The 57671-nt window shown below is 57.4% G+C and carries 55 protein-coding genes (1 of these 55 only partly in view); 20 read left to right on the plus strand and 35 right to left on the minus strand.

What is annotated here, in order from left to right; translation table 11 throughout:
* The first annotated feature begins 608 nt into the window (after positions 1-608).
* Positions 609-2372, plus strand: coding sequence for an NAD-dependent malic enzyme (locus BN873_RS05140; RefSeq protein ID WP_048671309.1), 1764 nt, complete (start codon positions 609-611; stop codon positions 2370-2372).
* A 67-nt stretch (positions 2373-2439) separates the two neighbouring features.
* Here the strand turns inward: BN873_RS05140 and BN873_RS05145 are convergent, their stop codons facing one another.
* Both BN873_RS05145 and BN873_RS05150 read right to left on the minus strand, forming a co-directional pair.
* On the minus strand, positions 2440-4419 hold the full coding sequence (locus BN873_RS05145) for a bifunctional serine/threonine-protein kinase/formylglycine-generating enzyme family protein (RefSeq protein ID WP_048671312.1): 1980 nt from the start codon (positions 4417-4419) through the stop codon (positions 2440-2442).
* Between the two features lie 78 nt (positions 4420-4497).
* The gene (locus BN873_RS05150) at positions 4498-7173 is read right to left on the minus strand and encodes an SUMF1/EgtB/PvdO family nonheme iron enzyme (protein ID WP_048671314.1); all 2676 of its coding nucleotides are present in this window, start codon (positions 7171-7173) and stop codon (positions 4498-4500) included.
* Positions 7174-7347: 174 nt separating this feature from the next.
* Between BN873_RS05150 and BN873_RS05155 the strand changes: the two genes are divergently transcribed.
* Together BN873_RS05155 and BN873_RS05160 are read left to right on the plus strand one after the other, a co-directional pair.
* Positions 7348-8403: a PP2C family protein-serine/threonine phosphatase gene (locus tag BN873_RS05155; RefSeq protein ID WP_048671316.1), complete on the plus strand. Its 1056-nt coding sequence runs from the start codon at positions 7348-7350 to the stop codon at positions 8401-8403.
* Positions 8400-8780 (plus strand): hypothetical protein, encoded by a 381-nt coding sequence (locus BN873_RS05160; RefSeq protein ID WP_048671318.1) that lies wholly within the window; start codon positions 8400-8402, stop codon positions 8778-8780. The genes BN873_RS05155 and BN873_RS05160 overlap by 4 nt, the downstream gene beginning before the upstream one ends.
* 98 nt (positions 8781-8878) lie before the next feature.
* On the opposite strand, the gene BN873_RS05165 is transcribed toward BN873_RS05160, so the two are convergent.
* Entirely contained in the window at positions 8879-9139 is a 261-nt protein-coding gene (locus tag BN873_RS05165) for an HP1242/YdcH family protein (RefSeq protein ID WP_048671320.1), read from the minus strand.
* A gap of 251 nt (positions 9140-9390) precedes the next feature.
* On the opposite strand from BN873_RS05165, the gene BN873_RS19050 reads away from it, so the two are divergent.
* The gene (locus BN873_RS19050; RefSeq protein WP_071244009.1) at positions 9391-9549 is read left to right on the plus strand and encodes an entericidin A/B family lipoprotein; all 159 of its coding nucleotides are present in this window, start codon (positions 9391-9393) and stop codon (positions 9547-9549) included.
* Between the two features lie 86 nt (positions 9550-9635).
* On the opposite strand, the gene pgi is transcribed toward BN873_RS19050, so the two are convergent.
* Positions 9636-11276, minus strand: a complete 1641-nt coding sequence (gene pgi / locus BN873_RS05170; RefSeq protein ID WP_048671322.1) for a glucose-6-phosphate isomerase — start codon at positions 11274-11276, stop codon at positions 9636-9638.
* Positions 11236-11481 carry a hypothetical protein gene (locus BN873_RS20320; RefSeq protein WP_171820419.1) on the minus strand — a complete coding sequence of 82 codons (246 nt, stop codon included), beginning with the start codon at positions 11479-11481 and terminating at the stop codon, positions 11236-11238. The genes pgi and BN873_RS20320 overlap by 41 nt, the downstream gene beginning before the upstream one ends.
* A 94-nt stretch (positions 11482-11575) precedes the next feature.
* Between BN873_RS20320 and BN873_RS05175 the strand changes: the two genes are divergently transcribed.
* The 9 genes from BN873_RS05175 to BN873_RS05215 all read left to right on the plus strand — a co-directional run bounded on the left by BN873_RS05175 (position 11576) and on the right by BN873_RS05215 (position 25219).
* Positions 11576-13657 carry a coiled-coil domain-containing protein gene (locus tag BN873_RS05175; protein ID WP_048671324.1) on the plus strand — a complete coding sequence of 694 codons (2082 nt, stop codon included), beginning with the start codon at positions 11576-11578 and terminating at the stop codon, positions 13655-13657.
* A gap of 253 nt (positions 13658-13910) precedes the next feature.
* A complete protein-coding gene (locus tag BN873_RS05180) occupies positions 13911-14606 on the plus strand; it encodes a vWA domain-containing protein (protein ID WP_048671326.1) in 696 nt (231 codons plus the stop codon).
* On the plus strand, positions 14603-15505 hold the full coding sequence (locus BN873_RS05185; RefSeq protein ID WP_048671328.1) for a PP2C family serine/threonine-protein phosphatase: 903 nt from the start codon (positions 14603-14605) through the stop codon (positions 15503-15505). The genes BN873_RS05180 and BN873_RS05185 overlap by 4 nt, the downstream gene beginning before the upstream one ends.
* Positions 15489-17492 carry a helix-hairpin-helix domain-containing protein gene (locus BN873_RS05190; RefSeq protein ID WP_048671330.1) on the plus strand — a complete coding sequence of 668 codons (2004 nt, stop codon included), beginning with the start codon at positions 15489-15491 and terminating at the stop codon, positions 17490-17492. Before BN873_RS05185 ends, BN873_RS05190 begins: the two co-directional genes overlap by 17 nt.
* A 27-nt stretch (positions 17493-17519) precedes the next feature.
* Positions 17520-18131, plus strand: a complete 612-nt coding sequence (locus BN873_RS05195; protein WP_048671332.1) for a TetR/AcrR family transcriptional regulator — start codon at positions 17520-17522, stop codon at positions 18129-18131.
* A 72-nt stretch (positions 18132-18203) separates the two neighbouring features.
* Complete coding sequence (locus tag BN873_RS05200; protein WP_048671334.1) at positions 18204-19190, plus strand: hypothetical protein; 987 nt, start codon at positions 18204-18206, stop codon at positions 19188-19190.
* Positions 19190-20236, plus strand: a complete 1047-nt coding sequence (locus BN873_RS05205) for a hypothetical protein (protein ID WP_048671336.1) — start codon at positions 19190-19192, stop codon at positions 20234-20236. Before BN873_RS05200 ends, BN873_RS05205 begins: the two co-directional genes overlap by 1 nt.
* Positions 20237-20240: 4 nt before the next feature.
* Positions 20241-21485, plus strand: coding sequence for an exonuclease SbcCD subunit D C-terminal domain-containing protein (locus BN873_RS05210; protein WP_048671338.1), 1245 nt, complete (start codon positions 20241-20243; stop codon positions 21483-21485).
* Positions 21482-25219, plus strand: a complete 3738-nt coding sequence (locus BN873_RS05215) for an AAA family ATPase (RefSeq protein WP_048671341.1) — start codon at positions 21482-21484, stop codon at positions 25217-25219. Before BN873_RS05210 ends, BN873_RS05215 begins: the two co-directional genes overlap by 4 nt.
* Positions 25220-25226: 7 nt before the next feature.
* Here the strand turns inward: BN873_RS05215 and BN873_RS05220 are convergent, their stop codons facing one another.
* From BN873_RS05220 to mrcB, 3 genes are all read right to left on the minus strand, one after another.
* The gene (locus BN873_RS05220) at positions 25227-27161 is read right to left on the minus strand and encodes a DNA repair helicase YoaA (RefSeq protein WP_242434372.1); all 1935 of its coding nucleotides are present in this window, start codon (positions 27159-27161) and stop codon (positions 25227-25229) included.
* 3 nt (positions 27162-27164) lie between these two features.
* Positions 27165-28211, minus strand: coding sequence for a tetratricopeptide repeat protein (locus tag BN873_RS18730; protein WP_053085242.1), 1047 nt, complete (start codon positions 28209-28211; stop codon positions 27165-27167).
* A gap of 172 nt (positions 28212-28383) precedes the next feature.
* Positions 28384-30921: a penicillin-binding protein 1B gene (gene mrcB / locus BN873_RS05230; protein ID WP_048671345.1), complete on the minus strand. Its 2538-nt coding sequence runs from the start codon at positions 30919-30921 to the stop codon at positions 28384-28386.
* A gap of 246 nt (positions 30922-31167) precedes the next feature.
* Here mrcB and BN873_RS05235 point away from each other — a divergent pair, with 246 nt between their 5' ends.
* Positions 31168-32160 carry an adenosine kinase gene (locus BN873_RS05235; RefSeq protein ID WP_048671635.1) on the plus strand — a complete coding sequence of 331 codons (993 nt, stop codon included), beginning with the start codon at positions 31168-31170 and terminating at the stop codon, positions 32158-32160.
* Between the two features lie 18 nt (positions 32161-32178).
* Here the strand turns inward: BN873_RS05235 and recO are convergent, their stop codons facing one another.
* The 10 genes from recO to rpoE form a co-directional block, all read right to left on the minus strand.
* Positions 32179-32904 (minus strand): DNA repair protein RecO, encoded by a 726-nt coding sequence (recO, locus tag BN873_RS05240; protein WP_071244011.1) that lies wholly within the window; start codon positions 32902-32904, stop codon positions 32179-32181.
* Between the two features lie 9 nt (positions 32905-32913).
* Positions 32914-33825, minus strand: a complete 912-nt coding sequence (era, locus tag BN873_RS05245; protein WP_048671348.1) for a GTPase Era — start codon at positions 33823-33825, stop codon at positions 32914-32916.
* On the minus strand, positions 33822-34487 hold the full coding sequence (rnc, locus tag BN873_RS05250) for a ribonuclease III (RefSeq protein WP_071244013.1): 666 nt from the start codon (positions 34485-34487) through the stop codon (positions 33822-33824). The genes era and rnc overlap by 4 nt, the downstream gene beginning before the upstream one ends.
* Positions 34484-34939: a DUF4845 domain-containing protein gene (locus tag BN873_RS05255; protein ID WP_082161101.1), complete on the minus strand. Its 456-nt coding sequence runs from the start codon at positions 34937-34939 to the stop codon at positions 34484-34486. The genes rnc and BN873_RS05255 overlap by 4 nt, the downstream gene beginning before the upstream one ends.
* Positions 34902-35756, minus strand: a complete 855-nt coding sequence (gene lepB / locus BN873_RS05260) for a signal peptidase I (protein WP_048671354.1) — start codon at positions 35754-35756, stop codon at positions 34902-34904. The genes BN873_RS05255 and lepB overlap by 38 nt, the downstream gene beginning before the upstream one ends.
* Positions 35757-35789: 33 nt before the next feature.
* The gene (lepA, locus tag BN873_RS05265; RefSeq protein WP_048671359.1) at positions 35790-37586 is read right to left on the minus strand and encodes a translation elongation factor 4; all 1797 of its coding nucleotides are present in this window, start codon (positions 37584-37586) and stop codon (positions 35790-35792) included.
* 134 nt (positions 37587-37720) lie between these two features.
* The gene (locus BN873_RS05270) at positions 37721-38185 is read right to left on the minus strand and encodes a SoxR reducing system RseC family protein (protein WP_048671363.1); all 465 of its coding nucleotides are present in this window, start codon (positions 38183-38185) and stop codon (positions 37721-37723) included.
* Positions 38182-39228, minus strand: coding sequence for a MucB/RseB C-terminal domain-containing protein (locus BN873_RS05275; protein WP_048671368.1), 1047 nt, complete (start codon positions 39226-39228; stop codon positions 38182-38184). The genes BN873_RS05270 and BN873_RS05275 overlap by 4 nt, the downstream gene beginning before the upstream one ends.
* A gap of 7 nt (positions 39229-39235) precedes the next feature.
* Positions 39236-39850 (minus strand): sigma-E factor negative regulatory protein, encoded by a 615-nt coding sequence (locus tag BN873_RS05280; RefSeq protein ID WP_048671371.1) that lies wholly within the window; start codon positions 39848-39850, stop codon positions 39236-39238.
* 16 nt (positions 39851-39866) lie between these two features.
* The gene (gene rpoE / locus BN873_RS05285) at positions 39867-40442 is read right to left on the minus strand and encodes an RNA polymerase sigma factor RpoE (RefSeq protein ID WP_048671373.1); all 576 of its coding nucleotides are present in this window, start codon (positions 40440-40442) and stop codon (positions 39867-39869) included.
* A 201-nt stretch (positions 40443-40643) separates the two neighbouring features.
* On the opposite strand from rpoE, the gene nadB reads away from it, so the two are divergent.
* On the plus strand, positions 40644-42293 hold the full coding sequence (gene nadB / locus BN873_RS05290; protein WP_048671376.1) for an L-aspartate oxidase: 1650 nt from the start codon (positions 40644-40646) through the stop codon (positions 42291-42293).
* A gap of 16 nt (positions 42294-42309) precedes the next feature.
* On the opposite strand, the gene BN873_RS05295 is transcribed toward nadB, so the two are convergent.
* The 7 genes from BN873_RS05295 to BN873_RS19340 form a co-directional block, all read right to left on the minus strand.
* Entirely contained in the window at positions 42310-42759 is a 450-nt protein-coding gene (locus BN873_RS05295; protein WP_139031647.1) for a protein YgfX, read from the minus strand.
* A 110-nt stretch (positions 42760-42869) separates the two neighbouring features.
* Positions 42870-43127 (minus strand): FAD assembly factor SdhE, encoded by a 258-nt coding sequence (locus BN873_RS05300; protein WP_242434373.1) that lies wholly within the window; start codon positions 43125-43127, stop codon positions 42870-42872.
* An 86-nt stretch (positions 43128-43213) separates the two neighbouring features.
* Positions 43214-43990: a succinate dehydrogenase iron-sulfur subunit gene (locus tag BN873_RS05305; protein ID WP_048671380.1), complete on the minus strand. Its 777-nt coding sequence runs from the start codon at positions 43988-43990 to the stop codon at positions 43214-43216.
* 12 nt (positions 43991-44002) lie between these two features.
* Positions 44003-45793, minus strand: a complete 1791-nt coding sequence (sdhA, locus tag BN873_RS05310) for a succinate dehydrogenase flavoprotein subunit (protein WP_048671383.1) — start codon at positions 45791-45793, stop codon at positions 44003-44005.
* Between the two features lie 26 nt (positions 45794-45819).
* Positions 45820-46197 (minus strand): succinate dehydrogenase, hydrophobic membrane anchor protein, encoded by a 378-nt coding sequence (sdhD, locus tag BN873_RS05315; protein WP_048671385.1) that lies wholly within the window; start codon positions 46195-46197, stop codon positions 45820-45822.
* Between the two features lie 11 nt (positions 46198-46208).
* Complete coding sequence (gene sdhC, locus BN873_RS05320; protein ID WP_048671387.1) at positions 46209-46595, minus strand: succinate dehydrogenase, cytochrome b556 subunit; 387 nt, start codon at positions 46593-46595, stop codon at positions 46209-46211.
* Positions 46596-46755: 160 nt separating this feature from the next.
* Positions 46756-46926, minus strand: coding sequence for a DUF1674 domain-containing protein (locus tag BN873_RS19340; protein WP_082161103.1), 171 nt, complete (start codon positions 46924-46926; stop codon positions 46756-46758).
* Between the two features lie 233 nt (positions 46927-47159).
* On the opposite strand from BN873_RS19340, the gene ygfZ reads away from it, so the two are divergent.
* The gene (ygfZ, locus tag BN873_RS05325) at positions 47160-48215 is read left to right on the plus strand and encodes a CAF17-like 4Fe-4S cluster assembly/insertion protein YgfZ (RefSeq protein WP_053085243.1); all 1056 of its coding nucleotides are present in this window, start codon (positions 47160-47162) and stop codon (positions 48213-48215) included.
* On the opposite strand, the gene rnt is transcribed toward ygfZ, so the two are convergent.
* The 4 genes from rnt to BN873_RS05345 are packed head-to-tail and all read right to left on the minus strand — an operon-like array spanning position 48212 to position 50196.
* Positions 48212-48850 (minus strand): ribonuclease T, encoded by a 639-nt coding sequence (rnt, locus tag BN873_RS05330; RefSeq protein ID WP_048671390.1) that lies wholly within the window; start codon positions 48848-48850, stop codon positions 48212-48214. The genes ygfZ and rnt overlap by 4 nt on opposite strands.
* Before the next feature lie 54 nt (positions 48851-48904).
* On the minus strand, positions 48905-49342 hold the full coding sequence (locus tag BN873_RS05335) for a molybdenum cofactor biosynthesis protein MoaE (protein ID WP_048671392.1): 438 nt from the start codon (positions 49340-49342) through the stop codon (positions 48905-48907).
* Positions 49343-49345: 3 nt separating this feature from the next.
* A complete protein-coding gene (locus BN873_RS05340) occupies positions 49346-49579 on the minus strand; it encodes a MoaD/ThiS family protein (RefSeq protein ID WP_048671394.1) in 234 nt (77 codons plus the stop codon).
* Between the two features lie 23 nt (positions 49580-49602).
* Positions 49603-50196, minus strand: a complete 594-nt coding sequence (locus tag BN873_RS05345) for a Uma2 family endonuclease (RefSeq protein ID WP_242434374.1) — start codon at positions 50194-50196, stop codon at positions 49603-49605.
* A 224-nt stretch (positions 50197-50420) separates the two neighbouring features.
* Between BN873_RS05345 and BN873_RS05350 the strand changes: the two genes are divergently transcribed.
* A complete protein-coding gene (locus tag BN873_RS05350; protein WP_048671397.1) occupies positions 50421-51314 on the plus strand; it encodes a carbon-nitrogen hydrolase in 894 nt (297 codons plus the stop codon).
* A gap of 11 nt (positions 51315-51325) precedes the next feature.
* Positions 51326-52192, plus strand: coding sequence for an isocitrate lyase/PEP mutase family protein (locus tag BN873_RS05355; RefSeq protein ID WP_048671399.1), 867 nt, complete (start codon positions 51326-51328; stop codon positions 52190-52192).
* A 30-nt stretch (positions 52193-52222) separates the two neighbouring features.
* On the opposite strand, the gene BN873_RS05360 is transcribed toward BN873_RS05355, so the two are convergent.
* The 6 genes from BN873_RS05360 to der all read right to left on the minus strand — a co-directional run bounded on the left by BN873_RS05360 (position 52223) and on the right by der (position 56253).
* Positions 52223-52540: a DUF190 domain-containing protein gene (locus BN873_RS05360; RefSeq protein ID WP_048671401.1), complete on the minus strand. Its 318-nt coding sequence runs from the start codon at positions 52538-52540 to the stop codon at positions 52223-52225.
* Between the two features lie 58 nt (positions 52541-52598).
* On the minus strand, positions 52599-52988 hold the full coding sequence (gene crcB / locus BN873_RS05365) for a fluoride efflux transporter CrcB (RefSeq protein ID WP_048671403.1): 390 nt from the start codon (positions 52986-52988) through the stop codon (positions 52599-52601).
* Positions 52989-53075: 87 nt separating this feature from the next.
* Positions 53076-53420, minus strand: coding sequence for a carboxymuconolactone decarboxylase family protein (locus tag BN873_RS05370; RefSeq protein ID WP_048671405.1), 345 nt, complete (start codon positions 53418-53420; stop codon positions 53076-53078).
* Positions 53421-53425: 5 nt separating this feature from the next.
* Entirely contained in the window at positions 53426-53638 is a 213-nt protein-coding gene (locus BN873_RS05375) for a YgaP family membrane protein (protein ID WP_048671407.1), read from the minus strand.
* A 54-nt stretch (positions 53639-53692) separates the two neighbouring features.
* On the minus strand, positions 53693-54700 hold the full coding sequence (locus BN873_RS05380) for an SLAC1 anion channel family protein (protein ID WP_048671408.1): 1008 nt from the start codon (positions 54698-54700) through the stop codon (positions 53693-53695).
* Positions 54701-54855: 155 nt separating this feature from the next.
* Positions 54856-56253, minus strand: coding sequence for a ribosome biogenesis GTPase Der (gene der, locus BN873_RS05385; protein WP_048671410.1), 1398 nt, complete (start codon positions 56251-56253; stop codon positions 54856-54858).
* A gap of 171 nt (positions 56254-56424) precedes the next feature.
* Between der and BN873_RS05390 the strand changes: the two genes are divergently transcribed.
* Both BN873_RS05390 and BN873_RS05395 read left to right on the plus strand, forming a co-directional pair.
* Positions 56425-57051 (plus strand): LysE family translocator, encoded by a 627-nt coding sequence (locus BN873_RS05390; protein WP_048671412.1) that lies wholly within the window; start codon positions 56425-56427, stop codon positions 57049-57051.
* Between the two features lie 75 nt (positions 57052-57126).
* On the plus strand, positions 57127-57671 hold the 5' portion of the coding sequence (locus tag BN873_RS05395; protein WP_048671415.1) for a phosphoribosylanthranilate isomerase. The gene runs 100 nt beyond the window's last position; 545 of the gene's 645 nt are visible here — the first part of the coding sequence; its start codon is at positions 57127-57129; its stop codon lies beyond the right edge, outside the window.

Here is a 57671-nt window from a genome sequence, read left to right on the forward strand (position 1 = left end):
CAATATTACTCAGCGTTTTTTCGTACTATTCGGCCGCATAGAACACTTAAAAAGATTATTGATATATAAGATGCATTACTCAAAAATTAAATAATCATAGTTTAATTGAAACAATCATGCTACTTTTATTTTAAAGATACCCTTTTTTAGCCATAAACTCTAGCCAGCCAGGCTTAATGTTTTCAGGTCGTAATCCTTGTAATACCAAATCATATAGTCATTTTTGTAATATTAAAAATACAATCATAGTGTGCATTTTGGGCTGATCTAGCATCGCTATTTGATCAAAATTGATAGGACTAGCCAAATAGCTAATGAGGAGCAATAACCAGAACCAGGGATTTTATTCATTTATCTGATTAATATAATTTTTTTAAATCTTTAAGAGTTTTACTCAGACATCCCTGAAAGGGCTTATCGAATCTGATACGGTTCAATTTGGCCCAATACTCTATTTCGATCCATGGCTCTAAGATCGAAAAGCAGCAATTAGCGATCCATGCGTTTTGACATTCAACAAGAAAAATATCATAATTTTCTGTTCAATTTTTAAATCAATAGGGGTGATCCGTATGCCCCACCAACGCTAGAGGCTGGCCACTCGCACCATGAAACAAGATCCTATCAGCCCCTACTTCGACATCAAAACCGATGCTGAAGGCCAAGAGTACATGGAAGTTTATTTGGAAGGCATCGCTCTGTTGCGATTGGTTCTCAGCAATAAGGGCACCGCGTTCACCGAAGACGAGCGTGTGGCCTTGGGCTTGGATGGATTGCTACCTCCCCAGGTCAACACCTTGGAGCAGCAGGTCGAGCGGGTCTATCGGGGGTTTCTGCGCGAGCCAGATCCCATCGCTAAATACCAATATCTGCGTGCTCTACAAGAGCGGGCAGAAACCTTATTTTATGCCCTGTTGGAACGGCATCTCGAAGAAATGATGCCGATCATTTATACACCGACGGTCGGGCAAGCCGTACAGCAATTCAGTCACCTTTACCAAAATCCCCGAGGGCTGTCATTTTCACCGCTCAATATTGATCGAGCGTCCGGCGTCGTCCGTAACTTTCCCTGGAATGATGTGCGGATGATCGTCGCCACCGACTCCTCGGCGATTCTCGGTATCGGCGATCAAGGCTACGGTGGGTTGGCCATTGCGATTGGCAAACTGGCGATTTATACCATCGGCGGTGGCGTCAACCCGTTTCATACCATGCCGGTCAAGCTGGATGTAGGCACCGACCGGCTGGAACTGCTAAACGATGAGTTCTATCTTGGCGTGCGGCAGCGGCGTTTGCGGGGAGATCGCTATTTAGCTTTCCTCGATAAATTCGTTAAAGCGATTCATGAGCGCTGGCCGCGTGCCGTGATCCAGTGGGAAGATCTCTCCAAAGACGTGGCCTTCACGGTCCTGGAGCGTTATCGCAAACAGCTACCATCGTTCAACGACGATATTCAAGGCACTGGGGCGGTCGCGTTGGCCGGTGCGCTCTCGGCCAGTCGCCTGAAGGGTGAAACGCTGGCTGAGCAACGCTTCGTTATCCTCGGCGCCGGGGCCGGTGGCATTGGCGTCGCCTGGGCCATTACTCAAGGGCTGATTAGGGAAGGGCTGAGTGCCGAGGAAGCGCGGGATCGCGTTTGCGTGCTCGACTCAGGTGGCCTGCTGGTGGAGGGCCGTACTGTTGAACCGTATAAACAGCCCTTCCTGCAACCCCGTGAGAAAATTACCGGCTGGCAAATCGCTAACGATATCCCGACCTTACTGGAAACGATTGATTATACCAAAGCGACCGCTCTACTGGGCCTGAGCGGACAAGCCGGCTCCTTCAATCATCCTGTGGTGCAGGCTATGGCCCGCAATACGGTTCGGCCAATGATTTTCCCGTTATCTAACCCGACCTCGGCCTGTGAGGCCCTGCCGGAAGATATTCTAGATTGGAGCGAAGGCCGGGCCATCGTCGCTACCGGCAGTCCATTTCCAGATGTGGAGCGGGACGGTCGCTCTCACCCTATCGGCCAAGGTAATAATGCGTTTATTTTTCCAGGATTAGGTTTCGGGGCTATCCTTGCCGAGTGTCATGAGATAACGGATACCATGGTGTTGGAAGCCGCTTACGCCCTGGCCGAATACACCGCTGCCGCCCACTTGCGGGCTGGTCGGATTTACCCGCCCATTCGTGAATTGCGCGAAGTCAGCGTCCGGGTCGGTGCTCGAGTCATTGAGCAAGCGCTCAAGGACGGCGTATCAACCAGGACCGAATTGGCCGGACGTGATCTTGATACGTATCTGCGTTCTCGACTCTGGAAACCGCGCTATCTCCCCATCGTGCGGGGGGATCATACCGCGATGATCGATCACCCCGGATATCGCTAACCGGCAGGATGCAAACGCACCGCATCCGATGTCGGTTCAACAGGGTGTTGTTGTGGTGGCCATTAGCTCAAGGTTCCAGCACCAAGCGAAACCCTAAGTCGAATTTCCGATACTCCGGCGCGGCCGGGAACCGGTAGGCGAACCTGACCAAACCCGGATAATCGGACCAGGAACCCCCTCGCAGTACGCGCCGACCACCGACTAAGCTTGATACAGCACAGCGGGTTTCACCACCCGCATACGTGCCGTCGTATTCCGAGCAGGCCCATTCGGCGACATTGCCCAACATATCGTACAAACCAAATCCGTTGGCCGGGTATTTTCCGCCTGCCGCCACGATGGCTTGGCCATCCTCACAAGGAGCGTTGGCCCAGTTGAACGGCTTAGCCTGACGGGCCGTCTCGTCGTAGATATTGGCGTAACGGCACGCCTGCTTTGGATCATCGCCCCAAGGACGCGCCGCAGTCTTACCGCCGCGCGCGGCATATTCCCATTCTGCTTCAGTCGGCAATCGAAAACGAGCGCCGGTCTTCTCCGACAGCCAGGCGGCGTAGGCGACTGCTTCGTGCCAGTTGACCCGCACAACCGGCTGGTCAGCACGATTCAGCGCGGCTAAGTCATAGTTACCGCTCTCATGAGTGGAGTCAAAGCGGCCATACTGGCTGTTGGTCACCTCATATTTCCCAAGCCAGAATCCAGCGGGGCATACCTGATGAGGCAGCTCATTGGCGCTGCGATCCTTCTCAGTTTCAGCGCTGCCCATGGTAAAACAGCCTGATCCTACCCAGAGAAACTCAATCCCGCTCAGAGAATCGGTATAACTCTGGCCCGCCTGCGGATTGATTGGAGGCCCACTCTGAAGACGTTCGACTGGCGCCACCACCGGGGGCGGCACGGGCGGGATGATGGTGACAGGATTCGACTCCTTCGACACGCACGAGGACATTTTGGCTATGCCTGCCCCGATGACCAGTAAAGCCAGCAGCCCTACTCCCCAACGCCAGTCCGCCCAGGGCGGCTTCCTTTGCAGAGTAGAGGGTTCAGGCTGCGGTGGTGGCCTGGCCACGGTGATCGGGCGCGGCGGTTCACCCTGATGGCGTGGCTCTGGGCGTAGCGGTAATTCCAGTTTGATGGTTTGCTCATTGTCGGATGATGGCTCCAACGCTACCCGCAGTTTTGCGATACTTTGAAACCGTTCTTCGGGCCGAATCGCTATCGCCTGATCAATGGCATGCAACAAGATCGGGCTATACCGCCCACTTGCCGCCTCCACCGCCGGCATCAATGGATCGTCCAGTACACGAGCCGGTGCTTCGACTGGCTGTCTTCCGGTCACGCATTGATAGAGCACCGCGCCCAATGCATAAATATCAGTCCAAGGTCCATAACTCTTGCCATCAGCCAAATATTGTTCAATCGGTGAATAACCGATGGTGAACACACTGGTGACATTCTTGCTGCGCTGACCCAACGCCTGACGGGCAGCACCAAAGTCGATCAACATGGTGCGGCCATCTGAACGACAATAGAGATTCGCGGGCTTTACATCACGATGGAGATAACCTAAGCCATGCACCGCTTCCAGAGCGGGCAACACATCATCAAGGAAGCGGTGAATCTGCTCCTCCGGTAATGTCTTTTCGCGTTGCAGGATCTGACTGAGCGGTTCGCCATCCTCGTAATCCATGACAATATAAGCGGTGCCATTCGCCTGAAAAAAATCCTTTACCCGGACTACACTGGGATGATTAACCTGGGCAAGAATTCGGGCTTCGTTAAGAAACCGTTCCAGCCCCCAAGCGTAACAGGCGTCCTCACCCTCTTCCGAAGCGGGTAGATCGCCCTGCGTGTTAGCCAACACACTCACATCATCGCGATCCCGATAAGACCATTCGACTGGAAAATACTCTTTGATAGCGACCTGACTGCGCAAGGCTTCATGCAGTGCCCTATAGGTAATGCCGAAGCCACCAGCGCCCAACACCGCATCGATGCGGTAGTGGTGTAGGTGATAACCGATGGGTAGCGTGTTGGATTTCTTGGACATAGCGTGGATCACAGTCCTATCGACGCCGGTTCAGGCCCCAATCCAGGCCGAACCGTTAGGCGCTAGGGCCGACAATGTTTACGGCAGCTCTCGCACCACGCGAAAACCCAAAAAATAATCCCGGAAATCCGGTGGGCTACGATGCCGGTCGGCAGAACGGACATTGCGAGGTTCATCGTTCCAGGAACCGCCGCGCACCACGAATTGGCGCTCCCCAAGCGGCTCTTGGCAAGCCTGGGCGGGGGCCTCATAGCCTGGCGCGTAGAATGAACAGGTCCATTCGAGCACATTACCCAACATATCGTGCAAGCCGTAATCATTGTTGCGATAAGTGCCGACAGGCGCCGTATAAACCTGGCCGTCGCGGCAACGCATCTCCGTCCAGCCCACGAATATTTTCTTACCGTCCTGATCAGCGGCATTGGCATAAGCACACCCCTGGTCGGGATCATCTCCCCAATAACGGCTGGTCGAGGTGCCAGAGCGGGCTGCGTATTCCCACTCCGTTTCCGTCGGCAATCGATAGCGATAACCGGTTTGCTCGGATAACCAATCAGTAAACTCCTTGGCTTCACGCCAGCTTATATTGATCACCGGCCGACGATCTCGCCCCCAGCCTTTGTCACTGATTGGCGGACGGCCGGTCGCGGTCGTAAAGCGATCATATTCGGCAAACATTACTTCGTACTTACCGATGGCAAAGGCTTTGCCAATCCGCGCTGTATGTTGTTGCTCGTCCTCATAGCGACCCTTCTCGCCAGAGGGTGAACCCATCTCAAAGCCACCGGCGGGGATCACCACCAATTCCGGGCCTTGTGAACCATCGCGGAGCCGATCCCGGATCACCCGATTAGGCGGATTCAAGCGAGTCAACGCCGCTTCGGCATCAGCCCGATGGACACAGGCTTCCGCACAACGTTCGAGATAAGCCCAGTAAGCCTTGCGTGTATTGGCACGTCGTGCGGCCGCGAATGCGTCTGTATCGGCTTGCCGTACCCGGTCGGTTACCTCAGCCTGTTTGAACTTGGCGGTTACGCTGGCCAGTTCGGGGAGTTCCGGTTCAATGGCGCTCGCTTTCTTCAACTCCTGCCACGCTCCAGCCAAATCACCTTTATTGGCGCTTGCCTGAGCGCGAGCCACCCAAGCTAATGCCAAGCGGCGTTGCCCACTGGCAACAAAAGGCTCACCGGGTGCTAGGCGCGCAAGGGCGTTCAAACGCTCGCGCGCTTCCTCGCCACGATCTTCGCGATTTTCCTGCTCGAACGCCCGCACTAAGGTTTCGAAATCCGCCTTCAAGACATCAACCTTTTCCTCATGTTGTATATTTTGTATCGCACTCCGTGCCTCCTTTTCAAAACCACAATTCGGACAGCGCTGCAAATACAACTGATAAGCAACTGGGGTGTCCATCCGTTTAGCGGACTCGAATGCCTTAAGATCGGCTTCACGGTCGGCCTCTTGCAGCAATACCGTCAAACCCGCCCCCGATGTTTGCTCTGGCGACTTGGTTGGATCAGCGCGAGGACCGGTTTGCGCTGGCTGCTTCAAGCTGGCTTCACCACCCCCCCGCTGAACCGCCCAGTAAGCACCCAGTACCCCCACGACGAGCGCCATCAAGGCAGCCACCGAGAGCCAAACTCGTGACTTAGATCTGCCCCCACCCTTTTCCCGTGTGGCTGAGCGCTGAGCTTGGTCCAAGTCATCCATAAACTTACCGGCTTCAGTCGGGCAAATCTCGCTCGGATAAGCCAGTCCGCGCCGCAGGACTCGCCAAGCCTCAGCAGTCAACCCAGGCGGTATCCGGTCCACAGCCTGGTTTTTCGCCTCATGGGCACCTCGCCCGGTCAACATTTGAAAAACCAACAGCGCCAAAGCAAACACGTCGCGACGGAACGCAGTGTCGGTGGCAACCCCATCAATAAAGCCGTCAGTGCTCATTTCAGCACCGGGTTCCATGGCATCGGCTAAAATGCCGCGCGGCCCTACGACTTCAGCGGCTACGCCAAACCCGGCTAGCTTGATCGTCCCCTGGTTTGTCAGCAAAATCGCTTCGGCATCAAGACCCTGATGCGCCAAGCGATGCTCCTGACGCGCATAATCCAGCGCAGCCGCGACGGGTTTTAACCATTTCAAAACCACATCCCAATGTGACCCCTGCGAGCCGCGCTCGCGCAGCAATTGCGCCAACGTTTGGCCCTGCTGATGGTCAACATATTCCATTTCCGCGAACGGCCAGTTATCAGTTCCATGCCACCATCCATAAACCGCGACGATAGTCGGGTGCTCCAGCTTCGTGGCTTGTTCTACCCGACTACGTGCTTTGGCAAGATAAGTCCGCCACCCGACCACGCCCGCCCGCTGCGAGCGCTCCTCACGAGCGGGATCACGCGGGCCAGGCACATAGCCAGGGGGCAAAAACAGTTTCACGGCTCGAAAGTCATCCCCACTGCCTTTGACTCGTCCGGCCTCGCCAGTCACAGCCAGTACCAGCCAGACCCGCCGCCTGCTATCTAAATCACGCAATAAGCGGACACGATGCTCAGACGGCCCAATCACCATACCGGGTGCCAGGGTCGCCAAACCGTTTTTATCTACCAGCGTATCTGCCTCAGATCGCGCCGATTCAGCGGCCGACTCACTGCTTGCCGCCAATTCGCGTAACAGCTCTTCCCGGCGGCGCTGCCATTCGGCCTCGTCGATCTCGCCAGCCGCGCGCGCGCGCGCAAGCTCTTCAACTCGCGATTCAATATCCATACGTCATGAAATTCCCGGAAGATCGTAAAAATTTGTTTGAACAACAGCCACAGAACACATTATCGTCTAGTCTAGCAGAAGGAGAGTAATGGCCCAGCCACCCTCGCCAAACGCTTTTATCGGACGATCTGCTCTCCGCCTGTGCCGAAACAGGACCCAAGGCCAACCCATGGCTTGCAAGCCAAAAGGTTTTTCAGCACCCATGATCCGGTCAATCTTGCTGTGAAGCGCATGGACACCCCAGAACCATTGCCGGCCCCGCTTGAGGTCCGCCTCGAAGTCGCCGTCCGTTCCCTGCGTTCACCGACCCAGCGTGGCCGGCGCGACAATCAGGACAACTATTTGGTAGTGAATGGCCAAGGACAGTGCCGCTTCCTTAGTGATCAGCAAGAAACCCAGCGCCAGTTACCCGACTGGCCCCCTGGCCATTGGCGGGTTGCCGTGCTGGATGGCATGGGTGGCCATAGCCACGGTCGGGAAGCAGCAGAACGCGCTGTCGCTGGCTTGCTCGCTTTACCGGTAGCCACTGATCTCGACCAACTCTCCGATGCCCTGGATGCTTTGCACCATCAGCTTTATGAGGAGTTCCAAAGGGCGGGGCTTGAGACCGGCTGTACTTTGATCCTGTTGGAAATACCACCGGATGGCCCTGCCTTGCTGTTTCATGTTGGTGATTCCCGCGTCTACGCCATCAACTCGGAGCAAGTGGAATGCCTGACCGTTGATCATGTGCCAGCCACCCACCTCGCCCTCCTTGGGTTGGTGGACAATATCCGCTGGTTTCAACAAGTTCATGTCCGACCGAATTCTCAGATCAGCCAGGCATTTATCCTGGGCAGTACCTTGGGCGTACCGAGCCTGGATGTGAAACCGCTTGATGCAACGCTTTTCGAGTTGCACGATGGTAATTTACCGCTTTTTTTGCGCGGACTGGGTGACCGTCGCCTGCTGCCGCTCCAGTCGGGCTGGATTTACCTGCTGGCCAGCGATGGTCTTTGGCATCTGAGTAACCCACAGGCGTTTATCCGGCGCTGGCCGATCTTATTAGGTGAATCGCCACACTCGCTCGAAGAGATGTTAGATGTACTGTTCGTGGAGTTGGCCAACTATATACGCCATCAGCAAAGCCAACCCGACGACAATTGCACGGTTATCCTCTTGCGTGTCCCTGACACGTCGCCACCGTCACCAGTGCCACAGTCAACTACTCAAGGGAACAGCCACGCTTGAAAATCAGGCATATTCTGCTGCTGTTGGCAGCCGTGCTGGCCATCGCGTTCATGCAGCCACTGGTCACCTTTTTGGGCGGACTAACCCTGCTCCTCGGTGTGGGAAGCGTTATCTTTCGCGATCTACCACCGGCAAGCCAGAATGCAGTGGAACACCGGGTGCTTGGGTGGTTACGCCGCGCCCGCACCGCTGATCCCCTGCCGATAGCCGACGAAAAAAGCGGGGTCGGCCGGAAGCTGATGGTGGATCAAGCGGATGCGAGCATACTGGCGCAAACCTTTCGACGCAGCCGCGCCAAACCAGTGGTTCGCAACGCACCGTCGGATGCGACCAGCAAAGGCGCCAACGAAGAGACGCCATCACCCTCGAATGTTTGATGCTTAAATCCATGCAACCCAAACGCCCGCCCCTATCTTCATGATCCAGACGGGCGCCATTACGGATAGGCTCAGCGACTGACGCTGAATGGCGACGCTCAGGCCATTAGCCCTTGGCGTGCCACATGGCGCAAAATTGTGTAAACCTCATCCTTCAAATGCAGGCGGCGCTTCTTTAGGGTCTCCGTGTAGGCATCGGAAGGGGTTTCGATTTGCAGTTCTATCCGTTCTACCTCATCGTTCACCGTATGATACTCGTCATAGAGTCCGGCAAACTTCGGGTCGGCGGCTTTCAACTCGGCGATCCGATCCTTGTATTCGGGAAATTCGTGAAATAGATCGTGGCTCTCTCCAAGCATCGCAAGGAACTCCTCAGCAGTGTTATGGTTTTATTTCAGCCAGATGACAACGACATGGTAGGCAAGTATAACAAGCAACCCAGCCCATCATCACCCTGATGCACCATGTCCATGCGGCACCGCCAAACCCACCATGCGGCTACCGTCTCGCGGGCAGATCCGGTGCTATAAACCCGCAGTGCGGGCGTGCTATGCTTTTCACACCCATGACGTTCAAGCAAGCTCACTTATCGAGTAGAGGACTACAGACCATGAACCGCAAATCCGCTGTGACCATCGCTTTACTGGCCATTTCGCTCCTGCTGGGCGGCAGCCTCAGTGCTTGCAATACCGTCAAGGGTGCCGGCCAAGATATGAAATCAGCCGGTAAGGCCATTGAGAAAAAGGCAGAAACCGAAAAGACCTACTAACTTCATCCGCACCGCTTATTCCGTGCTTATCGGTGCGGTGCCGACTACGACGAACAGTTTCGGCACCGCCCAACTCTCATCCGTTATCAGCCCGCTTCGCGGCAAAATTGAATTAAGCCCAAGGTGGACGCATCATGTCCGGCCGCTGCCTGAGTTCCCTTAAGCTCTGGCAGAATGGCGTTAGCCAATTGCTTGCCTAGCTCCACCCCCCATTGATCGAAGGAATTGATGTTCCAAATGACGCCTTGCACGAACACCTTATGCTCGTAAAGGGCGACCAGCGACCCCAAGACCTGTGGCGTCAGGCGACGATAGAACAAGCTGGTGCTGGGGCGGTTACCGGCAAAGACTTTGTAAGGCAACAGCTTCTCTAGCGCCTCCCCGCTCAAGCCCTGCTTTGCCAATTCAGCGCGCGCCTGCGCTTCGGTCTTGCCGACCATCAAGGCTTCGGCTTGGGCCAGACAATTGGCCAGCAAAATCGCGTGATGCTCGCCAATCGGGTTGGGACTTTGGGCCGGTGCCAGAAAATCGGCCGGCACCAGATGGGTTCCCTGATGCAGTAACTGGTAAAAGGCATGTTGGCCGTTATTACCCAACCCGCCCCAAATAATCGGCCCGGTGTTGACCTTGACCGCCTGACCATCACGGTCGATGGACTTGCCATTGCTCTCCATGTCCAACTGTTGCAGATAATCCGGCAACGAGCGCAAGTAATCATCGTAAACCAGCATCACCTGGCTATCGGCGCCGAAAAAGTCGATATACCAGGCACCCAGTAGCGCCAGAATCACCGGCAAATTGTCCGTCAGCGGCGCGGTGCGGAAGTGCTCGTCCATCGCATGAGCGCCTTCCAATAGCTCAAGAAAATGGTCCATGCCCAGATAGACGATGATCGGCAGGCCGATAGCCGACCACAAAGAATAGCGCCCGCCGACCCAATCCCAAAAACCGAACATGTTGGCGGTATCAATGCCAAACCGGCTGACCCCTTCGGCATTGGTGGACACCGCGACGAAATGCCTGGCCACCGCCGACTCATCGCCCAATTCCTTGATCAGCCAAGCACGGGCAGTGTGGGCGTTGGTCATGGTCTCCTGGGTGGTGAAGGTCTTGGAGGCGACGATGAACAGCGTGCTCTCCGGGTCGCACTCGGCCAGGACATGGCTGATGTGGGCACCGTCCACATTGGAGACGAAATGCATCCGCAAGGTCGGATCGGCGTAAGGTTGCAGCGCTTGGCAAATCATCTTTGGCCCCAGATCGGAGCCACCGATGCCGATATTCACCACATCACGGATGCGCTTGCCGGTATGGCCGCGCCACTTGCCGCGCCGGATCTGGTCGGCGAACTTGCGGGCATGTTCCAGCACCTCGTTCACCTCCGGCATGACATCCTTACCCTTGACCCGTACCGGGCGGTCGCTGCGATTACGCAGCGCGGTATGCAGCACGGCCCGCTGTTCGGTATGGTTGATCATTTCGCCTTCGAACATTCGCGCAATCCAGGCCGGCAGTTGCGCCTGGTTAGCCAGTTCAATCAGTAGATCGAACGTTTCTCCGGTAATGCGATGTTTGGAAAAATCGACCAACAAATCACCGAACCGCCGGGAAAATCGGTTAAAGCGTTCGGGGTCTGCGGCGAATAAATCGCGCAGGTGCTGGTCGGCGATAGCAGCATGATGGGCTTTAAGTTGTTGCCAGACCGGCAGATTGCTGGGAACGGACATGGACAGTTTCCTTATCGAGTTGTGCAAACGCTGGCGAAACCGGACGAGCGCTGGCTATAGATACTGCGACGCTGACCGAGATGTCGGCCACGTCGGCGGCCTCTAGCCGCAGCTCTGGAATTACTATAGTTTCCGGCGGGGTAGCTGTCGAATTCTGGCCGATTTTGCACGCTGGGCCAGTCCTGGCGACAGGAAATTTCTGCATTGGGCAGATTCCAAAGCACACAGATGGCCTCGCAAGGGTTTAGAATGCTTCATAATGACTCTCGCCTTACGTTCAACCTGAGCGACGTGATGCCATGAACGACGCGACCGAACTTGAGTCCTCCCTTGCGGGCACCATCGATTTCTTCCAGAACGTGCGCCGCAAATTGGGCGCGCTCGAAGCGGCGACCGACAGCCAACAGACTCTATTGCAGACTGTCACCACAACAGTAGCTGCTTGCGAGCAAGGTCAACAAACCGACCGGCGCGCGCTAGCGGTTCTCGCCGACACGTTTGGGGTACAAACTGAACGGCTGACGGCCCTACAAGCCGATATTCGCCTCGTGGATGAGCAACTTGCACGCCTGGCAAGCGAGCTGGAAAGCCAGCGGCAAACTATGGCGGAGGCGGGTCCACTGCGGCAAGAGTTACAAAAGCATCAAGATCGGCTGAAACACTTAGATACTCTGATTACCAAGCTGTCGGCCGATACCAGCTCAACCCGCCAAATCCTCAACGTCTTGCAAGCTGATTTGGCAACTCAAAGTGATGCATTGCGCGAATTGGATCAAACATGGCGCGAAGGGTTGGCAAGCTATCAGGACCGCTTGAGCGAACTCGAAAGGATTGCTGCCGAATCAAAGACCATCACCCCAACTCCGATGGCAGAAGAGGCAATGGTCGATGCCGCTGCTGAGGAATCGCCCTTCCTCACTCCACCGGACTCGCCCTTCCTCGTCGCCATACCCACAGAAGCTAGCGCACCTCCAGCGCCGCAGCCCACCACTCAAGGGCAGATTGACCAACTTGCTAGCGCGTTCAGCGTCGCTCAAGAAGAGCAGCAAGCACTGCACGACTGCATGACTGCTACCCTCGCCGCTGACCAGGAGGAAAAGCAGAAAATCCACGACCAGCTCGCTGCGGCACATGATCGGCAGCAGGCGCTTGATGAGCAATTCGCCCTTCTGCAAACCGCACTGACAAGCCAGCAGGACGCTTTGGCCGATCTGCGAGCGACTCTCACCGAACAACTGGCGGCGCAACAGCAACACATCAGCGCGCTGGCCACCGCCATGGACTCCTCAGATGAGCCGGCTATCGCCAGTCTAGAAACCGACCTGCTAGCCTTACGGGAAACCGTAAACCACAACGCCGAACAACTGATTCGCATACAAGACGCGCTTGGCGAACAGCTACAAGACCAGCGGCAACGCCTCGATCAGCTAGATACCGCGCTCAATAGCCTATCGCACGCCGCACCGCCAACGTTGGCGGCAGATCTGCAACCGCTCCACGCGGCTTTGGCTGAGCAAGCCGACGCCTTGGAGCAACTACGCCAAGACACACAACAGCAATTCACCACATTGACGGCCACCACGGGCAATCAGGCCCAAGAGATCCGGCAAACGGCTGACCGCACGGCGGAACTTCAGGAGCAAATGACCGATCTCCTGGAGCAATTTGCGGCACTTCCCACCCCCGCAGATCGCCCCGCAGCACAGAACGCTGAGGTCAACCTGCACGACTTCCAGCAAAATCTCGACGTTCTACAGGGCACCGTTGCCGCGCTGGATACCCGTTTAGCCGGACAAGCGCAAGCCTTCAGCAGCAATTTCGAGCAATTTCAGGGCCTCAATACCGAACTCGCTGAACTCCGGCAACAGCTTGCCAAGCTGGAATCAGCACGACGGCCGGGAGTTATCGAGCAAGTGTTGGCAGCCCAAGGCCAAGAGATCAGCCAACTGGGTGAGGCCTTGCAGCAAATCAAACGAGACCAGCCCGAATTCACCGAGACCGCGCCAGACAGCCAAGATGCCAAAATCACGGCGCTGGAAGAGCAATTCAATCGGTACAATGCCCAGCAGGCGGATTTGGCGGCCCATCTGGAAGCGACGCGGGCCAACAGCAAAGTCATTCAGGAAAAAGTGCTGACCTTGGCAACCAATGTCGCGCAACGCATTCACGAATTCCAAAATCAATTGCTGGCCGCCAAAACCGATCAAGGCACACAGATTCAGACCATTGAGCAAAAACTGATCACCTTGCAGGCCACCGTCGAAGCGTTGGAAACCCAGCGCAAGACGCGCCGCTGGTTTAGTATGCCGGCGAGTTTAACGACGGTCTTGGTCATCGTTGGCGCGGTATTACTGGCGGTTTTTAACCGGATCATCATGTAACCGGATCAACGGGCCGCTGCTGCCGATTCGAGCCAGCCTGGCGTGGGCGCTTGCATCCGATAAGATGAGGATTGGGTCGGCGCCTACCCAGATCAGCGCGTGATGACGGTGGTGGCTACCCAGTCCGGCACGGGAGCAAGCAACTTGATAACCGCTTGCTTGCTCCAATCGCTTCCGTCCGTTCACTCCGATACCGCCCGCATTCCCGTATCGTCGTATCGGTTACCTATCCCTGTGATGGAGGTCGTCGCAGATGAACGAATTTGATTTATCCCGCCAAACGCCGTTTGGCGTGGACTTCAGCGTCGCGGAATTCGCCGACAACCCGGAACCACGCTGTCCTTGCGTGCTGCTGCTGGACAACTCTTGGTCGATGAGCGGACAACCCATCACCGAACTTAACGAAGGTCTTGCGACGTTCAAGGAAGAGCTAATGGCCGATAGCCTCGCCGCCAAGCGCGTCGAAATCGCTATCGTCAGCTTTGGCCCGGTCCAAGTGGTCAATGAGTTTCAGACCGCCGACCGCTTCGCCCCGCCGCATTTGACCGCCCAAAAAGATACCCCCATGGGCTTGGCCATCAGCAAAGGTCTGGAGCTTCTCAACCAGCGTAAAACGCTCTATCGGGAACACGGGATTCCATTTTTCCGGCCGTGGGTGTTTCTCATCACCGACGGCACCCCGACCGACGATTGGAAGCCTGCCGCCAGTCAGATTCGACAAGGCGAGGACAGCCGTGCATTCGCCTTTTTTGCAGTCGGGGTAGAAGGCGCCAACCTGGATATCTTGCAGCAAATTTCGCTGCGCCAGCCGCTGCGCTTACGCGGGCTACGGTTCCGTGAGCTGTTTCAGTGGCTCTCCAACTCCATGCGCTCGGTCTCGCGTTCGGTACCGGGGACAGAGGTTCCGCTGATCAATCCCACCCAACCCGACGGTTGGGCGTCGGTATGACGGCGCCGGGTAACTGGCGCTACGTTTACGCCAGTGTCCCCGGCGTGGCTCACCTCAGCGACGGGAGCGAATGCCAGGATGCCTGCGCCGTGCGTCCGCTATCGGGCGCGGGCACCGACTCCCTGTTACTCCTGGTTGTCGCCGATGGTGCCGGTAGTGCCGCGCGCGGAGGCACGGGGGCCGAACTGGCCTGTGAGACTTTCTTGCGCGAGTGTGAGCTGCGCTTACCGGGGATCACACCGGCAAACTGGACACCGGCCCTGGCTGAAACCTTATTAGAACGGGTACGCGCGGCTCTAGCGCAAGAGGCAGCCACTGCCGAAGTGCCCATCCGGGATTTCGCGTGCACCCTGCTGGGTGCGGCCGTCGCTGCTGACCATGCACTGGTCTTGCAGATCGGTGATGGGGCCATCGTCATCGGTGCGGACGAGTATTACCGGCCGGTCTTCTGGCCGCAGACGGGCCAATACGTCAACGAAACCCGCTTCGTGACCGACTCTGATGCGGCCGTCCATCTGGAATGCGTCGTCCTAGCAGAAACCGTCGCGGAAATCGCCTTGCTGACCGATGGGCTACAAACGCTGGCACTGCACTATCAGCATCAGCAAGCGCATACCCCGTTCTTCCGGCCGATGTTCCATCAATTGCGCGCTCAGACGGAACCCGGCTCCTCAGAGCTGTTGACCAACGCATTGGCGCGTTTCCTGGCCAGCCCGGCAGTCAACGAGCGCACACACGATGATAAGACGTTGATTTTAGCTACCCGCTTGTCACCGCTTACCCCTGGCATTGCGCCGACCATGACGGCTGACACCCCCGCCGTCACTCACATGACCAGCGACCCTGATCCCGATTCCGCCGCGTCTGGACGAGAAGACAGCGGTGACGCGGCTTCATAGCGGCAACGGGCAGTGGATCGAGCCGGGTAACGCGCTGGGGCGTGGTGGTGAAGGCACGGTCCACGAGTTGCCTGGTCGGCCCGGTTTTGTCGCCAAAATCTATCACCAGCCAGTCGAGCCGGGCAAAGCCCAAAAGCTCGAAGGCATGGCCCGTCACGCGCATCCGGGCCTGCTGGAAATCGCCACCTGGCCGGTGGATGTGCTGCGTACCCGCCCGGACGGCCCGCTGGTCGGTTTCGTGATGGCCAGGGTCAACGGCTATCACGAAATCCACAGCCTGTACGGCCCTTCGCATCGCAAACGCACCTTCCCACACGCCGACTGGTCGTTTCTGGTTCATGCTGCGCGTAATCTTGCCAGTGCATTCGAAACCATCCATGCGCGGGGTCATGTCATCGGCGACGTAAATCCCGGTAATGTGGTGGTTTCGGCCCAAGCCCTGGTGAAAATGATCGATTGCGACTCGTTTCAGATTGATACCGGCGACCGCCTGTTTCTGTGCGATGTCGGGGTTCCGCAATTTACGCCACCGGAACTGCAAGATCAGTCTTTTCACGGCCTGCGGCGAACAACTCACCACGATACGTTCGGCTTAGCCCTGTTATGTTTTCATCTGCTGTTCATGGGCCGTCACCCTTTCGCCGGCCGCTACCGGGGTAAGGGTGATATGCCTATCGAACGGGCGATCAAGGAATATCGATTCGCCTTCGGCTCGCGCGCCACCGGTCGTGCGATGGAGCCGCCACCAAACACGCTGCCGCTTGAAGCGCTACCCCAACCCATCGCCCAGTTGTTCGAACGGGCCTTTACCTCATCGGCACCGGCCCCAGGCCGGCCGACCGCCCGCGAGTGGCGCACAGCACTGGAGCGGCTCAACCGCGAGTTGCGTGTCTGTACCCGCAACATCGCCCACAAATATCCGGCACACACCACAACATGTCCATGGTGCGCGCTTGAACAGGCCAGCGGAACCCGCTTTTTTGGGTCGGCCGCGCGCCCCGCACCGGCCCATCCCACGACCGGCTCTCGAGATTTTCAGATCGATGCCGTTTGGAGCCGAATTCTCGCGGTCACGCCGCCTCCCAACGAAGCGATGCCGCACCCGACGGCACAAACCCCCATCACGCCAACACCGCTATCGGAACCACTCAACCGAGCGCGACGGACCAATCTCAGTAAAACGGTGGCTATTGCCGGGGCTGTCTTGCTGGTGACCCTGGCACGACCGAATCTGATTTGGCTGTGGCTGCTGCTCGGTTTAGCCATCTGGCCGTTTACCCAGGATAAAGTTATTCACCGTGAACGCCAGCGACGCCGACTCGCCTTGCTGGCCGCACGCCGCGAACTGACCGATTTGCAGGTCGCCTGGCGGCAACGGGCAACCGATGAAGCGTTCATGCGCAAGCTGCGGGATTTGCAGGGCTTGCGGGAGCGTTACCACAATCTGGCGGCAGCGCTAGAGAAAGATTTACGCCGGTTGGAAACCGACCAGCGCCAGATTCAGTTGCAAACCTTTTTGGAAAACCAATTTATCGATGCTGCCCAGATTCGCGGCATTGGTGTCACCGACCGCATGGCGCTCGCCTCCTATGGCATCGAAACCGCTGCTGACGTGAATGCAACCGCCCTCGCCGCCGTCCCCGGCTTTGGGCAGCGCCTCGGCCAACAGCGCGCGGCGGCGTTACTCGCCTGGCGCCAGGCGCTCGAACAGGGTTTCCGCCACGATCCACGGCAAAGCGTTGATCCGAACGTCATCGCCGATCTACAACAACACTCTGCTCGCCAGCGGTCGGCTATCGAGCGAGACCTGCTGGCAGGTCCAGAAGAACTGACTACTATTAAGACGGATATTCTCAAGCAACGCGCCCAACTTAACATAGCCTTGATCCGTCAAGCGATGCAGGAAGCGCAAGCCCAGGCCGACCTACGAGTCTTTGGCTCCAACGGTCTGGCGCTGCTCGTTACCCGGTGGCGCAATCGTATTTAGGCGAACTAGGCAAGCCGGAGGGCCCGCATGGGCAGACGTAACGAACACACTCGCGAAGAGCTACGCGAAATCTCTTTGCGGGCAGCGGAACAGCTAGTAACCGCGCACGGTTTGGATGGCTTGAGCGCACGCAAAGTCGCTTCGGCCATCGGTTATACCGTCGGCAGTTTGTATATGGTATTCCGCAATCTCGACGATTTGATCCTCCAAATGAATGAGCGAACGCTCGATCAATTGTACGGCCGGCTGGCAGATGCCGTGAGCGGCGAGGAACCGTCCATCGGCTCGATTCGGGCCTTGGCACAAGCGTATCTAAGATTTGCCCTCGCCGAGACCAACCGGTGGTTGGCTCTCTACGAGCACCGTATGCCGGAAGGGCAAATCGCGCCGGATTCCTTCAGCGAGAAGGTGGCGCGGATGTTCGAACTGGTGCAACATCATCTCGCCCTGCTATCACCGCACCGACCACCGCAAGATATCGCCTTAGCGGCCCGTGCCCTGTGGAGCAGTATCCATGGCGTTTGCGTCCTGAGCCTGGATCGAAAATTGGAAACCATCGGTGGGCTGCCGATGGAGGAAGTCGCGGCCTCGTTACTGGATAATTATCTGGCCGGTTTCGTCGGCTCGACCCCTAGCTGAGCTGCACGGCATAGGCGAAGCCAACTGCCAAGAGCTTTTATCCTACAAGCCTGCGCTTTTTTGGGATCTGCCATGCGCCCCGTCACCCACGATTTGATGAGCCGCGAAGCAACCGACTGGCATCAGCAAGGACTGATCGACCGCCCATTGCTGGATCTGCTGCTGCAACGCTACGCCCGGCGCGGTGAAATGCTTACAACGCTGCTGAAGTGGTTAGGCGTGTTCGCTATCGTCCAGCTTGGGTTGGCAGTCCTGGCCTCGGTTGCATTACTGGCGGACTCAGCGACGTTTGCGGCGACGCTCCTGGCGCTCACCAGCGCCGGTTTATGGTACGGCGGGGTGCGGATGGCCACCGATCCCCGTCGGCTTTATCCCTATACCGGTGCAATTCTGGTGACTGCGAGCTTGGCTGGCGTATTCGGTAGCCTCCTGCTGGGGTTCATCGCCACAAACGGCCCGATTGAGCACATACCGGTGCCGACTTTTATGTTGCTAACGGGCGCGCTCGGCGCCCTGACGGCCTATCGCTATCACTTGCGTTGGCCGCTGCTGCTGGCACTGCTGCTGTTCTTTCACGGACTGGGGGCTTGGCACAGCTACGGCGGCCACGGCGCCTATTTCGCCGATATTCAAGACCCGGAATTGATGGCGGTGATCGCACTCGGCACGATTCTGCTCGGCGTCTGGCACGAGCGGCGGCTAGAGCTTGGTCCATTACGACGGTGCACCGGCTTCGGTGGGCTGTACCTGATTTTCGGCCTGCTGTATCTGAATCTGTCGCTGTGGTTTTTGACGTTGCCGCAGGGACCGCTGACTTGGGTGCTCGTCTTCACCGCCGCCGCCATCGGCCAGATCGTCGCCGGTGCCCGCCTGCACGATGCCCGTTTTACTGGCTTCGGTATCGTCTTTTTAGCGATTAACCTCTACACCCGTTACTTCGAACACTTCTGGGATCAGCTATCGCTTGGCGTCTTTTTGCTGGTCGGCGGCGCGCTGGCGATGATTCTCGGTTACCTGTTTGAGCGCTGGTCGCAGCTCATACCTTCAGAGTCGGCCTGATGAATCCGCACTCTCGCAATCGCCGCGTGCGCCGCGAGTTGGATGAACTGCTGCGCGAGGGCGTCATTGATGCCACTCTCCATGGTCAGCTGCTTAGCGAACGTTACCCGACCCGTGGTTGGGACTGGCGCTCGCTGGGGCGCTGGTTCCTGATCTTTGGGGCAATCAGTGTAATAGCAGGGCTAGGGATTCTCGGCCGGAAATGGTTTGACTTCACCCTGACTAAATTGGCGCTGATACAGGCTATCGCCATGCTAGGCAGCTTTGGCGGCGCGCAATGGATCAAGCGTGCTTATCCCGCCCTGGCGTGGAGTGCGACCAGCGTGGAACTGTTGGGCGGCTTGGGACTGATCGGCTTGACCTTCACTTTGGGCGCGATTTTTTCCACCGGCTCCGGTAATTGGCCAGCCTTGCTGCTGATTGATTTGCTGCTGTTGCTCGCTTTGAGCTATGCGCTGCGTAATGCCCTGCTGTTAGTATTAAGCGCCATCGTGTTTTTCTGCTGGTTTGGCGGTTTTACCGGTTATGCCTCTGGCTGGGGCGCTTACTGGTTCGGCATGGGCTATCCGTTGCGGTTCCTGATGGCGGCGGTGGCGATCATCGCTATTGCGGTGATCCACCAGCAGAGCGAAAAAGGCGTACTCGCGCCATTTCGCGGTTTTTTCAAAGTCTGGCTCTCCAGCGGGCTGTTTTTCGCGGAAATGGCGCTGTGGTTGCTGTCACTGTTTGGTAATTTCAATCTGGAAAATCACCGCTGGCATTTGACCAATGGCACTGAGTTATTTCTGTTCAACGCGCTGTGGGCTGTTCTTAACGTGGCGCTGATCGGCCTCGGCGCCCGATTTTTCATGCGGATGCTGACCGGCTACGGCGCGACTTTTCTCACCATTCAGATTTACACACTGTTCTTTGCCCATTTGGCCAAGGATTTTGGTTTACCGCTTAGCTTGCTGATTGCTGGTGGCAGCGCACTGGGCTTGACGTTTTATCTGGAACGACGGCGGCGCGAACGGCGTCACGGCCCTGTGCATAAGCTTCCAGCCTGACGCCATGCGCCTGTTGCACACCGCCGACTGGCACCTCGGTCAAACGTTTCATCAATTCGAACGCGGCTACGAGCACCAACGCTTTCTCGATTGGCTGTTGGAGACTTTGGCGGCCGAGGAAATCGATGCCCTGCTGATCGCTGGGGATATCTTTGATAACACCAATCCTTCCGCCGTTGCCCAACGGCAGCTTTACCGCTTTCTTGCAGCCGCCAAGCAGCGTTTACCTCGGCTCGATATCGTCATCATCGCCGGCAATCACGATTCGGGGGGACGGCTGGAGGCGCCAGTGCCGTTGCTGGAGGGATTCGACATCACTGTGATCGGCCATACCACCCGCGATCCTGCGGGTGCGGTTGAATTGAACCGACTGGTGATTCCTCTACACGATAGCGATGGTGCAATCGCCGCCTGGTGTCTGGCGATCCCCTTTCTGCGGCCGGGTGATGTGCCGCGTGTCGCAATCGACGGCGACCCGTATCTGCAAGGTATCAAAGCGCTCTACCAACAGACGATGGAATGGGCCGTCAATCGACAAAAACCCGGGCAAGCCATCATCGCGCTCGGCCACTGCCACATGACCGGTGGCCAGCTTTCGGAAGAGTCCGAACGACGTATCCTCATCGGCGGCAGCGAAGCCTTACCGGTCAGCCTGTTCGACCCCGCTATGACCTATGTCGCACTGGGCCACCTGCATCGTGCGCAAAGGGTCGGCGGCCAGGAACGGGTGCGCTATTCCGGCAGTCCGCTGCCAATGTCGTTTGCGGAAATCCATTATCCTCATCAAGTGATCCGGGTTGATCTTGAGGGCGGCCTGCTAAGAGAGATCAAACCGATTTCCATTCCTCGCTTCGTCGAACTGCTGCGCGTTCCCGCACAACCGGCCCCGCCGAATGAGGTATTAGACCAATTGGCCGCGCTCGACCTGGCCGACGCACCGCTCGAAACCCAGCCGTATTTGGAAGCCCGTGTACTCTTTAACTCTCCAGAATCCGGCTTGCGCACCCGGATTGAGGCGGCCCTGGATGGTAAGCCGGTTCGGTTTGCGCGTATTGAAAGCAACTACCGGATTGAAACTGGGCGACCTGGCGCCGACAACCCACAATCGCTGGATGAGTTGGAGCGGTTACAACCCGACGAGATTTTCAAGAAACTGCATTTACAGCAATACAGTACGGAACCGTCCAGTGATTTGTTGGAGGCTTTCAGGGAATTGCTACTGGCTCCCGACGAGGAAGCCAACCCATGAAGATCCTCGCCATTCGTGGCAAAAATATCGCCTCACTGGCTAGTGAATTTGAGCTGCGTTTCTATGAGGAGCCTCTCGTCTCAACCGGCCTATTCGCTATCTGCGGGCCGACTGGCGCCGGTAAAAGCACCCTGCTGGATGCGCTGTGCTTGGCGCTTTACAACAACACACCCCGTTTGGCTAAAGCGAGCGCACGCGGTGTCAATCTGCCGGATGTCGGCAAAGAGACCGTTACCCCACGCGATCCAGGCAACCTATTGCGACGGGGTGCCGGTGAGGGTTATGCCGAAGTCGATTTCGTTGGCAACGATGGAATTGAATATCGGGCACGTTGGAGTGTCCGCCGCGCGCGCGGCAAAACCAGCGGTAAGCTCCAGAGCGTCGAAATGGGCCTACGGCGCTTGGATGACCAACAAACGCTCGGCAGCGGCAAAAGCGAAGTTCAGCGCGAAATCGAACAACGGCTCGGCTTGTCGTTCGAACAATTCACTCGCGCTGTACTACTAGCGCAAAACGAATTCGCCACGTTTCTGAAAACCGATGACGATGAACGCGCCGCGCTACTGGAAACGCTGACTGGCCTAACGATCTACACCCGCCTTTCTATTCGCGCCCACGAACGCGCCAAAGTGGAACAGGAGACGCTAAGAGATTTACAACGGCAACTCGGCGACCAACAACCGCTCTCTGCCGAACTCCGCGAGCACTGGCAAAATACCCTGAATACGACTCGCGCTGAAGTGACGACGCTAGAGCACCGAAAATCCGAACTGGCTCAGCACTTGCGCTGGCACGACCGCTGGGAGGAGCTAAAACAAACCGAGCAGCAAGCTCAAGTTGCGGTACAAAATGCCCAAGCACTCCAACACGCGGCCCTACCTCGCCAAAACCATTTCAAGCACGTTGAAGCCGTCCAAGACGCTCGCTCCCTCATCGTCGATCTGGAGCGCGCGAACGAAGCCGTTACCACCCTCAACCAAGCAGTCTCGACTGCAGAGGAACATCTCTCCGAAGCCCAATGTACCTGCCAACAGGCAGAGGGCGCTCTCGCCCTTGCAGCACAAGCCGTCGCCACCGCTGAACTAGCCAAAACTGAGGCAAATTCGGCGCTTGAATGTGCCAAGCTCCTTGATGCCGAAATCAATACGCTCACAACTCGCCATCAAGAAGCTGCTAAAGCTCACGACGAAGTGCGCGACAGCACCGACCAGGCAAAGCAAAAATTAACCGATACCCAAAGTAAACATGATCAAGCCCTCATCGCACAGCGAAAGACCCAAGCGTGGTTGGCTGCCCATCATGGCTTAAAACGCTTGGCCGAAGAATGGCCTCGTTGGGATACGCTGTTCGATCAAGCCACTAAAATACAAAACGAGTTACTCGAAAACGAACGGCTCATCGCAGATCACAGCACGGAAACAGCAAAACAGCAGCAGGCGCGTGATGCGGCAAACGAGTCGCTTAGCCAAGCCGAAATCGTGCTCCAGAATGCGGAAAACGATCTGCAAACCGCTTCTCAAGCGCTTGCTCAGTTCGATCCAGATCAACTCGCTGAGCGCCGCACTCGCATCGACAATGATCGTGAACAACTCACCAGCGCCGAGCGGTTATGGGTAGCCTTAACCAGTACAATGGCTCGACAGCAAGAGCTGAGCAGCGAGTCTGTCCACCTACAGGAAAAGCTGGCCGGTACTGAAAGCGAGCTGGTGCACATTGCCACGGTAAAACCACAAACCATCGCCCGGCTGGAACAGGCGAAACAATCGCTCACTATCGCCGAAGCCGCCTGTGCCAAAAGCGTCGAGACCCTAAGAGAACAATTGCAGACCGATACACCTTGTCCGGTCTGCGGTGCGACCAAACACCCCTACGCCTTGGGCGATGCGCCCTCCCGCGCCATGCTGGCTGATTTGGAACTACAAGTGGAAACCTGTCGTCAAGCAGTCGCCGATCTGGACAGTCAAACTGCGACAGCGCAGGCTAACAGAGACAACAGTCAACAGCGTTTGCGCGAACTGACGACCGAACAGAGCAAGTTCACCGGCGTCATTCAAAAAAATACCGCAGAGCTACAAGCCCATCCACTAGCAGCCACGCTTGATTCTATTCAACCGGCCGACCGTGCAGCCTGGTTTGCTGAGTACCATCAATTCGTTAATCAACATCTGATAAAGCTTAAAGCGGAGGAAACCACTCATCGGCAGGCTGGTAAAAAGAAAACGACGGCGCAAGACGTGCGCGACCGCGCCCATGGACAACAAGCAACGGCACGAGATGCGTTAAACCAAGCCCAGATTCAGTTCGACCGCACCATTCAGATTCTGCAAGCCGCAACGGCTCGCCACAACGAAATCACCAAACGGCTGAACGCCTTATTGCTTGAACTGAGCGCAGTAGGTAACGACCCCGATTGGCAACAGGCTTGGCGCACCGATCCGTTGGCGTATCATCGCAGCCAGCAGCAACACGCTGAACAGTGGCGCAGCCAGCAAAAACGTGTCGAACAACTCACAGCCGATCTCAGTGGTCTCGCTATCGAAATCAGCGGCTTTACTCGCATCGTCGAAGAAAAAACCAGGCAACTGAACCGTGCCGCTGAGGAATTTGCCAAGCTTGACCAACAGCTTGCAGAAAAACACGGCCAACGGCAGAGCTTGTTCGAGGGCCGTTCAGTAGCGGAGGTGGAAGCCGCATTGGCTGATGCGATTGCAAACACCAAGACCCAATACCAACAGAAAGACACGGATCGCCAAGCTGCTACCAATGCCCAGGCCAGCGCTAGCGCCATACTGATGCAAACCCAGGACGCTGCCAGCAAGAGCCGACAAACCGCCGAGCAAGCGAGTGCCGTATTGGAGCGCTGGATCGACCAATTCACCATCAGTCACCCCGCCGAACCGGTCGATAGAGAGCGACTGCAAACGCTGCTCTCGCACGACAAGGCTTGGCTCACGCAAGAGCGTGCGGCATTACAAGAGCTAGCTGATGCCGTTCGCGACGCAGAAACCACGCTGCGCGAACGGCAATCGCAGCGGCTGGATCACGAACGTCAACGGGCCAGTTCGGAGTCGAAGGAGTCGATTGAAGTCGAGCAAACTCAAATCACCGATGATCTTGAACGCGCCAAACAGCGGGTGACTGAAGCCGAACTCCATTTGCGGCAAGACGACGAGCGCCGCCAACGAAACTCTGCTTTAGAACATGCTATCGCAGATCAAGACGCCAAGGCCAAGCGCTGGAATGATTTGGATGACTTAATCGGTTCTGCTAAAGGCCATAAATTCCGCGATTACGCGCAAGGCTTCACCCTTGATATCCTGCTTGGCTATGCCAATCACCATTTGCACGACCTTAGCCGCCGCTACCGATTGGAGCGAGTCGAAAATAGCTTGGCTTTGATGGTCATTGATCAGGATATGGGTGACGAGCACCGCTCGGTGCACTCGCTCTCCGGCGGCGAATCCTTCCTGGTCTCTCTGGCGCTGGCGCTCGGCCTCGCGTCGCTCTCTTCCAATCGGGTTCGCGTGGAATCACTGTTCATCGACGAAGGCTTCGGCAGTCTGGACGCTGAAACCTTGCGCGTGGCAATGGATGCTCTGGACAATCTACAAGCCCAGGGTCGCAAGGTGGGCGTCATCTCCCATCTTCAGGAAATGACCGAACGGATCGGCGTACAAATCCAGGTACGCCGTCAGTCGGGAGGAAAAAGCTGCGTCGAAGTCGCTGAATTCTAACCGGTCGCTATTGGCCGAAAAATGCCTCTACCCGCTGCAAATCGCGGGTTCGCGGCATGGGCGGCAAGCTGTCCAAAAAGACGCGCCCATAGGATTTGCTGATCACGCGCGGATCGCCCAACACCAAGACCCCGCGATCCGTCACGTCCCGAATCAGCCGTCCAGCCCCTTGCTTGAGAGCGATCACCGCCTGGGGCAGTTGATAACTCACAAACGGGTCATCGCCCTGCCGGCGCAGAGATTCAATGCGCGCTTGCAAGACCGGATCACCGGGCGCGGCGAATGGCAACCGGTCGATCACCACGCAAGACAGTGCCTCGCCACGCACATCGACCCCTTCCCAGAAACTGGCAGTGCCCAACAACACCGCGTTACCCAGCGCCCGAAATTCACGCAGCAACGCCGCCTTCGGTGCCTGGCCTTGGATCAACAGCGGATAGTCCATACGCCCTACCAACCAGCCTGCCGCCTCCTGCAACGCTCGGTGGCTGGTAAACAGGAGAAACGCCCGTCCCCGGCTGGCGAACAACACCGGCAATACAGCCTCCAGCAAGGCGGCGGTATACTGCGGCGAGGCTGGATCGGGTAAGCCTGTGGGGTGGTAGAGCAACGTATTGCCGACGAAATCAAACGGGCTATCCAAGCGCAAAGCGTCGTAATCGTCTAATCCCAACCGGGCCGCAAAATGGGTGAACGCATCGCCAACCGCCAACGTCGCTGACGTAAAAACCCAAGCGCTGGGCTGCGTTCCCAATCGGGCACGAAAGGTGTGGGCAATGTCGAGCGGTGTTAAGCTCAAACCAAATCCACGCCCGCGCGTCTCTAGCCAGCGCACGCTATCCGGCTGTTCTTCCATCCCGGTTAATAACGCCAAACGTGCCGCTAAATCCTCGCTACGCCGATAGCAACTCTCTAACCCTTTGCCGCGTGGGGCCGCTTCTTTGAGCGCTTCGCGTAACCGCTCCAGCGCGTCGGTCGTCCTCTCAACGGCTTCACGAATCGATGACCGACCGGCCACCTCCCGCCACAATACCCGACGATCCCCTAAACCGAGCGCCTCGCGCAACATCGCCACCGCCGGGTCCAGCGCTTCAGCCCGCCGCCGCAAATCCACAAAATCCGCTGCGTCACGCAACTGCTCGACCACGGTATCGCGGGCAAGCTCGCTTAATTGATACCCGCTCAAGGATTTACCGAAGAAATGGCTGGCGATTTCCGGTAGTTGGTGCGCCTCGTCGAGAATCACGATCTCCGCACCTGGCAGCAGCTCGGCAAAACCAGTTTCCCTAAGCGCCATGTCAGCGCAAAACAAATGATGGTTGATGATCAATACATCGGCTGCCGATGCTTCGCGGCGAGCCTTGGCAAGAAAGCAGTCAGAGAATTGCGGGCAGTCTTGCCCCAAGCAATTATCAACGGTCGATGTTACGCGCGGCCAGAGTGCCGAGGTTTCCGATACCTCGGCCAGTTCGGCAATGTCACCGTAGCGGGTACGGCGTGCCCAAGCCCGCACACGGCGCAGATCGGCCACCTGTTCGCGGGTAGCCAACCGGCCGCTCTCTTCGATGGTTTGTAAGCGGTACCGGCACAGGTAATTGCTGCGTCCCTTCAAAAGGGCGATTCGCGCCGAAACCGCCAACGCGCGCCGGACGACGGGTAAATCCAGCTGATAAAGCTGATCTTGCAGATGGCGGGTACCGGTGGAAATGATGACCCGAGCACCGGCCAATAACGCCGGCACCAGATAAGCGTAGGTTTTACCGGTGCCGGTACCGGCTTCGACGACCAGCATCCGGTTCTCCGCCAAGGCGGTGGCAACCGCTTCGGCCATTTTCTGCTGGGACAGGCGTGGTGCGAAGCCAGGGATCTGTTTGGCCAGGGGACCCTTTGGCCCCAGGAGTGCGGCGACGGTCGAGGTGGCGTGCGTTGCCAGGACCGCCAATCCTCAATGAGACAACTGTACGGCGTGGGCTTCCGCCTCCTCGGCACCGGCCCTGTTTCCGGCAGCCTTCCGCGAGGCACCGATCAATTTCCAATTACGGGCTTGCAGCGCCCGATTATCACCAGCCAGGTTATTGGATTTGGTCGCAAGCGATTCGGCCTGCTGGTACTGGCCTTGATGCAGCCGGATTTGCGCCAGATCATACCAGATGCCAGCGTTGCGCGGCTCAATGCGTAGCGCACGCTCCAACGCGGCACCCGCTTTATCCAACTGTTTGCTCTTCACGTATTTGTCGGCGCTTTCCAGTAGGGCGACGACCGCCTGATTGCCCTCACGAGAAATCTCTGCGGGCGGTAAATCGGCCGGTGGGGTAGCCGGCGCCGTAGGCCGAGCGGGCCGTGCTACGGGAACAGGGGCCGGCGCCGGTTCTGGCGTCGAGGCAGCGGGGGGGGTCGTCATGGCCACCGTGGCATTGGCTGGAGCAGGCGCACCGGTCGGTGCGGCGGGTACCGGGTTGGGGGCCGGCGGCATGGGCGGCGCGGTCGGTGGCTTGATGGTCGGTGCCGCCGGCGGTACGACCGCCACTTGAGGCTCTGGCAAAGAACCCGGCGCCGTGGTATTGGATCGCCTGGTCGGTGCAGCGGCAGCGCCCGGTGGATAGCTGGGCGGCCGGTACTCCGCACCCGCATAGGGCGCAGGGCTTGGCTGGCTATAGGTCGGCTCAGGCTGAGCAGGATAAGGCTGCGGTGCTACGCCATTACCGGGATCGGCATAAGTCGGAACCGGGGCTGTTGGTTGATAAGTGTCGGTGATGGCTGGATCAGCGGATGCGTACTCTCTCGGCAGCAACGGATCTTCCTCAGGCAGCGGCTCAAGCGGCGCTTGCGGCGGCGGATAGGGCTGCGGCGGTCGGCGCGCGGTACGATCCACCACCGGAGCCTTGGGAGTCCGTTTGCTGGTATTGGATTGAGAGTAATAGGGCATGGTACCGCAAGCCGTGATTGATACCATCGCCAGCGCACTCAGCCAGGCTTTATACAATGTCTTCATTCGGTTTTCCTCTCACGGACTCGGCGGTTCGGGCCGATGACCGGCGAATCGCAACGCCATCGGCCAATGATTTTACTCTACCTTTTCGTCATCCGTATCGCCGCATAGCCAATAACGCAATCCGCGCCACTGCGCTACATCAAGCTATTCAGTGTTAAAGTCGGCGCACTCGTCATTCCATCAGGTTCTGGAAAAAGTCGCTCGCCTCTCCCGAATCCCGCTCAGCACCTCTCTGGCGTGAGGAGCGACCGCCACCATCACTACTACCGCCACCGCCACTCTCAGATCGCTTGGCAACCTGCCGTACTGGCGGTGGACTGCCGCAGGAACCCGAACTCTGTGGTTCCGATCCGGCCAGAAACGGTACTCGCTGCCCGATCCGGCATCCTTGGCTGAGTCGCAAACCGTTACGGGGATTAACCCATACTTCCTCGACCCCGGCTGGGGGTGGTGCATCCAGCGGTTCGAGCTTCAAGCCGGCCATCAAATTCATCCACACCCGTAAGGCACCGCTTGCACCGCTGAACCCGGTCGGCTTGTTATCATCACGCCCTAACCAGACTACGGCCAAACGGTCGCCACTAAACCCGGCAAACCAGGAATCACGATAATCATCGGTGGTACCGGTCTTACCGGCGATGTTCAAATCTGGCGACAGTTTGCTTTTCATAGCGCTGGCCGTTCCCGCTTTTACCACCTGTTGCATGGCGTTAGTCACCAGGTAAGCCGGCCCTGGATCGACCGCCTTCTCCACTTCCAAGGCGTAATGTTGCAGCGAACGGCCATTGGCATCGGTCACTTCGCGGATCGCGCGCAGCGGGATGCGGAATCCACCGCTGGCAATGCCCTCGTAAACTTGCGCGATCTCGAACGGTGACATGTCCACCCCACCCAACAACAGCGACGGATAAGGCGGCAGATCCCGGTCAAGCCCCAGCCGCTGGAGCATTTTCACCACGTTAATCACATCCATGTCCAAACCCACCCGTACCGCCGGAACATTGTAGGAGCGGGCTAAAGCATCGCGCAGAGTGACCCGACCGTGATAGCGCCGGTCGTAGTTGGCCGGCGCCCAACGCCGGCCACCCTGGGTATAGACCAACCGGCTATCGTTCAACAGGGTGGTCAGGGTATAGCGGTCGGGGTGCTCCAGTGCGGTCAAATAAACCACTGGCTTGAGCAGCGAGCCAGCCAGCCGCTGGGCATCCAACGCTCGATTAAAACCGATAGTTTTCGGTTCGCGGTCGCCGACCAGGGCCAGCACTTCGCCGCTGGGGGTGTCGGCGATGATCGCGGCCCCCTGCAAGGGCCGCGCTCTGGGCTGGCTGCGCTCCAACGCCGGCAGACTGTTCTCCAGCGTGTTCTCGGCGGTAGCCTGGATGCGCGGATCGAGCGTGGTGAAAACCCGCAGCCCTTCTGTCACCAAATCTTCCGCTTTGTAGTATTCGCGCAACTGCCGCTGCACCAGATCGAGAAAGCCCGGATACGCTGTGATGCCGTTACTGGCTTTGGGCGTGACATCCAGAGCCGTTTCCTTGGCAAGTACCGCATCCTCCGCGCTGATCAGATTTTGCTCGACCATCACATCAAGCACCAGCGCACGCCGCTCCTTGGCGCGATCCGGGTGCTTGCGCGGATCATAGAGTGACGGCCCCTTCACCAATCCCACCAACAACGCTAATTGATGCAGTTCCAGCTCTTCAAGCGGGACGCCGAAATAAAACAAACTGGCCAAACCGAAACCGTGGATCGACCGGCTGCCATCCTGCCCCAGATAGAGGGCATTAGAGTAGGCTTCCAGGATGTCGTCCTTGCCGTAGCGCGAATCAATCAAAACCGCCATCAGCACTTCGTTAATCTTGCGTTTCAGAGTGCGCTCGTTGCTCAGGAACAGATTTTTCACCAATTGCTGAGTGAGCGTACTACCACCCTGCACAGTGCGCCCGGCCCGCAAGTTGGCCAGTAATGCCCGGAAGATACCCTTGGGGTTAACCCCAGCGTGCTCGAAAAACGACCGATCTTCGACCGCCAGCAACGTATCCACCAAAACCGGTGGTAAATCCTTGCCTTTCAGCAGGATGCGGTCTTCATAGCGGGAGGGATAGATACCGGCGATTTCGGGAGGATCAAGCCGTAGCAAGCCGGGTTTTTCCCGCTCATCCAAGCTCAGTAGATCGACCAGGATATTACCCGCGAACACGACCCGGATCTTGCGCACCGGCTCGGTGCCGTCCCAGAAGGTAAAATCGCGGGTCATCACCTCGAACGTCTCACCCTGCCGTAGATAACTACCCGCCTTGGAGGGTGATTCAGCACCACCTGGCGGCGGTACGCACGCTTCTGCGGGCGGGGTTTTCGGCTTACGGCGCAATCGGCGCTTACCATTATCGCTGGGCGGAGGGGTCGGCTCTATCGGGCAATTCACATCGCGATAATTCAACAGCTTAAGCTCACGTTCCAGGTTATCGGCGCTCAGCGCCATTCCTTCAAACAGCTCCAACGGTCGCGCATAGACTTTGGCCGGCATCGCCCAGCGTTTTTGATCGAATTCAGCGCGGATCACCGCATCCAAATACAGCATGTAAATCCCCAGCCCGAACGCTCCTAACAGCGCCCCACCCAGGGTGAGCGAGAAGATGAGCGAAAATAGCGAGCGCACTGCGCGTATCGGGCGTTTCTTAGCGGTGCCGGACGATTGACGTATGGCCATACCTTTCCCAGTTAATTCTCAGTCCACCCATAGCGGGCAGCGTGCAAACTACCTTACCCAAAAACCCCAAACGTGGGTTTTTAGGGATTTTAACAGCCTAAAGAAGCGCAATGGCTATTATTCGCAGACCGTTCGCTGCCCCAAATAGTCGGCAAACAATTGCCAAGAAACACGGAGCCAATGTCTGGCCACTTAACCGCAGGGCCTTATAATCCACTTTTCGCTACCATGGCAACCGGGGGGATGATGGCTAAGTATGACGTGTACGGGATCGGCAATGCGTTAGTGGATATGGAATACGAGGTGACAACTGCTGACCTCGAAGCGCTTAGTCTCACCAAGGGAGTCATGACCTTGGTGGATCAAGAGCAGCAGAGCAAAATGATGCAGCATCTGGCCGCATACCCTCACCACCGCAGTTCGGGCGGCTCAGCGGCCAATTCAATGATCGCCATTTGCCAATTCGGTGGGACCAGTTTCTATTCCTGCAAGGTGGCGAGCGACGAACTGGGCCATTTCTATACCAGCGACCTGTGCGCGGGTGGGGTCGATACCAACCATCAGCGCACAGAGAGCGAGCCGGGGCACACCGGCCGCTGTGTGGTGCTGGTCACACCGGATAGTGACCGCACCCTCTGCACCTTTCTGGGCATCAGCAGCGAACTGTCGGCTGACGATCTGGTCGAAAACGCCCTGCTCGACTCGGACTATTTTTACATGGAAGGGTATTTGGTGACATCGCCCGCTGCTCGTCAAGCGTGCCTGACCGGCAAACGCCTGGCCGAAACTGCCGGGGTTAAAACCGCTATCTCACTCTCCGATCCCAATATAGTGCGGTTTTTCAAAGATGGCCTTCTGGAGATGATCGGCTCTGGCGTCGATCTGCTGTTCGCTAATGAGGATGAAGCCTGCGGTCTGGCGCAGACCACCGATCCGCAACACCCGGTCGATTATCTGAAAACCCTGAGTCGGGAGTTCGTAATCACGCGCGGGGCCAAGGGTGCGCTGGTTTGGGATGGCCACGATTTACTGACTATTGATCCGATCCCAGTCGCGGCGGTGGATACGGTCGGCGCCGGGGATCTGTTTGCGGGCGCTTTCCTCTACGGCCGGGCGCGGGGATGGGATCATCGTCAGGCCGGAGCATTGGCCTCGACTGCGGCCGCTGAGCTGGTCACCCGCCTGGGGCCGCGCTTACCGCCGGCTGAAGCCAAGGCGATCCTGCAACGCTTCCTGTAACTGGCCAGGCCATGCTGGCTATGACTCTCGCTTGAGCCGATATAAATCGCGTGTTTTCAAGGCCCGCCCGCGCAAGTGTTCCGTTAAGGCTGCGCGGGTTAAACGCTTGATATCCTTGAGCACAGACGGATCGGATAAGGTCTCATCCCGCAGCGCGAGCAAGCTGCGGCCTGAAATCGATACGCCCATTTGAGTCTGGCTAACCGGCAGTGGCCCCTGATCCAGCACATAACGGTAGTGCCCCTCAGCGACAATCGGTGCCCCACTACCCGCTTCCCGATCCAGGGTAAGACCATAGCCCAGTTCGGCCAACAGTCTTTTTTCGAAGCGCCGCAGCGCCGGTTCCGGCTCAGGCGCTGCTACAAGTTCAGCCAAGAGCGCTCCATAAGCAGCGAATAACTCCGGTAACGGATCTTGGCGTGGCAATAAGCGCACAAGCAGTTCATTAGCGTAAAGGCCAGCCAACACCCGTGCGGGAGCCAAAGCCACCGCCGGCCCGTTTTCCTCAGCAGCGGTCAGGGTAGCCAACTCGCCGGCACCCGCCCAAGACAGCAGCAGCGGTACGAACGGTTGCAAGAGTCCCTTGAGGCGGGAGCGGGAATTTAGGGCGCCTCGGGCCACCAAGCCGACCCGGCCACTCTCACGGCCGAATGCTTCCAGGAGCAAGCTGGTATTTAGATAGGGCCGGCGGTGCAGAACAAAGGCCGGCTGCAACGCAATCCGTGTACGCGCTACCGGCGTCACGAGAGCCGCTTAGCGGGTTCCAAAGTCGGTGTAGCCCAAACTGCGCAGGGCTTGCTCATCGTCCGACCATCCCTCTCGGACTTTGACCCAGGTCTCCAGAAAGACCTTCCGGCCAAAAGTGCGTTCCATCGACTCGCGCGCTTGGCGGCCCGCTTCTCGCAGAGTGGCGCCGCCTTCCCCGATCACAATGCCCTTTTGCGTCTCACGCTCGACCCAAATCACAGCACCAATGCGAGTTAACCGCTCAGTTTCGACGAAATGCTCAATCTCAACCGTCAGCGCATAGGGCAATTCCTGACGCAGCAATCGGGTTAGTTTTTCGCGGAGCAATTCGGCAGCCAAAAACCGCTCGCTGACCGTGGTGAGCTGATCAGGCGGAAAGAGAAAATCCCCTATAGGCAGCAGCGTGATGATACTGCGCTCCAGCGCTGCCACGTTGTCCCCGACCAGCGCCGCCAAGGGCACGATCTCAGCGAAAGTACGCTTTTGGGCCATCTCCGCCAGAAACGGCAGCAAGCGGGATTTATCTGCGATGCGATCAATCTTATTCACCGCCAGCACCACCGGTCCGGAAAAATCCGCCAGTCGTTTGAGAACAGCAGTATCTTCCTCGGTCCAGCGCAAAGCTTCGACTAAAAAGATAACGACATCGGTGTAGCCCAGCACACTGGTCGCCGCCCGATTCAGATAGCGGCCCATCGCTCGTCCGACCTGACGGTGCAAACCCGGCGTGTCCACATAAACAATTTGTGCCTCCGGCAAGGTCTGAATACCGAGCAGGACATGTCGGGTTGTCTGCGGCTTTGGCGCGGTGATACTAAGTTTCTGGCCGATAAGACGGTTCAATAACGTCGATTTGCCGACATTGGGCCGGCCGAGCAGCGCCGCGTAACCGGCGTGAACCGGTATTGAACCGGTCATTGGATTTGCCCTAGCATTTGGCGGGCAGCCTCTTGTTCCGCCTTGCGGCGGCTGCTACCCGCTGCGACAGCCCGCGTATCAGCCACTGCGCATTCCACCGTGAAATATTGTTCGTGCGGCTCGCCACGCACTTCCAGCACAGTGTAGACCGGCAACGCCTGCTGCCGAGCTTGCAAATACTCTTGCAGGCGAGTTTTGGGATCTTTCAATTCACTGGCGCTAGCCAGCCGTTCCAGCCAATCCCGATAAAGCCGCACGATTAAGTCGCGGCAGGCCGCCAAGCCACCATCTAGATAGACAGCGCCGAAAATCGCTTCCATGGTATCCGACAAAATCGATTCGCGCCGGAAGCCGCCACTCTTCAATTCACCAGGCCCCAGGTTTAGCCAATCTCCCAGCTTCAGGCTACGGGCCAGTTCGGCTAAGGTTTCCCCTTTCACCAAGCTGGCCCGCAAGCGGCTTAGCTCACCTTCGCTGGCTTTCGGGTAGTGCTCGAACAGGTATTCGGCAATCACCAGGCTCAGCAAGGCATCGCCCAAAAATTCGAGCCGTTCATTATTGCGCACTGAGGCACTGCGATGTGTCAGCGCCTCATCCAGCAAGTCGGGTTGCTGGAACGTGTAACCGAGGCTGCCGCACAACTGGGAAATAGGAGGAATCACGGACTCAGCGGAATCGATTCGTTGACTTTAAGGACCACGAATAATTTGTAAAACAATTCTCGCTCATCCTGATAAACCAGGTCGATTACGCGGCCGCTGCGGTCATTCCTGACTTTGAGATCGCTCGCTTTTATATTTTCGACATAGCCGATATCAAATCGCTTTTGAATTCCGTTATGGATGTCCTGTGCGCTCATCTGCGCAAGCTGAGGCTCCTTACGGATACTCTCGACTGTTGATTTAATTGAGTAATACTGGATATACATCGGCACTACCTTCATCCCGATCAGCGCAATAAACGCGATGACGATGATCAGCAACAGCATACCGATCACGGTCATGCCCCGCTGCCTATTAGCGCCCGCTTGTCCGTTGCACTGTTGGCTTATTTTCATCATGACACGCTCCCCTCGTTTATCTGATACCGTTACCGATTCGGCCGCAGTGGCCATTAAACGTGATGCAATCCAAATTCATCCAAATAAAAAACGCCTTGCCGATCAGATTTTCTTCCGGCACCAGGCCCCAATAGCGGCTGTCGGCGCTGTTATCGCGATTGTCACCCATGACAAAAAAATGCCCGGCTGGCACCTGATAAGACCAAGCCATTGAGCCATCTGGTTCCCGCTGGAGTTGTAGCCCGGACCACAGTCCCGCCACCCCCCAACGGCCATTAGCCAACATTTGGATCTGATGGGTCACCTCACCCAATTGCTCGGTGAACTGCCGATAGCCGGTTTCGGCTGTACCCCCGTTGACCAGCGGTGTTAAGGATACCGCCTGACCGTTGATAACTAGCTGACCCTGGCGATACGCCAGGCGGTCACCGGGTAAGCCGACCACGCGCTTGATATACGCTACCGCCGGTTCAAGCGGGTAGCGAAATACCACCACATCTCCCCGCTTCGGTTGACCATTCTCAATAAGTTTCGCATTAAGCACCGGCAAGCGTAGCCCATAAGCGAACTTGTTCACCAAGATAAAATCGCCCTTGAGCAAGGTCGGCACCATCGATTCGGAAGGAATCCGAAAAGGCTCCACGACAAACGAGCGCAAGATTAGCACCGCCAGAATAACCGGGAAAAACGATTTTGATAAATCGACATACCACGGCAATTTTAGAGCGGTCGCCGGTACTTGCGGGGCGCTTTCAGAATCGCCGACATTGACACGGGTGCGACGTGGGGCCAGCACCAACGCATCCAACAACCAGATACCACCGGTCAAAATCGTTAATGCGACCAAAACCGCTGCAAAATCAATATTCATCGCTAAGATATTCCACGGACGAGATCCAAAAGGTCATGAATTTTTCTCCATTTGCAGCACAGCCAGGAAGGCTTCCTGCGGAATTTCCACTTTGCCGACCTGCTTCATACGTTTCTTACCCGCCTTCTGCTTTTCCAACAGCTTGCGCTTGCGGCTTACATCACCGCCGTAGCATTTAGCCAACACATTTTTACGCAGCGCCTTGACCGTGGTGCGAGCGATGATCTGGCTGCCGATGGCGGCTTGGATCGCCACTTCGAACATTTGCTGAGGGATCAGTTCCTTGAGCTTGACCGCAAGATCGCGCCCTCGGTATTGAGCTTGCTCGCGATGGACGATGACCGACAGAGAATCGACACGCTCGCCGTTGATGAGTACATCCAGCTTGACCAAGGGGGCCGCCTGAAACCGCTCAAAACTGTATTCGAACGAGGCAAAACCCCGGCTGATCGACTTTAGGCGGTCAAAGAAATCCAACACCACTTCGCTCATCGGCAACTCGAAACTCAGTTGCACCTGACCACCGGCGTAATGGAGGTTACGCTGCACACCGCGCTTTTCGATACACAAGGTGATGATCGCGCCCAGATAATCCTGTGGAGTCAGAATATGCGCTACGATGATCGGTTCACGAATTTCGGAAACTTCATTCGTTGGCGGTAATTTAGCGGGATTATCAATCGTGAAAATTTCGCCGCCGACCGTCATCACTTCGTAAACGACCGTCGGCGCGGTCGTTACCAAATCGAGGTTGTATTCCCGCTCCAACCGCTCCTGGACGATCTCCATGTGCAACAGTCCCAAAAAGCCGCAGCGGAAACCGAAGCCCATCGCCTGCGAAGTTTCCGGCTCGAAGTAGAGCGAGGAATCGTTCAGGCGCAGCTTTTGCAAAGCCTCGCGCAAGTTACCGAAATCGTCTGACTCGACTGGGAACAAGCCAGCGAACACACGCGGTTGCACTTTCTGAAAACCAGGCAACGGTTCGGCGGCCGGCCGATCAACGCTAGTGAAGGTATCGCCGACCGGCGCACCATCAATGTCTTTAATCCCCGCGATGACATAGCCGACCTCTCCAGCACCGAGGCGGGGCCGTTCACCACGCTTGGGGGTAAAAATGCCAACTGATTCCACTTGAAACGCCCGGCCGGTAGACATCACCTGAATTTTCTGTTTGGGGACGATCCAGCCGTCTACCACCCGGACCAACGAAATCACCCCAACGAAATTATCAAACCAGGAATCGACGATCAGGGCCTTGAGCGGCCCATCGGGATGACCTTGCGGCGCTGGGATACGTTGGACGATTTCCTCCATCAGTTCCACGACGCCCAAACCGCTTTTGGCGCTAACCCGTAAGGCGTGATCGGCATCCAGGCCAATAATGTCACCGATCTCGTGGGCCACCCGCTCCGGGTCAGCCGCCGGCAGATCGATCTTGTTAAGAACGGGGAGCACCTCTAATCCCTGTTCGATGGCGGTGTAGCAGTTGGCCACACTCTGCGCCTCAACACCCTGCGCCGCATCCACCACCAGCAAGGCCCCTTCGCAAGCAGCCAGCGAACGGGACACCTCGTAGGAGAAATCCACATGGCCAGGTGTATCAATGAGGTTGAACAGATAAGCACGACCATCGCGGGCCGCGTAATGCAGCGACACGCTCTGCGCCTTGATGGTAATGCCCCGCTCTCGTTCCAAATCCATCGAATCGAGCACTTGGGCTGCCATCTCCCGCTCGCTCAACCCGCCACACATCTGGATGAAACGGTCGGCCAGCGTGGATTTACCATGATCGATGTGCGCGATGATCGAAAAATTGCGAATGTGATCCATGAATTTACAGCGACTCCGACCCGCCCGGTGGGCCTTTTACGTCAGCGCCAAACCGGTTGGCCCAATAAGCGAAGCCCCCGCCGCCGTCGGGCGCGGAGGCTTAATGCTAAGCTTGTAACCGTGGGATTATAACGTTACTGCGGCAAAGATAATACGCGATTGGTTGCTAACGGGCGTAAGACCACAGGCTGATAGCGAACATCGTTCTGCCAACGCTGTGACAGAATACGAACCGCCAGCAATCCAAGGACAAGACCCAGCACGCCGCAGACCACGACTAATTCCTCACCTGCGGACGCGAAGGCCGCCTGACCGAGCAGCGCTCCGGCAAACAGCAACACCAAGGGCAGGAGATAAACGAGCAACGCCCCGCGCACCAGAGCACCCTCGGCCATGCCAACCCAGACCTCATCTCCAGGTCGGAGTGATGCATCCGTCACCACCCGCACTCGCATCGGCTTGCTACCCCACAGTTTTGTCAGAGCCGCTGTGCCGCAGCCATCGCTCGTGTGGCATCCGCTACAGGCCGACTGCCGGCGAATCTCCAGCCACGCATACCGTTCGCCGGTTTCCGTCACGACTGCGCGCTGTTCGATCACTTTTTGGCTTCCCCTGTGGGATTGGGGAGGCTTTGGGGATTTTCGGGAGCATACGAAATCGCGCTAGCGATAATTTGTACGGTGGCAGCCGGCACTTCCCCTACCACCAGGATCTGAAAATTGTCCAGTCGGGTTCCGAATGCGTTCATGGAGCCTAGCCGCGATTCTCCTTGCAGTAAGGGTGATGCTCCATCCAAGCGCTCAATGAACACCGAAACCGTCGCCAAGCCATCGGCGAAAACCATATGCTCGGTTGGATGTTGACCAGCAGCATCAGCAACCCGATTGTGCAAGATTTTGACGAAGCCTTCCGGTAAGTGCGTCACACTCCAGGCGGAATGCATGACCGGTTGGCCTACGGCCGCTTCGCCGGTACCGACAATGGTTTGGGGCGCTGGCCGCGATCCAGGATCTTCCGCAGCCGATGGGGGCCGCAAAAGAGCTTCGTCGATTTGTGGCTTGGTGTGCAGATCGGTGAACATCAACTGTTCAATCGGATAGCCCTTCTCATCCAGCAAAGCGGAACGCAGCAACATCCCGTCACGCCGATCCAGCCATAAACGATAACCGTAGCGCAAGGCGTCGCGCGGCTTGATGGCCACTACTCGCGCCTCAAGGCCAGCCACCCGACTCTCACCCTCCATCTGAAAATCATAGCGATTTTCCAGCCGACCCAAATCACCGGCGACCGAGACCGGAAGACGTGAATGCCGATAGGTACTGTCGAGCAACGTGGCTTTTGGGGCAGGCAACAACGAAATGAGCGCGTTGCTGGTTACTAAGATATCGCGGGGAGGGCCGGTCAGTGAAGTCAGCCGCTGCCGCTCACCCTTTGAAGTGCGGCCGTGCACGATCCGCATTGCCTCGACATGGGGTCCCTGAACGTAGATGAAGGTTCCTTCATAATTGAGGTTTTGCGACGCATGAATCATCCGCTCCAGCCACTGCTTGGCATCCTCTGCAACGGGTTGGGCGCAAACGGTGGACAATGCAGAACCGGCGGCCAAAACCACGATGGCCCAGGGCAATAAAGGCCGCTTCATTGGAAGCTTAGCGCTCAGTTTGATACCCGACCATGCGCACGTAGGGCAACACACCCTTCATTCCATTCAATGACGCATAGCTATTATGGCTGACCAAGTAGTTATTCAACCGGACCTGCGCCGGATCACCCGGCCGGGTCGCCTCTTGGTCGGTAGCCGCCACGAGAGTTGCGGTCGGGGCAGGAATGACGCTGGACATCGGTGCAACGGCAAATTGCGGGGCCGCTGAGACGGACAGCGGTTTATCGGTTTGCGCCAGCCTGAAGCCAAACAGCGCCACCGCCATCACCGAAGCCGCCAGCCCAAATCGAGCGGCGGGCTTATACCAAAGCGGTGGCGGCTTGACGGCGGACGCCGGCGGTTCTACATCGATCATCTGGCGGATATGTGCGGCAAAACGAGCGTCGAACGCATCCGGCAAATGACCTTGTAGTGCGTCGCTGATCAGATGATAGCGTTCCCATCGCGCCCGGGCTTCATCATCCCGGATCAAGCGGCGCACTACCAAATCGACCTCTCTGCCGGCCAGTTCGCCATCAATGATGGCCGAAATTTGACTGGCGGCAACGGGGAGTTCGTTTGGGTCGGACGTTAATGGGCGTATAGCCGTTCTTTCAGCCATGGCTCTCATCTCGAAACTAGTTTAACAGTGGGTGCAATTTGGCGTCGATTGATTCGCGGGCCCGGAAAATCCGCGAGCGCACCGTACCAATCGGACAACCCATGGTTTGGGCGATTTCTTCATAGCTCATTCCCTCAAGCTCGCGCAGGGTGATCGCCGTGCGCAAATCTTCCGGCAATTCTTCAATGACCTTAAAAACCGTCGCCGCGATCTCATCTTTCAGCAATAACCGTTCGGGGGTTTCATACTCTTTTAACTGAGATTCACCCTCGTACTGTTCGGCCTCTTGCGCGTCGATATCGGACCCCGGCGGGCGCCGGCCCTGAGCAACCAAATAGTTCTTGGCCGTATTGATGGCGATGCGATAAAGCCAGGTATAAAACGCGCTATCCCCACGAAAACCTGGCAAAGCCCGATAAGCCTTGAGAAAAGCCTCCTGAGAAACATCAAGGGCTTCGCTAGGATCGTTCACATAGCGAGAAATCAGCTTGATGATCTTGTACTGATACTTGCGCACCAGCAGATCAAACGCGCTTTTATCGCCCTTTTGCACTCTTTGGACCAGATCGCGATCCAAATGAACTTCGCCCATTCGGGCTGGCCCCTTTCGGCTCAATGGCAATCTCCGTGCGCTCATGACGGTAGACAGGTGCTGTTACCGTTAGTTCGCAGTCATGCCGAGATATGGTTATAGTGTGACAATCGAGTGGCGGAACGAACCCAAGACCCGGAACGAATCTCCGGAGTCAGCCTATCTACAACGATACCCGATTCAAGGAGTCACCCACAAGCCATGTCCACGTCCTCCGTCTCTACTGATGTGCTGATCATCGGCTGCGGCGCTGCCGGTTTGAGTTTGGCGTTGCGACTGGCGGATGGCGCGCGCGTCGTCGCTCTGGCCAAAGGCCCACCGTATGAGGGCAGCACCCATTATGCCCAGGGCGGCGTATCGGCGGTGTTCGATGTCGGTGATTCCATTGAGTCGCACGTAGAGGATACGCTGATTGCGGGAGCGGGTCTGTGCCATACCGATGCGGTACGGTTTACCGTGGAGCACGGCCCAGCCGTCATCCGCTGGCTCAGCGAGCAAGGGGTACCATTCACCATGGAACCCAGCCTTGAGGGTAGCGTGGACTATCACTTGCACCGTGAAGGAGGCCACAGTCACCGGCGCATCGTCCACGCGGCTGATGCCACCGGCCGAGCGATCCAGACTACCCTACTGGATCGTGCGCGCCAACACCCCAATATTACCCTGCACGATCATTACAGCGTGGTCGATTTGATCGTCGGCACCAAATTGGGTCTGACCAGCAACCGTTGCCTGGGCGCCTATGTCTTAAATCGTACCAGCCAGCGCGTCGAAGTGATCGCCGCGCGCTTCGTGGTGTTGGCCACTGGCGGCGCCAGCCGGGTTTATCTGTATTCCAGTAATCCGGACGTTTCCACTGGCGATGGCATCGCTATTGCGTGGCGAGCCGGTTGCCGGGTGGTAAACATGGAATTCATGCAATTTCATCCCACCTGCCTCTATCACCCACAAGCTAAATCCTTTCTGATTTCCGAAGCCGTGCGCGGCGAGGGCGGCGTCTTGCTATTACCGGATGGCAGCCGCTTCATGCAGAATTTTGACCCACGCCAGGAACTTGCCCCACGCGATATCGTAGCCCGCGCCATCGACCATGAAATGAAACGGCTAGGTGCCGAATGTTTGTATCTTGATATCAGCCACAAGCCAGCTGATTTTGTCCGTTCCCATTTTCCTAATATCGACGCCAAATGCCGGGAGTATGGCTTCGATATGACCAAGGAGCCGTTGCCGGTGGTGCCCGCCGCCCACTACACCTGTGGCGGCGTATTGACCGATCTGGCTGGGCGCAGCGATCTGGAAGGGCTTTACGCTATCGGTGAGGTCGCTTTCACCGGCCTGCACGGTGCCAACCGCATGGCCAGCAATTCCTTGCTTGAATGCCTGGTGTTCGCTGCTGCCGCCAATGTCGATATCCGCGCTCAACTGCCCAGCGTGCCCGCTCCTCCCGCTCTGCCGGAATGGGACGAAAGCCGCGTCACCGACTCGGACGAAGAAGTGGTGGTTGCCCATAACTGGCAAGAGTTGCGCCGGTTCATGTGGGATTACGTCGGCATCGTCCGCACCAACAAGCGTTTACAGCGCGCCAAGCACCGGGTAGAGCTGCTGCTGCGTGAAATCGCTGAATATTATGGCAATTTCCGAATCGACAATAATTTGATCGAATTGCGAAATTTGGCCTTGGTTGCAGATTTGATCATCTGCTCGGCGCTGGAACGCAAGGAAAGCCGAGGACTGCATTACACCCTTGACTATCCAACCGTGAACGAAACTTCGCCACCCCGCGATACCATCCTGGTGCCCGATCACTTTGCCGGTAAAGAATGGTCGCCGCAGTGGGGCAAGCCGGTCTGACCAGGCTAAACCGACCTTAGCGGTGTGCGCTATCGGTGGTCTCCGCCCCCCGCCGGATGCGCAGCAAAACCCGTAACCGGCGCAGGCTGTCCGGGCTGGCAGAATCGGGCAATAGGGTTAGCGACCGGTACCGATTGCCTTCCAACCGGAAGTTGAGGATTATGAGGACGGGATGGCCATAGCCATCGACCAGTTCTGCGGTGAGGATAACGCCGGTGCCGGTTTCCAGCCGCCAGCATCCGTCAAGCCAGGCGATGCGCACAATAGACTCATGTCGGCGTGGCCCATTGCCAAGCCAGAACCAGAGCAGTGACAAACCCAAACCCAGGCTAAAACTTGCCTTGAGCCAGATCGGTATAACAGCAATCAGGACAGCGGTAACAGCCAACAGATGGGCGATGCTGACACCGATGAGCAAATAGCGCGACGGCTGAAGCTCGACCGTAAAATCAGGCAAATGGCGCATGTTGGCTCGGTGAGCATCATCGCCCTCTGGCCCTCCCACCATCACGGCTGCTCAGTGCTCAGAACGCAGGGCGCGGCCATTCGGCTTGCAAAAACGCCGGTAGTTACCGCTCAAAGCGGGTCAGGCTCGTTGAGTAAGGTCCGCATGGCATCGACCACCCGCGCCATCACCGCATCCGGCGGCGTGGCCCGCCCGACCATATAGCTCATCAGCAGCGGATCTTGCAGTTCCAAGATCTCTGCAAAGGCCCGTTGTTCCTCCACCGAGGCGTCAGGGTAATATCGCTCCAAATACCCCAGCGTCAGCAAATCCAACTCCTTCATGCCGCGCCGGCAACGCCAACGCAATTTACCCATTTCTTCGGTCACAGTCAGTTCTCCTGCCAAGAAAAACCCCCCGTCTAGGATAGACGAGGGGTCGAGGTTGACAACAGCGATGCGGAAGCCGCAGCGAATTAGCGCCGTTCCACCATCAATTTCTTGATCTCCGCAATGGCTTTCGCGGGATTCAAGCTCTTCGGGCAGGTCTTGGTGCAGTTCATGATGGTGTGGCAACGATACAGCCGGAACGGGTCTTCCAGATTGTCTAGGCGCTCACCGGTGAACTCATCGCGACTATCCACAATCCAGCGGTACGCCTGCAACAGGATGGAAGGTCCAAGATAGCGTTCGCCATTCCACCAATAGCTCGGACAACTGGTCGAGCAACACGCACAAAGGATGCACTCATACAGCCCATCCAGCTTGGCACGATCTTCCTTGGATTGCAGGCGCTCCCGCGCTGGCGGCGGCGTGATCGTCTGCAACCAGGGCTTGATCGAAGCATATTGGGCGTAAAAATGGGTCAGATCTGGCACCAAATCCTTGACGACCGCCATGTGCGGCAGCGGGTAAATTTTCACCTCGCCGGTAACGTCATCAATCGCCTTGGTACAGGCCAAGCTGTTGGTGCCGTCGATATTCATCGCACATGAGCCGCACACCCCTTCACGGCAGGAGCGCCGGAAGGTCAGGGTGGGGTCCATCTCGTTTTTGATCTTCAGTAAGGCATCCAGCACCATGGGGCCGCAGGCCGCCAGATCCACTTCATAGGTATCCATCCGTGGGTTTTCGCCACCATCGGGGTCCCAGCGGTAGATGTGGAAGCGCCGGACGTTTTTGGCACCGGTCCCCGCATAATAGGTCTTACCGGTGCCGATGACGGAATTAGCCGGAAGATTGAATTGAGCCATGGCGTCATCCTCTCAGTAAGTGCGCTTCTTGGGTGGAATGTACTCCACCTCATCGGTCAGGGTATAGGTATGGACCGGCCGATAGTCGATGGTAACGCCGCCCTTGGCATCCAAGGACGCCAGAGTATGCTTCATCCACTGTTCGTCGTTGCGATCCGGGTAATCCTCGCGGGCATGACCACCACGGCTTTCGGTGCGATTGTACGCGGACTTGATCGACACCATGGCGCAACCGAGCAGGTTATCCAGTTCCAGCGTCTCGACCAGATCGGAATTCCAAACCATGCCACGGTCGGTGACACCGACATGCTCGAAGCCGGCATAGACCTCTTCCAGCAGATTGATGCCTTCAGCCATCGAATCGCCGGTACGGAACACCGCCGCGTGATTCTGCATGGTCCGCTGCATCCGCATCCGCAAACTGGCCGTCGGATTTTCACCCTTGGCGTTACGCAGCCGGTCGAAGCGGTCAACGACCTTATCAATCGCCGCCTGGGGTGCCGCTTTGTGCGGCGTATTGGGCTGAACCAGCTCAGCGCAACGGATGGCGGCGGCACGGCCGAATACCACGATATCGAGCAGTGAATTTGAACCCAACCGATTGGCGCCATGGACCGACACGCAGGCAGCCTCACCAATGGCCATCAAGCCGGGGATAATGTGATCAGGATTACCGTCCTTGAGAATCACCACTTCGCCGCGATAGTTGGTGGGGATGCCGCCCATGTTGTAATGAACGGTCGGCAATACCGGCGCTGGCTCCTTGGTCACATCCACGCCCGCGAAGATGCGCGCGGTCTCGGCGATGCCCGGCAAGCGCTCGTTGATGACGCCGGCGCCCAGATGTTCCAGGTGCAGATGGATATGATCCTTATGCTCGCCAACGCCGCGCCCTTCACGGATTTCAATGGTCATGGAGCGGCTGACCACATCGCGCGAGGCTAAATCTTTGGCGTTTGGCGCATAGCGTTCCATGAACCGCTCGCCGTTGGAATTGGTCAGATAACCGCCCTCGCCCCGACAACCTTCAGTCATCAGACAACCGGAGCCGTAGATACCCGTCGGGTGGAATTGGGTGAATTCCATGTCTTGGAGCGGCAAGCCAGCGCGCAACACCATGCCGTTGCCATCGCCAGTGCAGGTGTGGGCGGAGGTTGCCGAGAAATAGGAGCGGCCATAGCCACCGGTGGCCAATACCGTCTGATGGGCATGGAAAACGTGCAGCGTACCCTCGGACAGATCCCAAGCCACCACACCGCGACACGCCCCGCTGTCGTCCATGATTAAATCCAGGGCGAAATACTCGACGAAAAATTCGGCGTTATGGCGCAGAGCCTGCTGATACAGCGTATGCAGAATGGCGTGACCGGTACGATCAGCCGCCGCGCAGGTCCGTTGAGCGGTGCCTTCACCGTAGTTGGTAGTCATGCCGCCAAACGGCCGCTGGTAGATTTTGCCCTCTTCAGTGCGGGAGAACGGCACACCGTAGTGCTCCAGTTCGATCACCGCCGGAATGGCTTCGCGGCACATGTACTCAATGGCGTCTTGATCGCCCAGCCAGTCGGAGCCTTTCACAGTGTCGTAGAAATGCCACTGCCACAGATCCTGACCCATATTGGCCAGCGCCGCCGACATGCCGCCCTGCGCCGCGACCGTGTGGCTGCGGGTGGGGAAAACTTTGGTCAAGCACGCTGTCTTCAGGCCCTTCTGGGCCATGCCGAAGGTCGCGCGCAAACCCGCACCGCCCGCGCCGACCACGACCACATCGTAGTTATGATTGATTAATTTGTATGCGTTGGACATGAAACCTCAGCCTCCAGTGGTGGGCGTCAGGCGAGCGCGATTTTAAGCACGCTGATGATAGAGATGGCGCCCAGCAAAAACAGCGCGAACTGTGTCACAAGCAGCGCGACATACATGGCCCATTCCGGCCGGACATAATCCTCGTAGATGACCTGCATACCCAGTTTGGCGTGATACAACACCGTCACCAGGAAAGTCACCATCAGTCCAGCGTTGAGCGGCCTGCTCAGCCATTGCTGGAACACCGCATAATCGACACGCGAATAGGACAGCATGGAAAACGCGAACCAGACGACCAATGGCACCAGGGCAATGGATGTGACCCGTTGCATCCACCAATGATGGGTGCCATCTTTGGCGGTGCCCAGGCCGCGAACGTGAGCGAGCGGGGTACGAAGACTCATAGCGTTTCTCCTCAAGATCCGGCGATCAGCCAGCACAGCACGGTCAGGATGATGGATGACGAAACCACCCACCGGCCGGATTTCTCGGCGTCTTTCATCTCAAAACCATAACCGGCATCCCAGAATAAGTGCCGAATCCCGTTGGCCATGTGATAGAACAGCGCCCACGTCCACAAAAACAGGAACAACTGTCCCAGCATCGACCCGATCACGGCCTGCGCGTGCTTGTAGGCTTCGGGACCGAGCGCGGCGGCGGCCAGCCAGTACACCAGCAGCAGCGTGCCGACCACCAGACCGGCACCAGTGGCGCGGTGGGTAATAGACAACACCGAGGTCATTTGCGGTTTGTAATAAGGGCCGATCATGAACGGCGACAGCGGCCGCTTGTTGGCTGACATAGGTCTCTCCTCTAGTTATAAGTGGGAAAGTCAGACACTTTTTGTGCAATGCAAAACAGGGAGAATGCTACGCCCATTTTGAGGGTCTTCACAATGGGAAGCACGGAACCGAGCGATGATCGACCGAGGCGCCAAAACCCGCCAAGGCAGCGCAGGTCGGCTAGAAATCGATGCAACGCCCGGCTTTTTCCCAATCGCCATAGCGGGTGGGTTCGGGGCCTTTAGGGCCACCGTATTCCTTTGGCTTATCGGGTTGTTGGGGGGGTTGCGATCCGGCAGGCGTTGGCGACGACTGCGGCGGTAGTGTTGTCTGTGTATCGTTCTTATTCATGACAACTCACTGAAGCGGGTTAAGGGATGGTTTTAGGCCGCCATCCTCACCCCAACCACCAACGCCTTCCCCAGAAATTCCAGAGAGAGTACCCTAGCGTGGCGGTGGGAAATTAGTCTATATTCTTAAGGGATATTATGCCGCTCGTAGCCGCTAAACGCAATTGACGGGCGGCTCCCATCCCAAATCACGCCAGCTTGCTTGAAGTTAGCAATCTAACCGGAGTTGAGCCGATGAACGCGGAATGGAGCACATTTCTGGCGCGGGTGGGCGCTGTGTTGGCACCAAATCAGGTGGCAAGCTTCGGGCGGCCGGATCGGGAATTGCAGCAGGCGCTGACTGACGACATTTGTTGCGACTTATCGCACCAGGGTGTGATGGCTGCGCGCGGCCCCGACAGCGAAACTTTCCTGCAAGGCCAATTCACCTGCGATGTGCGCCGTGTCACCGCCGAGCATAGCCTGATCGGTGCCTATTGCACGCCCAAAGGCCGCGCGCTGGCCTGCTGCCGGATCTTTCTTCATGATCAGATCCATTACCTGGAGCTACCCCGTTCGTTGCTGGAGCCAACGCTGACCCGCTTACGCAAGTATGTGATGCGAGCAAAAACGGTGCTGGAGGATGCAAGCGACACGATGGGGCGCATGGGGATCGCCGGCCCGCAAACCGCGCGCCTCTTGAATCACCATGGCCTGATCGTTGATGAAACGATGGCGCCGGATGCCGTACAGCAGACAAACCACCTGACCCTCATCCGCCTCCCCGGCCCTATACCCCGCTTTGAGATCCACGGCCCGGCTCAGCAACTGGCAGAGGTCTGGCAGGCGCTCAGTACGAGTGTTGCGCCGGTTGGGGCTGAAGCATGGCGGTTGCTCGATATCCTGGCAGGTATGCCAGTCGTTTATCCAGAAACGGTCGAAGCCTTTGTGCCACAAATGCTTAATCTAGAGAGCCTGGATGGCATCAGCTTCCAGAAAGGCTGCTATACCGGCCAAGAAATCGTGGCGCGCGCCCACTATCTTGGCAAACTAAAACGGGGGATGGTGCTAGCGAGGGTGGATAGCCCGACTCCGCCGCATCCTGGCGATTCGCTATTTTCATCGCCAGCAGGCTCTAATCAGAACGCCGGACAACTGGTCGATGCCGCTCGCCATCCCAATGGTGGCTACGCCGTGCTGGCGGTGGTCTTGCTGGAGATTGCCAACGAGGGCGTGCTGCACTTGGGCGATGCCAGCGGACCACCACTCCGCCTAGAGCCGTTACCCTACTCCGTTGCAACCACCCGCTAATCGTCGGCGACCAGCCAACCGCCCAATTCCTGCCAGCGATTGACGATCAGACAAAACAATTCCGCCGTGCGCTCGGCATCGTAGATGGCTGAATGGGCTTCGCGCTCATCCCAGTGGATACCTGCCGCATGGAGCGCCCGTGCCAGCACCGTTTGGCCATAAGCCAGCCCGGCCAGGGATACCGTATCGAAGCTGCTGAATGGGTGAAATGGGTTGCGTTTGATCTTGGCACGAGCGGCCGCTGCATTCAAAAACGCCAGATCAAAGAAGGCGTTATGACCCACCAGCACAGCACGGGTGCAACCGGTTTCACGCATTTCACGACGCACCTCACGAAAGATGGCCTCCAGCGCCTCGCTTTCCGGCACCGCGAACCGAAAGGGATGATCCGGGTCGATGCCGTTGACCGCCATGGATGCCGGGTCCAGCCGTCCTCCGGCAAAGGGCTGCACATGGTGGGCTAAGGTTCCGGCAGGTTGCAGGCGGCCCTGCCAATCCATGCGGACAATGACGGCGGCGATTTCGAGTAAGGCGTCCGTCTGGGCGTTGATGCCACCGGTTTCGACATCAATGATAACCGGCAAAAAACCTCGGAAGCGGCGGGCGATGAGCGTGTTGGGAGCAGGTTGGTTCATCGCGCCAGCATAGCGGATAGCGCCCGGAAACGCACCGTGCGGCTTTTTTGTGGTTCAACCCGGCGTATTGTGCGTTACCCAACGGGGACCGGTCGTGGTCTCCTCGCGTTTCCAGAATGGTGCTTTGGATTTCAGTTCTTCCATGATGGCTCGACAGGCGGCGAACGCTGCCGCCCGATGGGCAGACCAGACGGCCACCAAGACGATGGGATCGTTCGGTTGCAACGCACCGACCCGATGAATCAGCAGCGCATCCAATAACGTCCATTCGTCAGTGGCCGCCGTTACGATTCGTTGCAAATGGCGTTCGGTCATGCCGGGATAGTGCTCCAGCGTCATGCCGGTAACCGGACTCTGGTCGTTGTAATCGCGCATGGTGCCGATGAAGATGGCCGTGGCGCCGTATCGGCCTTGCAGTTCCCGCTGATTGGCTTGATAGCGCGCCAGCTCGGCCAGAGGATCGAAAGGCGTTGCGCGCAACTCGACCCGCATCGCTTATCCTCCGGTCACCGGTGGGAAAAATGCCACCTCATCACCATCATTGACAGGCTGCGCCGGTTGGGCGTAGTCCATGTTGACCGCTATCAAGGTATTGGGCGGTAAGGGCATCTCTGGCCAAAGAGTGGCCCAAACTTCGGCGGCCGTCATCTCCCCGACCAGCGGCAGCCGATCTTCAGCACGGCCCAAGCGGTCGCGCAAGCTGGCAAAATATTTGATGTGGATCGTCATGTATCTGCCTCACTTTGAGCTTTTTAAGTGCCAGAACCGGGAAATAGTTCGGCCAGATCGATGATGGCATCGGGGCATAAGATCGGCGCGATTTGGCCGGTGCGGCGGCAATCCCGCTGCTGATACTGGCCGTTGATTGGCTCGCGGTAGATTTCTAGTTGCCGATTTTGAATATCGAGCAGCCAGACTTCCGGGATGCCGTTTCTGGCGTACAGCGGAATTTTGACATCGCGGTCGTAATGGAGGGTGCTATCTGAAACCTCTACAAGAAGCAGTACATCTTCGGAATGAGGATTGGATTGTTCGTAATCGTCTCCCCGCCAGCGCAGGATCGAAAGATCAGGTTGAGGCTCGGCATAGCCACCCAATACGACGGGATTCTGCACCGAGATGATGGCTTTATCGCCGATCACTTTTGAAAACAGGCGAGTCAATCGATTGACATTGCCTCCATGAAAACTCCCAATTGGCGCCATTTCGATGATCTCTCCGTCAATCAATTCTACCCGCGAGTCTTCGTTCAATAAGCCAACTTCCGCCATACGGTGAAATTCGCCCACGGTCCAGCGATGGCGCGGTACGTTCATTAATTCTCTTTCTATCAAGGGAGTTGACATAGATTTCTCTCCTGATCAAAAACATTGATTAACCTAATGGGATGCGATCATTTGCCCATTCCCGACTCAAGGCCAGTAGCCGCCGTAAAATTTCCTCATCAGTCAAATCCGCCGGCCAACCCTGCGATTGAAACCGATGAGCTTGCGGTATAGTAACGGTTCATTTTGCCATACCGGCGGTGTATTTCGTTGGAGCACCGCTCTACTTCTTCAAGGCGCAATCCATGCCCCTCAAAACCGTCAACGTCGGCCTGATCCAGCAAGCGTGCGGCGCCGACCGCAACACCAATCTGGCTGAAAGCATCAACGGCATTCGTGAGTTGGCCGAACACGGCGCGGAATTGATCGTGTTGCCGGAACTGCACGCGCATTCCTACTTCTGCCAACTCGAAGACCCGACGTCATTCAATTTGGCCGAACCGATTCCCGGCCCCACCACCGACGCGCTCGGTGCTATCGCTCGCGAGTTAGGCGTGGTGATCGTCGCCTCCGTGTTCGAGCGGCGTGCGGCGGGACTGTACCACAACACTGCCGTGGTGCTGGAACGCGACGGCCACATCGCCGGCACCTATCGCAAAATGCACATTCCCGACCACCCCGGCTATTACGAAAAATACCACTTCACCCCCGGCGATCTTGGCTTTACCCCCATTGATACCTCGGTCGGCCGACTTGGCGTGCTGGCGTCTTGGGATCAGTGGTTCCCGGAAGCGGCACGCTTGATGGCGCTAGCTGGTGCGGATTTGTTGCTGTACCCCACCGCTATCGGCTGGAATCCCGACGATGAGGAGGAGGAGCGGCAGCGCCAGTGGGAAGCCTGGATCATCGCCCAACGGGCACACGCCATCGCCAACGGTATCCCGGTAGTGGTTTGTAATCGCGTCGGCTCTGAAGACGATCCGTCCGGTCAAACCCCCGGTATCTCCTTCTGGGGTACCAGCTTCATCGTCGGCCCACAAGGCGAATGGCTGGGCACGGCTTCGGCCGAAGAACCCGCCACGCTGGTGGCCGAGGTGGATTTGAGCCGTTCTGAAGAGGTGCGGCAGGCGTGGCCGTATCTGCGCGACCGGCGCATCGACGCTTACGCGGGTCTGTTGAAACGCTATCTGGATCGCTGAGAGAACAGATCATGTCAACACCCGCTGACCGCCTCCGCACCCTGCTCGCCCAGCCCGGCTTGCTGCTGATGCCCGGCTGCCATGATGCGCTATCGGCCAAACTGGTCGAACAAGCCGGTTTTCCCACCGCCTTTATGAGCGGCTTCGCCGTTGCCGCCGTTCGGCTCGGCTTGCCTGATACCGGCTTGATCTCTTATGGCGAGTTGGTCGATCAGGGCCGAAACATTTGCAATGCGGTCAACATCCCGCTATTCGGCGATGGCGATACTGGTTTCGGCAATGCGCTCAATGTCCGGCGCACAGTCGAAGGCTACGCCCGTGCCGGTTTTGGCTGTGTGATGATCGAAGATCAGGTGATGCCGAAACGCTGCGGTCACACGCGCGGTAAAGCGGTAGTCGGCCGTGAGGAAGCGCTGTTGCGGATACAGGCGGCGGTGGATGCGCGCAACGAGGGTACGGATATCCTGATCCTGGCCCGTACCGATGCCCGCGCCACCGACGGCTTAGACGAAGCGATCATCCGCAGTCAGGAATTCGCAAAAATTGGCGCCGACATTACCTTCCTGGAAGCACCGCTGAGTGAAGCGGAAATGCGCCGTTATTGTGCGGAAGTGCCGGGCTACAAAATGGCCAATCTGGTTGAATTTGGCAAAACGCCGTTATTGCCGTCGGCGCAACTGGCCGCCATCGGCTACAAGATCGCCGTCTACCCGCTCACCTTGCTCAACGTCTCCATCAAGGCGATGCGGGCGGCGCTTGAACGCATCCAGCGCAAAGAAGCGGTCGAGGTGCTGGATTTCACGGCATTGCAAGCAGCGGTCGGCTTTCCTGAATACTACGCCGGCGAGGAACGCTACCGCCGCTCCGGCGACCATTGAGTCGAGCGCAAACGCGCTCAAGGACGAGCATCACACCCCGGTCATACCGAACCGGGCCGGAATCAGCGCGTAGACCAGTTGGATATTTTCGGATGCAATTAGCTCGAACAGGCGCTGGGCTTCTGCATCGCTTACGATAAATTCGACCTCGACGGACACCGATCCGGCCAGCTCGAAAAAATGATCTTCGTGCAACTGATGATGGCGGCCGAAACCACCGATAGCGCGAAACGCCGAACCGCCGCGCAAGCCCAGGTGGTTGCCTTGTTCGAGCAACCACTCCCATAACAGTCGGCCATGATGCCGCCTGTTTCCGCGGACGTAAAACCTCAAAAACGAACCTTCCACCGCCGACCCTCCCCGGTCAAGCGCCTGGTGATGACACCGCTTGGCCCACTTGTAGCGCTCAAGACCGAATCAGCAACCCGCGAACTGTCAGAATTCCTAGCGCGGTCAGCGTCAGTGATCCCAGCAAATGGGCGCCCGCTGCGACCAGCGCCCAGCCGATTTGCCCGCGCGTCAACAGCGTGACCACTTCGGCCGAAAACGTGGAAAAAGTCGTCAGGCCACCCATAAAGCCGGTGATGATGAATAAGCGCAGTTCGGGCGGCAGGCTGGTGTTGACGGCAAAAAATGCTACGGCCACCCCAACCAAATAGCCGCCCAATAAATTAGCCGCCAGCGTCCCCAGCGGCACCGTCGGAAAAAGCGGATTGCACAAAATACCCAGCCACCAGCGAAGGCAAGCCCCTAAACCGGCACCGCCGAACACGGCAAAAAAGGAATAGACGCCCATCCTACCTCCACCACCCAGCGACTCGACTGCCACAGAATAGCCGCTAGCGGCGGAAATCACCTCCCGCTTGGCTGGGTCGCCAGGCTCTTAGCCCTGAAATTCCTCGTAGGCGCGTAAGGCTTCAGCGGCATACATCAACGATGGCCCACCACCCATGTAGACCGCAACCGCCAGGGTTTCAGTGAGCTGCTCGTGGGTCACACCCAGGCGCACCAGCGCCTTCACATGAAAGCCGATGCAGCCATCGCAGCGGGCGGCCACCCCGATTGCCAAAGCGATCAATTCCTTTTGCAGCTCTGAAAGAACGCCAGGCGCCATCGCCGCCTTCGCCATCGCCCCGAATCCGGCCATGGTTCCTTCCGCGTCCTTGCGAAACCCGGCCAGCGCCTGATTAATATCCTGGGTGATTTGCCTAAATGATTTGCTGGCCATAGCGTTTATCGGGTTGAGCTACTATCGGTTGAACCCACATTGCAGGTGTTCATGCCGAACAAGGTGTAAGCCGGGCAGAATCGGAATATCCCGGTCGCCAGCGGCACGAGGCCGATCCAGCCCCACACGCCGATAGTTCCCGTCACCGCTAACAGAATCAAGGCCACTCCGACGACGATGCGAACGATCCGATCCGGTGTTCCTACATTGAATTTCATGACGATACCTCTTTGTGATGAATCAAACCAAATAATGACCATCCGTACCAAGGCTCACTCCGGCAGACAAATCTGCCGACGCCAGATCGCGAGCAAGGTTCGAGCCGCCAGGGCTGTGATCAGCAGGCTCAGGAAAACCAATAAACCATATCCTAATGACTTAAACACCGTGCCCGGCAGATACGTGCTCATGATCAGTGTTGCCAGCGTGAACGCGGTCAGGGGAAAGGAGCAGGCCCAGGCTGAAATAAAAAAGGGCAAGCGCAGAAAGCGCAGCGCGTTACTGGCCAGCAGCATGGCCAGGAATAACGCCATGTAATACAGTATCCGGGCGAACGCATCGAGTCCGCCGGTCAGATTGGTATAAGCGATGAAACCAACGGACGGAGGGGCCAACAGAATGAATATAGTCGGGGTCAATCGCGCTGGCAGTGGTTCATGAAAAATCAATCGATACAGAATGATCGTCAGCAACACGATCCAAAACACCATCCCGATACTGAAGAAAAACCAGGACAGTTCCGGCAACGCCAGCCGACCACCGACGACCGATATAATGATATTGCCGACCACCGGGACGAACCATGAGGGATTCGCGTGCTGGATCGTGTAATGGGTGTGGTGGAGCCAACTGCTGAAAATCGCCAGGGTCAAACACAGATGAACCGCCGCACCCACCACCCACAGTCCATAGGCGATACCGGGGGCCGCCTCCAGATAACAGAGCGCCAGCAGCAACAGGGAAATCGAAACCATCGGAAAAAAGCTGAGCCGGATCGGATGGCGCATTTCCTGCGTGACGGCCTGGGGATAGCGCACCATCTTCAGGACGTAAAGCACCAACAGCAATCCAAACAGCGCGCTTGCCAGGCCGCGCAGTCCTTCACCAACGAGGATCGGCATTCCCAAAACGGTGTGAGCTTTGAGCCAGACTAAAGTCAAACCGGCCATACCCATCACTATGGCAAAAATAGAAACCGGCAAGTACTCAAGGCGCTGCTCAGCGAGCTTCTGCGGTGTTATAGCGTCAGGCGTGGCAGGCGCAGGGAGGGCGGGGTCCATGGGCAAAATCTGTCCGATAATGTAGGGTTAGGCAAGTCGGCGCTATTGCACAGCCATGTCTTAAGCTTAAACCGGCCTTGTATTTAATATATTATAATTAACTAATATTCTATTCAATAATAAAATTATATTTTTAAATTTTAAAATAAAATCAATTAATTAGATTTCTTCTGCCGCCTTGCTGGTTGAGATTGACCCGCGCGTGTTCCGCCCGGTTTATAAGGATTATCACCCCCACGGAACTCGACGCGGATCGGCGTACCCCACAGTTGCAGCCGTTTTCGATAGACACCAACCAAATAACGTCGATACGCTTCCGGGACATGATTGATCCGGTTGCCGTGAATAATGATCAGCGGCGGATTTTGGCCGCCCTGATGGGCGTAGCGCAGTTTGATGCTGTGGCCTTGCACCAGCGGTGGTTGATGGGCGGAAACGGCATCCTCCAGGATGCGGGTCAGTTCCGGCGTAGACAGCTTGCGGGTCGCAGCGGAATAGGCTGCCCGCACCGATGCCAACAACTCACCGACCCCGGTGCCGTGCAATGCGGAAATAAAATGGATCTTGGCGAAATCGAGAAACCCCAACCGGCGGTCGAGATCGCTTTTGACCTGCGCACGGGTATCTGCATCCAGGTGATCCCATTTATTAACCCCAATCACCAACGCCCGACCGCTATCCAACACCAAGCCCAATAAGCTGGCATCCTGCTCGCTGATCCCTTGCCGGGCATCCAGCACCAGCACGACCACATGAGCCTGTTCAATAGCTTGTAGTGCTTTAATGACACTAAATTTTTCCACGGTTTCGCTGATGCGCGAACGGCGGCGCACGCCGGCGGTGTCGATCAACACGTACCGTTGGCCGTCGCGCTCGAAGGGTACGGCGACGCTATCACGGGTCGTACCGGGCAGATCGGAAGCCAGCATCCGCTCCTCGCCCAGCAGCCGGTTAACCAGCGTGGATTTGCCGACATTGGGCCGCCCTACCACCGCCAGTTTGATCGCATCCTCCGGCGGCTTCGCATTCTCTGTGCCGCTTGCGTCCTCCACTTCAGCCGTCGTCGGCAGTGCTGCAAAAACCTCCTCCATCAAGGTTTCGATACCCTGGTTATGCTCGGCAGCAATGACATGCAAATGCTCCAAGCCAAGCGCATGAAAATCGGCGCTGATGACATCTGGATCACGATGTTCGGCTTTGTTGATGACCAACTGGACCGACTTACCGGTGCGGCGTAACTGATCGGCAATATCCTGATCAGCGACAGTCAATCCGGCACGGCCATCCACCAGCAACAAAATCAGATCTGCCTCTTCGATGGCACGCCATGCCTGGCGAGCCACCAAGCCACTGATGCCCTCGTTCTCATCGGTTAACCCACCGGTATCAACCACCACATAAGCGCCGGGGCCACGTTGGCCGATCCCGTACTGGCGGTCGCGAGTCAAACCGGGCAAATCAGCCACCAGCGCATCGCGGGTGCGAGTCAACGAATTGAATAAAGTGGATTTACCGACGTTGGGTCGGCCGACCAGAGCGATGACGGGAAGCATGTCGGTATGGTGTAATTACAAGGTAAGGTGGCGAATTATGCCTGAAAGCCTGTCTCGGACAGCAAAAGTTTGAGAATCAATGCTCTGTTTATCGAACATGTTATTCTGGTTGAGTGCCAAATCTATTTTTTCGCAGGCTGAATTCGATGAGCCGCATCGGGAATACGCTTCATGTCCGCTGAACTCTGGTTCGCTTTTGTCGTAACCTCCGCCATTCTTCTGGTTATCCCTGGCCCGACGATTCTGACGGTCATCAGCTATTCAGTCGCCCACGGCCAGCGCGCCAATGTTCCGCTGGTGGCGGGCGTCGCTCTCGGCGATTGCACGGCACTGGTCTTATCCCTGCTGGGTTTGGGCGCCTTATTAGGCACTTCCGCGCTGTGGTTCACTGTCATTAAACTGGCCGGCGGTTTGTATTTGCTCTATCTCGGCATCAAGCTATTGACCGCAAAGGTTTCCGCGCCCGATACCACTCTACCCATCGCTCCGACTTCTCGCTGGCGCTTGTTCCTGAACACGTATCTGGTGACGGCGCTGAACCCAAAGGGAATCGTTTTCTTTGTCGCGTTTCTCCCCCAATTCATTGATCATCGCGCCAACGTCACTCTGCAACTGTGGATTCTGGCGGGGACTTTTGTCTTGATGGCGATTATTAATTCGACCCTTTATGCGATCTTTGCCGCTGCGGCACGGGATGCGCTGGCATCAGCTCGCGCACAGCGCGGCTTTAATGTGGTCGGTGGTTCGCTACTGGGAGCGGCCGGAATCTGGGCCTTATTGGCTCGACGAATGGCGTAACACGGGCAAGCGGTTCCGACAAATTTCTGGTAGTCTTCGCCTTTTCGCCGCCAGCCCTCCTCGCGTACCCCTTCGATGGCCTCACTATCCCGTACTCGCGTTAAAATTTGCGGCATTACTCGCCCCGAAGATGGCGTCATGGCCGCCGATTTGGGTGCAGACGCCATCGGGTTGGTCTTCCATCGGCCCAGTCCCCGGTCCATCGACCCAGATAGGGCGCTACAAATCATTGGTGCGCTACCGCCCTTTGTGACTGCTGTGGGCCTGTTCAGGAATGAAGACCCCGCAGCGGTTCGTGCCATTCTGGCGGCGGTGCCTCTGACGATGGTGCAATTCCACGGTGACGAAGACCCGGCGTATTGCGCTGCGTTTGGGGTGCCTTACCTCAAAGCCGTTCCGATGGGTGCGAATGCCGAGGTAGCGGATTACCAACGACGCTTCGCCACGGCGACCGCCCTCTTGCTCGACAGCCACGGCGGTAACAAAATGGGTGGCACCGGTCAAGGTTTTGACTGGAGAAAAATTCCAGCCGAGCGCCACAAGCCATTGATTTTGGCTGGTGGCCTCCATCCCGGCAATATCACCGCCGCCATCCGTGACGTTCGGCCCTATGCCGTTGA

The sequence above is a fragment of the Candidatus Competibacter denitrificans Run_A_D11 genome (assembly GCF_001051235.1).
Taxonomy (GTDB): Bacteria; Pseudomonadota; Gammaproteobacteria; order Competibacterales; family Competibacteraceae; genus Competibacter_A; species Competibacter_A denitrificans.

Coding starts and splice junctions, on each gene's coding strand:
- sdhD (WP_048671385.1), bottom strand. CDS start 46,197: ATGAGTCTTCGTACCCCGCTCGCTCACGTTCGCGGCCTGGGCACCGCC.
- pgi (WP_048671322.1), bottom strand. CDS start 11,276: ATGTCCGTTCCCAGCAATCTGCCGGTCTGGCAACAACTTAAAGCCCAT.
- BN873_RS05345 (WP_242434374.1), bottom strand. CDS start 50,196: ATGTCAACTCCCTTGATAGAAAGAGAATTAATGAACGTACCGCGCCAT.
- BN873_RS05145 (WP_048671312.1), bottom strand. CDS start 4,419: ATGTCCAAGAAATCCAACACGCTACCCATCGGTTATCACCTACACCAC.
- BN873_RS18730 (WP_053085242.1), bottom strand. CDS start 28,211: ATGAAGACATTGTATAAAGCCTGGCTGAGTGCGCTGGCGATGGTATCA.
- BN873_RS05210 (WP_048671338.1), top strand. CDS start 20,241: ATGCGCCTGTTGCACACCGCCGACTGGCACCTCGGTCAAACGTTTCAT.
- BN873_RS05140 (WP_048671309.1), top strand. CDS start 609: ATGAAACAAGATCCTATCAGCCCCTACTTCGACATCAAAACCGATGCT.
- BN873_RS05150 (WP_048671314.1), bottom strand. CDS start 7,173: ATGGATATTGAATCGCGAGTTGAAGAGCTTGCGCGCGCGCGCGCGGCT.
- crcB (WP_048671403.1), bottom strand. CDS start 52,988: ATGGGCGTCTATTCCTTTTTTGCCGTGTTCGGCGGTGCCGGTTTAGGG.
- BN873_RS05205 (WP_048671336.1), top strand. CDS start 19,190: ATGAATCCGCACTCTCGCAATCGCCGCGTGCGCCGCGAGTTGGATGAA.
- BN873_RS05180 (WP_048671326.1), top strand. CDS start 13,911: ATGAACGAATTTGATTTATCCCGCCAAACGCCGTTTGGCGTGGACTTC.
- BN873_RS05390 (WP_048671412.1), top strand. CDS start 56,425: ATGTCCGCTGAACTCTGGTTCGCTTTTGTCGTAACCTCCGCCATTCTT.
- BN873_RS05340 (WP_048671394.1), bottom strand. CDS start 49,579: ATGACGATCCACATCAAATATTTTGCCAGCTTGCGCGACCGCTTGGGC.
- BN873_RS05305 (WP_048671380.1), bottom strand. CDS start 43,990: ATGGCTCAATTCAATCTTCCGGCTAATTCCGTCATCGGCACCGGTAAG.
- BN873_RS05195 (WP_048671332.1), top strand. CDS start 17,520: ATGGGCAGACGTAACGAACACACTCGCGAAGAGCTACGCGAAATCTCT.
- lepB (WP_048671354.1), bottom strand. CDS start 35,756: ATGAATATTGATTTTGCAGCGGTTTTGGTCGCATTAACGATTTTGACC.
- BN873_RS05350 (WP_048671397.1), top strand. CDS start 50,421: ATGCCCCTCAAAACCGTCAACGTCGGCCTGATCCAGCAAGCGTGCGGC.
- BN873_RS05380 (WP_048671408.1), bottom strand. CDS start 54,700: ATGGACCCCGCCCTCCCTGCGCCTGCCACGCCTGACGCTATAACACCG.
- BN873_RS20320 (WP_171820419.1), bottom strand. CDS start 11,481: ATGCAGAAATTTCCTGTCGCCAGGACTGGCCCAGCGTGCAAAATCGGC.
- BN873_RS05335 (WP_048671392.1), bottom strand. CDS start 49,342: ATGCGGGTCGAGTTGCGCGCAACGCCTTTCGATCCTCTGGCCGAGCTG.
- sdhA (WP_048671383.1), bottom strand. CDS start 45,793: ATGTCCAACGCATACAAATTAATCAATCATAACTACGATGTGGTCGTG.
- BN873_RS05355 (WP_048671399.1), top strand. CDS start 51,326: ATGTCAACACCCGCTGACCGCCTCCGCACCCTGCTCGCCCAGCCCGGC.
- BN873_RS05215 (WP_048671341.1), top strand. CDS start 21,482: ATGAAGATCCTCGCCATTCGTGGCAAAAATATCGCCTCACTGGCTAGT.
- mrcB (WP_048671345.1), bottom strand. CDS start 30,921: ATGGCCATACGTCAATCGTCCGGCACCGCTAAGAAACGCCCGATACGC.
- BN873_RS05200 (WP_048671334.1), top strand. CDS start 18,204: ATGCGCCCCGTCACCCACGATTTGATGAGCCGCGAAGCAACCGACTGG.
- BN873_RS05295 (WP_139031647.1), bottom strand. CDS start 42,759: ATGCGCCATTTGCCTGATTTTACGGTCGAGCTTCAGCCGTCGCGCTAT.
- BN873_RS05375 (WP_048671407.1), bottom strand. CDS start 53,638: ATGAAATTCAATGTAGGAACACCGGATCGGATCGTTCGCATCGTCGTC.
- BN873_RS05185 (WP_048671328.1), top strand. CDS start 14,603: ATGACGGCGCCGGGTAACTGGCGCTACGTTTACGCCAGTGTCCCCGGC.
- rpoE (WP_048671373.1), bottom strand. CDS start 40,442: ATGGGCGAAGTTCATTTGGATCGCGATCTGGTCCAAAGAGTGCAAAAG.
- lepA (WP_048671359.1), bottom strand. CDS start 37,586: ATGGATCACATTCGCAATTTTTCGATCATCGCGCACATCGATCATGGT.
- BN873_RS05165 (WP_048671320.1), bottom strand. CDS start 9,139: ATGCTTGGAGAGAGCCACGATCTATTTCACGAATTTCCCGAATACAAG.
- era (WP_048671348.1), bottom strand. CDS start 33,825: ATGACCGGTTCAATACCGGTTCACGCCGGTTACGCGGCGCTGCTCGGC.
- BN873_RS19340 (WP_082161103.1), bottom strand. CDS start 46,926: ATGAATAAGAACGATACACAGACAACACTACCGCCGCAGTCGTCGCCA.
- BN873_RS05255 (WP_082161101.1), bottom strand. CDS start 34,939: ATGGCCACTGCGGCCGAATCGGTAACGGTATCAGATAAACGAGGGGAG.
- sdhC (WP_048671387.1), bottom strand. CDS start 46,595: ATGTCAGCCAACAAGCGGCCGCTGTCGCCGTTCATGATCGGCCCTTAT.
- ygfZ (WP_053085243.1), top strand. CDS start 47,160: ATGAACGCGGAATGGAGCACATTTCTGGCGCGGGTGGGCGCTGTGTTG.
- rnt (WP_048671390.1), bottom strand. CDS start 48,850: ATGAACCAACCTGCTCCCAACACGCTCATCGCCCGCCGCTTCCGAGGT.
- BN873_RS05280 (WP_048671371.1), bottom strand. CDS start 39,850: ATGGCTGAAAGAACGGCTATACGCCCATTAACGTCCGACCCAAACGAA.
- nadB (WP_048671376.1), top strand. CDS start 40,644: ATGTCCACGTCCTCCGTCTCTACTGATGTGCTGATCATCGGCTGCGGC.
- BN873_RS05175 (WP_048671324.1), top strand. CDS start 11,576: ATGAACGACGCGACCGAACTTGAGTCCTCCCTTGCGGGCACCATCGAT.
- BN873_RS05235 (WP_048671635.1), top strand. CDS start 31,168: ATGGCTAAGTATGACGTGTACGGGATCGGCAATGCGTTAGTGGATATG.
- BN873_RS19050 (WP_071244009.1), top strand. CDS start 9,391: ATGAACCGCAAATCCGCTGTGACCATCGCTTTACTGGCCATTTCGCTC.
- der (WP_048671410.1), bottom strand. CDS start 56,253: ATGCTTCCCGTCATCGCTCTGGTCGGCCGACCCAACGTCGGTAAATCC.
- BN873_RS05275 (WP_048671368.1), bottom strand. CDS start 39,228: ATGAAGCGGCCTTTATTGCCCTGGGCCATCGTGGTTTTGGCCGCCGGT.
- BN873_RS05370 (WP_048671405.1), bottom strand. CDS start 53,420: ATGGCCAGCAAATCATTTAGGCAAATCACCCAGGATATTAATCAGGCG.